General features: G+C 44.9%; 41 protein-coding genes, 1 tRNA gene and 2 pseudogenes (1 of these 44 cut by a window edge). 28 read left to right on the plus strand and 16 right to left on the minus strand.

All coding sequences use genetic code 11. The features are described from left to right. The 3 genes from rpiB to VFC92_01305 form a co-directional block, all read left to right on the plus strand. On the plus strand, positions 1-247 hold the 3' portion of the coding sequence (gene rpiB, locus VFC92_01295; GenBank protein ID HZK06812.1) for a ribose 5-phosphate isomerase B. The gene continues 203 nt to the left of window position 1, outside the view; only the last 247 of its 450 coding nucleotides appear in the window; its start codon lies beyond the left edge, outside the window; the stop codon is at positions 245-247. 9 nt (positions 248-256) lie between these two features. Continuing rightward, entirely contained in the window at positions 257-1,651 is a 1,395-nt protein-coding gene (locus VFC92_01300; protein HZK06813.1) for a lactate utilization protein B, read from the plus strand. 154 nt (positions 1,652-1,805) lie between these two features. Further along, complete coding sequence (locus VFC92_01305; GenBank protein HZK06814.1) at positions 1,806-3,467, plus strand: SulP family inorganic anion transporter; 1,662 nt, start codon at positions 1,806-1,808, stop codon at positions 3,465-3,467. 73 nt (positions 3,468-3,540) lie between these two features. Here VFC92_01305 and VFC92_01310 read toward each other — a convergent pair whose 3' ends face one another. Then, positions 3,541-4,839 (minus strand): hypothetical protein, encoded by a 1,299-nt coding sequence (locus VFC92_01310; protein HZK06815.1) that lies wholly within the window; start codon positions 4,837-4,839, stop codon positions 3,541-3,543. A 170-nt stretch (positions 4,840-5,009) separates the two neighbouring features. Here VFC92_01310 and VFC92_01315 point away from each other — a divergent pair, with 170 nt between their 5' ends. Beyond that, positions 5,010-6,011, plus strand: a complete 1,002-nt coding sequence (locus VFC92_01315) for an arginase family protein (protein HZK06816.1) — start codon at positions 5,010-5,012, stop codon at positions 6,009-6,011. Positions 6,012-6,457: 446 nt separating this feature from the next. Here the strand turns inward: VFC92_01315 and selD are convergent, their stop codons facing one another. The 4 genes and pseudogenes from selD to VFC92_01335 form a co-directional block, all read right to left on the minus strand. Continuing rightward, positions 6,458-7,489, minus strand: coding sequence for a selenide, water dikinase SelD (gene selD / locus VFC92_01320; GenBank protein HZK06817.1), 1,032 nt, complete (start codon positions 7,487-7,489; stop codon positions 6,458-6,460). A 96-nt stretch (positions 7,490-7,585) separates the two neighbouring features. Continuing rightward, a pseudogene (locus VFC92_01325) lies at positions 7,586-8,662 on the minus strand (cysteine desulfurase family protein). Next, entirely contained in the window at positions 8,640-9,689 is a 1,050-nt protein-coding gene (mnmH, locus tag VFC92_01330; protein HZK06818.1) for a tRNA 2-selenouridine(34) synthase MnmH, read from the minus strand. Before mnmH ends, VFC92_01325 begins: the two are co-directional and overlap by 23 nt. Positions 9,690-10,787: 1,098 nt before the next feature. Further along, positions 10,788-12,455 carry a leucine-rich repeat protein gene (locus VFC92_01335; GenBank protein ID HZK06819.1) on the minus strand — a complete coding sequence of 556 codons (1,668 nt, stop codon included), beginning with the start codon at positions 12,453-12,455 and terminating at the stop codon, positions 10,788-10,790. Positions 12,456-12,844: 389 nt separating this feature from the next. Between VFC92_01335 and VFC92_01340 the strand changes: the two genes are divergently transcribed. Further along, entirely contained in the window at positions 12,845-14,560 is a 1,716-nt protein-coding gene (locus tag VFC92_01340; GenBank protein ID HZK06820.1) for a hypothetical protein, read from the plus strand. 53 nt (positions 14,561-14,613) lie between these two features. Then, on the plus strand, positions 14,614-15,087 hold the full coding sequence (tnpA, locus tag VFC92_01345) for an IS200/IS605 family transposase (GenBank protein HZK06821.1): 474 nt from the start codon (positions 14,614-14,616) through the stop codon (positions 15,085-15,087). A gap of 225 nt (positions 15,088-15,312) precedes the next feature. Here tnpA and ovoA read toward each other — a convergent pair whose 3' ends face one another. Continuing rightward, positions 15,313-17,436, minus strand: coding sequence for a 5-histidylcysteine sulfoxide synthase (ovoA, locus tag VFC92_01350; protein ID HZK06822.1), 2,124 nt, complete (start codon positions 17,434-17,436; stop codon positions 15,313-15,315). A gap of 277 nt (positions 17,437-17,713) precedes the next feature. Here ovoA and VFC92_01355 point away from each other — a divergent pair, with 277 nt between their 5' ends. Further along, positions 17,714-18,880 carry a proline dehydrogenase family protein gene (locus VFC92_01355; protein ID HZK06823.1) on the plus strand — a complete coding sequence of 389 codons (1,167 nt, stop codon included), beginning with the start codon at positions 17,714-17,716 and terminating at the stop codon, positions 18,878-18,880. A gap of 69 nt (positions 18,881-18,949) precedes the next feature. On the opposite strand, the gene VFC92_01360 is transcribed toward VFC92_01355, so the two are convergent. Further along, complete coding sequence (locus VFC92_01360; GenBank protein ID HZK06824.1) at positions 18,950-19,534, minus strand: hypothetical protein; 585 nt, start codon at positions 19,532-19,534, stop codon at positions 18,950-18,952. 174 nt (positions 19,535-19,708) lie between these two features. Here VFC92_01360 and leuS point away from each other — a divergent pair, with 174 nt between their 5' ends. The 6 genes from leuS to VFC92_01390 all read left to right on the plus strand — a co-directional run bounded on the left by leuS (position 19,709) and on the right by VFC92_01390 (position 27,450). Next, positions 19,709-22,513, plus strand: coding sequence for a leucine--tRNA ligase (gene leuS / locus VFC92_01365; protein ID HZK06825.1), 2,805 nt, complete (start codon positions 19,709-19,711; stop codon positions 22,511-22,513). A 62-nt stretch (positions 22,514-22,575) separates the two neighbouring features. After that, positions 22,576-23,382 carry a DUF3108 domain-containing protein gene (locus tag VFC92_01370; protein ID HZK06826.1) on the plus strand — a complete coding sequence of 269 codons (807 nt, stop codon included), beginning with the start codon at positions 22,576-22,578 and terminating at the stop codon, positions 23,380-23,382. Between the two features lie 149 nt (positions 23,383-23,531). Further along, a complete protein-coding gene (locus VFC92_01375; protein ID HZK06827.1) occupies positions 23,532-24,245 on the plus strand; it encodes a pyridoxine 5'-phosphate synthase in 714 nt (237 codons plus the stop codon). Between the two features lie 99 nt (positions 24,246-24,344). After that, positions 24,345-24,563, plus strand: coding sequence for a UPF0175 family protein (locus tag VFC92_01380; protein ID HZK06828.1), 219 nt, complete (start codon positions 24,345-24,347; stop codon positions 24,561-24,563). Further along, positions 24,556-25,014, plus strand: coding sequence for a DUF3368 domain-containing protein (locus VFC92_01385; protein ID HZK06829.1), 459 nt, complete (start codon positions 24,556-24,558; stop codon positions 25,012-25,014). The genes VFC92_01380 and VFC92_01385 overlap by 8 nt, the downstream gene beginning before the upstream one ends. A 225-nt stretch (positions 25,015-25,239) precedes the next feature. Continuing rightward, positions 25,240-27,450 (plus strand): hypothetical protein, encoded by a 2,211-nt coding sequence (locus VFC92_01390; GenBank protein ID HZK06830.1) that lies wholly within the window; start codon positions 25,240-25,242, stop codon positions 27,448-27,450. A 95-nt stretch (positions 27,451-27,545) separates the two neighbouring features. Here the strand turns inward: VFC92_01390 and VFC92_01395 are convergent, their stop codons facing one another. Further along, positions 27,546-27,890: an AIR synthase-related protein gene (locus tag VFC92_01395; GenBank protein HZK06831.1), complete on the minus strand. Its 345-nt coding sequence runs from the start codon at positions 27,888-27,890 to the stop codon at positions 27,546-27,548. Positions 27,891-27,902: 12 nt separating this feature from the next. After that, positions 27,903-30,200: a T9SS type A sorting domain-containing protein gene (locus VFC92_01400; GenBank protein ID HZK06832.1), complete on the minus strand. Its 2,298-nt coding sequence runs from the start codon at positions 30,198-30,200 to the stop codon at positions 27,903-27,905. Between the two features lie 183 nt (positions 30,201-30,383). Here VFC92_01400 and VFC92_01405 point away from each other — a divergent pair, with 183 nt between their 5' ends. Together VFC92_01405 and VFC92_01410 are read left to right on the plus strand one after the other, a co-directional pair. Further along, positions 30,384-32,330, plus strand: a complete 1,947-nt coding sequence (locus VFC92_01405; protein HZK06833.1) for a carboxypeptidase regulatory-like domain-containing protein — start codon at positions 30,384-30,386, stop codon at positions 32,328-32,330. 5 nt (positions 32,331-32,335) lie between these two features. After that, positions 32,336-35,332 (plus strand): carboxypeptidase regulatory-like domain-containing protein, encoded by a 2,997-nt coding sequence (locus VFC92_01410; protein HZK06834.1) that lies wholly within the window; start codon positions 32,336-32,338, stop codon positions 35,330-35,332. Positions 35,333-35,423: 91 nt separating this feature from the next. Here the strand turns inward: VFC92_01410 and VFC92_01415 are convergent. After that, positions 35,424-36,128, minus strand: a pseudogene (locus tag VFC92_01415) (pseudouridine synthase). Between the two features lie 357 nt (positions 36,129-36,485). Next, on the minus strand, positions 36,486-37,472 hold the full coding sequence (locus tag VFC92_01420) for an acyltransferase (protein HZK06835.1): 987 nt from the start codon (positions 37,470-37,472) through the stop codon (positions 36,486-36,488). 33 nt (positions 37,473-37,505) lie between these two features. Here VFC92_01420 and VFC92_01425 point away from each other — a divergent pair, with 33 nt between their 5' ends. The 4 genes from VFC92_01425 (at position 37,506) to VFC92_01440 (ending at position 42,787) form a co-directional block, all read left to right on the plus strand. Then, positions 37,506-38,042, plus strand: a complete 537-nt coding sequence (locus tag VFC92_01425; GenBank protein ID HZK06836.1) for a hypothetical protein — start codon at positions 37,506-37,508, stop codon at positions 38,040-38,042. Between the two features lie 197 nt (positions 38,043-38,239). After that, the gene (gene mrdA / locus VFC92_01430; protein ID HZK06837.1) at positions 38,240-40,060 is read left to right on the plus strand and encodes a penicillin-binding protein 2; all 1,821 of its coding nucleotides are present in this window, start codon (positions 38,240-38,242) and stop codon (positions 40,058-40,060) included. A gap of 184 nt (positions 40,061-40,244) precedes the next feature. Further along, positions 40,245-41,504: a rod shape-determining protein RodA gene (rodA, locus tag VFC92_01435; GenBank protein HZK06838.1), complete on the plus strand. Its 1,260-nt coding sequence runs from the start codon at positions 40,245-40,247 to the stop codon at positions 41,502-41,504. A 125-nt stretch (positions 41,505-41,629) separates the two neighbouring features. Then, the gene (locus VFC92_01440; protein HZK06839.1) at positions 41,630-42,787 is read left to right on the plus strand and encodes an iron-containing alcohol dehydrogenase; all 1,158 of its coding nucleotides are present in this window, start codon (positions 41,630-41,632) and stop codon (positions 42,785-42,787) included. Between the two features lie 5 nt (positions 42,788-42,792). On the opposite strand, the gene dprA is transcribed toward VFC92_01440, so the two are convergent. After that, complete coding sequence (dprA, locus tag VFC92_01445) at positions 42,793-43,887, minus strand: DNA-processing protein DprA (protein HZK06840.1); 1,095 nt, start codon at positions 43,885-43,887, stop codon at positions 42,793-42,795. 137 nt (positions 43,888-44,024) lie between these two features. Here dprA and lgt point away from each other — a divergent pair, with 137 nt between their 5' ends. The 3 genes from lgt (at position 44,025) to VFC92_01460 (ending at position 45,818) form a co-directional block, all read left to right on the plus strand. After that, on the plus strand, positions 44,025-44,942 hold the full coding sequence (gene lgt / locus VFC92_01450; GenBank protein ID HZK06841.1) for a prolipoprotein diacylglyceryl transferase: 918 nt from the start codon (positions 44,025-44,027) through the stop codon (positions 44,940-44,942). 233 nt (positions 44,943-45,175) lie between these two features. Further along, entirely contained in the window at positions 45,176-45,475 is a 300-nt protein-coding gene (locus VFC92_01455) for a nucleotidyltransferase domain-containing protein (protein HZK06842.1), read from the plus strand. Beyond that, positions 45,468-45,818, plus strand: a complete 351-nt coding sequence (locus VFC92_01460) for a HepT-like ribonuclease domain-containing protein (GenBank protein ID HZK06843.1) — start codon at positions 45,468-45,470, stop codon at positions 45,816-45,818. Before VFC92_01455 ends, VFC92_01460 begins: the two co-directional genes overlap by 8 nt. A gap of 162 nt (positions 45,819-45,980) precedes the next feature. On the opposite strand, the gene VFC92_01465 is transcribed toward VFC92_01460, so the two are convergent. Continuing rightward, the gene (locus VFC92_01465) at positions 45,981-49,181 is read right to left on the minus strand and encodes a DUF2723 domain-containing protein (GenBank protein ID HZK06844.1); all 3,201 of its coding nucleotides are present in this window, start codon (positions 49,179-49,181) and stop codon (positions 45,981-45,983) included. A 709-nt stretch (positions 49,182-49,890) separates the two neighbouring features. On the opposite strand from VFC92_01465, the gene VFC92_01470 reads away from it, so the two are divergent. The 5 genes from VFC92_01470 to VFC92_01490 all read left to right on the plus strand — a co-directional run bounded on the left by VFC92_01470 (position 49,891) and on the right by VFC92_01490 (position 54,057). Further along, positions 49,891-50,790 (plus strand): trypsin-like serine protease, encoded by a 900-nt coding sequence (locus VFC92_01470; GenBank protein HZK06845.1) that lies wholly within the window; start codon positions 49,891-49,893, stop codon positions 50,788-50,790. Between the two features lie 58 nt (positions 50,791-50,848). Next, positions 50,849-51,544: a porin family protein gene (locus VFC92_01475; GenBank protein HZK06846.1), complete on the plus strand. Its 696-nt coding sequence runs from the start codon at positions 50,849-50,851 to the stop codon at positions 51,542-51,544. 3 nt (positions 51,545-51,547) lie between these two features. Further along, a complete protein-coding gene (locus VFC92_01480) occupies positions 51,548-51,808 on the plus strand; it encodes a cupin domain-containing protein (GenBank protein HZK06847.1) in 261 nt (86 codons plus the stop codon). A 281-nt stretch (positions 51,809-52,089) separates the two neighbouring features. Next, positions 52,090-52,965, plus strand: a complete 876-nt coding sequence (speB, locus tag VFC92_01485) for an agmatinase (protein HZK06848.1) — start codon at positions 52,090-52,092, stop codon at positions 52,963-52,965. A gap of 75 nt (positions 52,966-53,040) precedes the next feature. Next, positions 53,041-54,057 carry a deoxyhypusine synthase gene (locus VFC92_01490; GenBank protein ID HZK06849.1) on the plus strand — a complete coding sequence of 339 codons (1,017 nt, stop codon included), beginning with the start codon at positions 53,041-53,043 and terminating at the stop codon, positions 54,055-54,057. Positions 54,058-54,345: 288 nt separating this feature from the next. Here VFC92_01490 and VFC92_01495 read toward each other — a convergent pair whose 3' ends face one another. Further along, positions 54,346-55,458: a T9SS type A sorting domain-containing protein gene (locus VFC92_01495; protein ID HZK06850.1), complete on the minus strand. Its 1,113-nt coding sequence runs from the start codon at positions 55,456-55,458 to the stop codon at positions 54,346-54,348. Positions 55,459-55,701: 243 nt separating this feature from the next. Further along, positions 55,702-55,775: transfer RNA gene (locus tag VFC92_01500), tRNA-Cys, on the minus strand. Between the two features lie 177 nt (positions 55,776-55,952). Between VFC92_01500 and VFC92_01505 the strand changes: the two genes are divergently transcribed. Then, on the plus strand, positions 55,953-56,567 hold the full coding sequence (locus VFC92_01505; GenBank protein HZK06851.1) for an exosortase/archaeosortase family protein: 615 nt from the start codon (positions 55,953-55,955) through the stop codon (positions 56,565-56,567). Between the two features lie 38 nt (positions 56,568-56,605). Here the strand turns inward: VFC92_01505 and VFC92_01510 are convergent, their stop codons facing one another. Next, positions 56,606-57,514, minus strand: a complete 909-nt coding sequence (locus VFC92_01510; GenBank protein ID HZK06852.1) for a hypothetical protein — start codon at positions 57,512-57,514, stop codon at positions 56,606-56,608. Between the last annotated feature and the right edge of the window lie 157 nt (positions 57,515-57,671).

Genomic DNA, 57,671 nt, shown 5'->3' on the forward strand with positions numbered 1-57,671 from the left:
TGTTTGCGGAAGCGGACAGGGTGCCAACATGACTGCCAATAAATATCCGCATGTTAGGTCGGCGTTGTGTTGGGACATTGAGCAAACTGAGTTGGCCAGGCGACACAACGATGCCAACATTCTGGCGCTCCCGGGTCGCTTTATCGATTTCGATCTGGCAGTGCGTATGGCGCTGGTTTTTCTCGAAACAGCTTTCGAAGGAGGACGACATCTGCAGCGCATCAACAAAATGAATCCTGACCTTTAAAACGCATGGATGATGGACGATCTGAATAAAACATTCAATCAGCAGGCGGAAAAAGTTGCTTTTGATAAAGAACACCGGCGCAAGATTAATTTTAATATTGGCAAATACGATGCTGCTGTAGTCAATGGACTGAAACAGTTCAAAAACCTTGAGCTTGCCCGAAAACGCGCGGCTTTGATAAAGCATCGTTCTATCGAAAATCTGGATAAATATCTTAGTGAGTTTGAGATAAATTTTGAGCAAAATGGTGGCAAAGTGCTGTGGGCGCCCACAGCCAATGATGCGCTGGTGGAAATTACACGCGTTCTCAAGCGGCACAAGGTGAAACTGGTAGTAAAATCAAAATCGATGATCAGTGAGGAGCTGCAGCTTAATGAGCATCTGAAAAAAGCAGGCATCGAACCGGTGGAAACGGATTTGGGTGAATTCATCGTGCAGTTGGCAGGCGAAAAACCTTATCATATTGTTACCCCTGCGATGCACAAATCCAAAGAAGACATTGCAGCTTTGTTTCATGAGAAATTTGGTCTAGAACCCAACAGCACGCCCGAAGAGATTACCGCTTTTGTGGCGCACAAGCTGCGGCAACAATTTGTAGAAGCGGGTGCAGGCATCACGGGAGCCAATTTTCTCATTGCCGATACAGGCTCAGTGGCGATCACCGAAAACGAAGGCAATGGGCTGATGTCGTTTTCTTTTCCTAAAGTGCACATCGTCCTTGCAGGCATCGAGCGCATCATTCCTTCACTTCGCGACCTGGATCTGTTTTGGCCGCTTCTCGCAGCTCATGGAACAGGTCAGAATATTAATGTTTATAATTCCATAGTTTCCGGCCCACGTCAAACTGGTGAAATAGACGGCCCCACGGAGATGTACGTAGTGTTAATCAACAACAGACGTACCGAGCTGCTGCGCAACAACCAACTGCGGCGATCCCTTTCCTGTATTAAATGTGGCGCATGTCTCAATGCCTGTCCGATTTATCGTAACATTGGCGGCTATACTTACGCCACTACTTACACAGGCCCAATAGGAGCAGTCATTTCTCCACATCTTTTAGGTTTTAAAGAATACAAGCACCTGAGTTATGCCTCCTCTTTGTGTGGAAAATGTACAGAGGTTTGCCCCGTAAATATTAACCTGCACGAGCTGTTACTCTGCAATCGGTATGAAGCGGTAAAGTTAGGGTACAATCGTCGCAGCGAAAACAGGATGCAGTCGGTTGCCACCAAAATGATGATGAAACGATGGCGCATGGACTTTGGGAGTGGCAAGCTCAAAAATATGGCCATGCGTTTGGCTATAAAAAAAGCCTGGGGACCGCGGAGGACACTGCCTGTATTTGCACCCAAAACCTTCCGGCAGATGTGGGAAGAACAACGAGGCGGGAAAGTAGAAGAATAGTAATTGCTTGAAATAAAACACTTTTATCCTTGTTCTTATTTATTAACTTTTCACAAGATTAAGCGGGGCCGTAATTCCATTGGTTTGCCGGCCAACTTTCCTCATCAATCCCGGTCTCATCTATTAAAAAGACTTTGTACTTTTGCCTGTGTTTTTGAAAAATCATATACCGGCCTTTAGCTGGCTTCCGGGCTACAACTCTAAATTTCTTAAAAGTGATGCTATTGCAGGCATAACGCTGGCTGCTTATGCGCTTCCGGTTTCGCTGGCTTATGCTTCACTTGCCGGTTTGCCTCCACAATACGGTGTTTATGGCTACCTTTTGGGCGGCTTTTTTTATGCCCTTATTGGCAGCAGCAGGCAAATGGCCATAGGGCCTACTTCGGCCATATCGCTACTTATTGGGGTTACTGTTGCTAATATGGCTGATGGCGACACGCAGCGCTGGGCCGAAATCGCCTCCGGTACAGCGTTTGTCTTTGCAGGGTTGAGCCTGTTGGCTTATCTGTTGCGTTTGAGTAACGCTATTAATTTTATCAGCGACACGGTATTGTTGGGCTTCAAAGCTGGTGCGGCGTTGGCCATAGCATCAACTCAATTGCCCAAATTATTTGGAGTTCCCGGCGGAGGTATTAATTTTTTTGATCGATTGCTGGTTTTGTGGCAGCAGTGGCCTCAATTCAACTTTTACGTGTTTGGTTTTGGGCTTGTTGTGCTCATACTGCTTTTTATAGCTGAAAAGAAATTTCCCGGAAGGCCGATAGCCCTTATGGTAATGGTTGTTTCAATCCTGGCCATAACATTTACTCCACTGGGCACAATGGGCTTCAAAACTGTTGGTTTAATTCCGTCTGGCTTGCCCAAATTCCATGTACCTTCTATACATGCAGCAGATATTAGTGCTATTTTCCCATTGGCCTTTGCTTGTTTTTTGCTTGCCTACATCGAAAGCATTTCTTCGGCCAAAGCCATGGCGCAAAAGCATGGTTATAAAATCGATCCCCACCAGGAATTGCTGGCGCTTGGGATTGTGAATTTGGCTACTGCATTCGGGCAAAGCTATCCTGTTGGTGGCGGCTTATCGCAAACGGCCGTTAATGATAAAGCCGGCGCAAAAACGCCCATCGCGCTCATTTTTGCTTCAATTGCAATTGGGTTGTGCCTGATGCTACTGACGGGCTTGCTTACGAACTTGCCCAACGTTGTTCTGGCCTGCATTGTCCTCGTGGCAATATTAGGATTGGTTGATTTAAAAGATTTTGTCCATTTGTGGAAGACCAACAAAACTGAATTTCAAATTGCTTTGGTTGCGGTAGTCGGCGTGCTGGTTTTTGGCATATTCGAGGGAGTAATCATTGCCGCCATCGTTACTTTGGTATTGATAATTAAAGCGGTTTCAGTTCCACACGTTGCTATTTTGGGCAGAATACCAGGAACCCGGCGCTATTCTGATGTTGTTCGAAATCCCGACAACGAATTATTCCCGCAGCTTTTGTTGTTCAGGGTCGAATCTTCCATCTATTATTTTAATACCGACTACGTCGAAAATCTGGTTATAGCAAAGGTCAACGAGGCCGGAGCTTTGCTGAAAACTGTAGTTTGGGATCTGAGCACATCTCCACAGGTCGATCGGGCGGGAGCTAAAATGATTGGCCAACTTTATCTCGATTTAAAGGCAAAGGGCATCACGCTTCACATTGCTGAAGCGCGTGCCGGAGTTCGTGATATTTTGCGCAACGAAGAAATCGACCTATTGCTTGGGAAAATCAGCCGGCAAGTGTCGCTCAACGATATTGTAAAAGAGCAATTAGCATGAATGCGGATTTGAAAAAACTGAGTTTTAAATCTTACCCATTCAGGCTTTCGAAGTTAATTCAAGCTTAATCGTGTCAGGGAAACGTAAGCGTGGTGGCGGCTGAAGTTTTAATAAAGTAAGCTTTGCCTGGCTGCAGAGCCGTTAGTGTTTGAACATTCTGTTCAGGCCAAAAAACATTCGTACCTGCCGTTTCTGTAATAATGATCAAATCATCGCCTAATTGCAGCAAAATATCCGAACACATCATGCCATCTGCGCACAAAACCGGCGCAAGATTCCAGCCTTGATGCAAAGCAATCGTTTTGTTTGGGATGTCGGCGCCTTCCATGGTGAGATTCGCCTCAGCATTAAGTTTGATCACATAGCCCGAAGTATAATCCCAGTTGCCGAGCGTATTGATATTGTGCTCTGGCCAAAACACGCCTATATTGTTGTGAAGGATGACGAGCTGATCCATTATGGGAGCAAACATGTCTTCGATATTTGAGTTTTGGGGAATAAAGCTACTCGAAATTCCGCTCCATCCTTCCGGAATACTTATAGTTTGCACGTCGTTCCATCCGGCCATTTTCGCATACATCCACCAGGCGGCGACGCCCTTCATGTTGCAGTTTGCCGCTTCGGAGTGGGCGCAGTAGCAATCCCAACAATATTCGGAGCCAGGATATTGGCTGCAATATTCGGAAGCCCAGTTGCCGAGAAGATTCAGGTTAGCATCGTAAAAATTGCAGTTATCGTTGGCAAATTCGTAGTATGTTCCATTGGGGTCATAGCTTTCGATATCAGCAAAATCGAAGAGGATTTTGTTGTTGGCCACGCAGTAATCCCGTATTTGCTGGTTTCGGGCTTTCAGGTTGGCGTCGGCTCCAATGTCGCGGTGGCCGGTCATATATACAAACTGAACATTCGGAAAATCCAGCTCAAGCTGGTTCATTGCGTTGAGATAAATGTTGATACCCGCCACGGTATTACCCGAAACACCACCACACCACGACCACATCACCACATTGCGGTCGTTGGAGGGATTGTTGAGCTGCTGCCGCGTAGCCCATTCCCAGCCCAAATCGCCGTTATGACCCAGGTCGCCAGATTCTTCTTGGTAAGCAAGCTGGCCGTAGGCGCCGGATGCATTGTAGGCAAACAAATCGCCCACATGACCGTGGAGATTGTTCATGCCGGTGGTAATCTGGCTTCCGTGCGAGGTGTGTCCGTACCAGATACGTAAATTGGATTTTGCTGCCTCAATCCAGGCAATGGGAATGTCGGTGCGAAGGATGTGATCGTGATTAGCTACAATTGGCTGTGCCTGCAGCATCGAAAAGGTGGAGAAAAACAGCATCACCAGCCCTGTGTAAAGTAAATTCTGTTTCATGGCATTATGTTTTTAGTGATGATAAATTAGGAACGTAAATTGAAAAAATAGCTGTGTAAAGATATAAAAACACCAGAATCATATTATTGCGTTGTCGCTTACGGGCTATCCTAAAATGGTCAGAATAAAGGATTATCTTTGTTTTATTAAAAAATTGATAATCAATAATTATGCGAACATTCGTTCAGTTTTTCAAAAAAGAATACATCACTTCATTGATAAATTTCCGGGAAGGTGAAGAAAAGTTTGGCGAGACCCTGCAGATTGCTGTCGATGGCGATTTAAGTGGCTTTCGTGGTAAATTTGTCATACTTGGAATTGCTGAAGATATTGGCATCCGGGCAAATCATGGGATGGCCGGAGCAGCCTCTGCATTTCGGTCTTTCATCAAAAGCCTTGTAAATATTCATAATTCCAGGGATTTAAACGGAGATCAGTTTTTGCTGTTGGGAAAAATCCGTACCGGCGACCTGATGGAAGAGAGTCAGGATGCTGACATTGAAACCTTGCGGAAATTAACTGAACGGCTCGACGACATGGTGTTTCCGGTTATTCGACAAATTGTGCAGGCGGGAAAGATACCAATCGTTATCGGCGGCGGACACAACAATGTTTTGCCGATTCTGAAAGGCTGCTCATTGGCATGCAACCAATCGATAAACACGATAAATCTGGATGCCCATGCCGATTTTCGGCCCACCGAAGGAAGACATAGTGGAAATGGTTTTAGGTATGCTTATGACGCAGGTTATTTAAAAAAATATGCGCTTCTGGGTTTACACCATGCCTATAATAATGAGCTGATCCTTGATGAATTAAATGAAAATCCCGACTTCTTGCCCATCATGTTTGAGGATATCTTTTTGCGAAAAAAAGAGAGCTGGGAAGAAGCAAAACGCAGGGCTATCGATTTTGTAAAAACGGACAGATTTGGGGTGGAGCTGGATGTGGACAGCCTCGAAAACTTGCTCAGCAGCGCCTGGAGTTCGGTTGGGGTTACATCGGACGAATCCTTATGCTATCTCTACAATTGCGGGAAGGAACCAAAGGTTTGCTATCTGCACATTACCGAGGCCGTTTACAAAAGAAGCGACGGGGAGGAAAATGTGCTCATCGGAAAATTTATCAATTATATGGTTCAGGCTTTTTGCCGCGGCGTGAAGGAGCAATAGGAAATCAACTTTTTTAGACTTTCGAGCGTCCGCAGGACACCATCGAGCTGCCAGAAACGTATGATATTCACAATACACATCTTAGCCTCATCGACATCAACGGAAAGATTGTTTTAAGATCAGAAGCAATGGAACACACAAGCCAAAGCGACATCAAAACCGTAAAACCAATCCTTTACCTCTAGAAAATTCAAAACGACAAAACATTGATAACCCGGAGAATTCTGGTTTATTGAGGGAGGTTGTCTCTGTAGTCCATTTTAAATCTCTTGTTTCGTCAGGGTTTTGGTCAATAAATTATGCTGTGATTTCCCTTTTTTTTCTCTGCGTCTCCGCGGTTTACGCTTTTTGGTTTCACTGCAGAGATTGTTGAAGAGATTTCTTTTTTTGTCTTCCGTTTGCGTCTCTCCGCCTCTGCGGTTTAATTATGACCTGTTTTGATCGAGTTAACTCACCACAATCTCCGCCGTGCCCTCTTCGATGGTTCCGATAGCAGAAGCTTCTGAAATGCCGGCTTCACGGAGCGCTGCAATAAATGCGTCGGCATCGTTTGCAGCCACGGCAATGAGCAAGCCGCCGGAAGTCTGTGCGTCGCAAAGGATCAGTTTCATAATTTCAGATATTGTATTATCCCACTTTGTGAGCGCAGTAATGTAGTCCAAATTGTTTTTTGTTCCGCCGGGAATGGCTCCTTCCTGTGCCATCTGTAACACGCCTTCAATCATTGGCACCGCCGATGCATCAATAATTGCCTTCACTTTCGATCCCTGCACCATTTCTTTCAAATGTCCCAGCAACCCAAATCCTGTGACGTCGGTGCAGGCATGCACTTTAAAACTCTTCATCAGCCGGGCAGCGGTGGCGTTGAGCTGCAGCATCTGTTGGCGAGCGCGGGCGGCAATGGCTGCGGTGGCAAGTCCGCGTTTTACGGCCGTCGAAATTATACCGGTTCCCAGCGGTTTGGTGAGTACCAGCACATCGCCGGGTCGTGCCGTGCTGTTGCGCATCACCTTGTCGGGATGCACCACGCCCGTTACCACCATTCCAAACTTTGGCTCCGTATCTTCCACGGTGTGGCCGCCCAGGATGGATATGCCTGCTTCGGCAGCTTTGTCGGCGGCGCCGCGCAAAATGTCGTGCAGCACATGCATCGGAAGGCGGTTGTCAGGGAATCCCACGATGTTGAGCGCAAAAAGCGGTGTGGCGCCCATCGCATAAATGTCGCTCAACGCATTGGCTGCCGCAATGGCGCCAAAGTCGTAGGCATCGTCAACAATGGGCGTAAAAAAATCGACGGTTTGTACCAGCGCAGTGTCGGGTGAAATAAGATATACGGCAGCGTCGTCGGAAGTGTCGGCGCTGATGAGCACATTTTTATCGAAGATTGGCGGAAGGTCGCGAAGCACTTTTTCGAGATACTGCGGTCTGATTTTACAGGCACAGCCCAGTCCATGGGTAAAATGCGTAAGTTTAATCACCTCACCGGTTGTGGGAAGTTCTGCTTCATTTTCCTTTTCCGGCTGCAGCCGTTTAACAGCTTTGATAATTTCTGCGGCAGCTTTTTCGATATCGTTTTGTGAAGTAAATCTTCCTGTTGAGAAGCGAATGGTGCCCATGGCAAAACGCATGGGAATTTTCATTGCGCTAAGCACCGGCGAAAGGTCGATGTTGTCGGCGTGGCAGGCAGCTCCTGCCGATGCAGCCACTCCCGTAAGTTCCGCCAACAGCGTATTAGCTTCTACGCTCGGAAAGCTAAGGCTTAGCGTGTTGGGCAACCGATGCTCGCGATGACCGTTAAGCCTTACATCGGGCAGCTCCTGTTTTAGCAAATCATACAGCGTGTCGCGCAGCTCCTTTTGCCGCTGTTGGTTTTGCTGCATATCGCGCAAAGCAATTTCAGCGGCTTTGCCAAGCCCTACGATCTCCAGCACATTTTCGGTTCCGGCCCTGCGGTTTTGCTCATGGTCGGCGCCATGTATCAGCTTTTGAATCTGTACGTCCTGCCGCACATACAACACGCCGATGCCTTTGGGCGCATAGAGTTTATGACCGGCCACCGAAAATAAGTCAATGCCGAGCGCTTGTACGTCGGTAGGGATTTTGCCGGTTGACTGGGCGCCGTCGGAGTGCAGCAGCACACCATGCTTTTTGGCAATGATGCTAATCTCTTCGATGGGTTGGATGGTTCCCACCTCATTGTTGGCGTGCATCACGCTGATGAGGATGGTGGCGGGTGTGATGGCTTTTTCGATCTCCATCGGATCAACTCTTCCGTCGGCATCCACCGGAACAGTCGTTATTTTAAAACCTTCGGATTGCAAATGGCGGCAAACCTCGCTCACGGCCGGATGCTCGATGGCAGTGGTGATGATGTGGTTGCCTTTGTTGCGGTTTTGATAAGCAGCACCTTTTATAGCCCAGTTGTTGGCCTCGGTGCCGCCGCTGGTAAAAGTCACTTCAGACGTGTCGCAGTTGAGCAGTGCTGCCACCTGCCGTCGCGCTTCTTCGATGGCTTTGCGCGTTTGCACGCCATAGCTGTGCGAGCTCGACGGGTTGCCGAAGTATTGCTCCAGATACGGACGCATGGCAGCAGCCACTTCGCTGTCGATGGGAGTGGTGGCATTATAATCAAGATAAATGGGATGATCCATGGGAAGATATTTGTTTTAAAAAATTAAGAACTTTTGCCGCATTCTCTTTTGCATCAGCGGTATCGGTGGCTATTGTGTGTACCTTTTTTTCATCTCTTTTTTCGAGACCAAAGGAGTAAGTTTTATCATAATAATCCAGCGTAATGCGGATGGCCGTTTCAAAATCGCTTTCGCGGATGGCTGCTATGGCTTCCGCAGCATGTTGTCCGCCGAGGCGCCGTATGATGTGCTGCAAAGCATCGATAAGTTCCTCGGCAGGATAACTGGCGTAATCTTTTACCAGACGTTGGATGCGCAATGGTTGCGGCATGTCGAGACTGATCACCGAACTGTTGCGCATTTTTGTAAAAAAAGGATCGGGAATTATTACCTTACCAACACTGCGACTTTCGTCCTCGATCCAGATAGGTTTTTCAGGATTTAAAGTTTTGAAAGCTTCGAAAAGATCGTTTTCAAATTGTTCGGTGGTGGGTTGCGGCAGCTCACCTATTGCGCCAAAGGCCGAACCTTTGTGATGCGCCAGCCCTTCCAGGTCGAGTATCTGTTCACCTTGCTGGTGTAGCGTATGTAGAATTTCCGTTTTTCCGGTGCCTGTTTTTCCTGACAAAATAACAAAGTAAGCATCAGCATCGAGTGCCTGACGGATGTGGCGGCGATAGTTTTTGTAGCCTCCCTCAAGTAAATAAACTTCAAAACCGGTGGTTGAAAAAAGCCACGCCAGGCTCTCGCTGCGCATGCCGCCGCGCCAGCAGTGAATCCTGATTTCTTTTCCGGGAGCCACCCGCTGCGCGGCTTTTACAAAACTGCTCATTTTAGGACCCACAATGTCGAGTCCGCGCATGATGGCGGCTTCCCGTCCGGCTGATTTGTAGAGCTTGCCCACCGTGGCACGCTCAGCATCGTCGAACAACGCAATGTTGACCGCACCGGGAATGTGCCCCTGCGCAAACTCTGCAGGCGACCGCACATCGATAGCTGGAAGTTGGCTGTTGGCTAAAAATTCTTCGATATTTATTTTGTGAACCATGGCTTTTGCTGAAAAAGGACAAAATTACACTTTTTGAAAAAGAGCGGTTTAAGGCAAGAGATTCTCTGCTACGCAACCATTCATAAAATAAAGCTAATTATTTTAGAAATGTGGTTTCTAAAAATATCGAACCGCAGCATATCGAATAATGCCTGCCCTGCGGTGGTTGAGCCTGTCGAAGTCAGCTTGCCGAAGGGAATGTAGAAGTAAAAGAACGTGGAGAATCCTGGACTTGAATTTAAAAAGAGGAGGTGGGACCGGGAGCTCCTGACTTCGACAATGCGTCACCCTAAATTATTTTTCAGGATTTTTTGTTTCCACCTTACTGTCGCCTATATTTGACATCTGACCCAGGTTGAATCCCCAGTTCGGTATCTCCGGTAGCGATTAGACGCGAGTCACGAATATTAGATTTCGAGGATAAGAAAGCTCCGTAGGAGCGGTATTTTGGTAGATTGAAGCAACAAATTAAAATACAAAGGGGTTGTCTCATTAATCATTTTGACCCTTGTAGAATCGAATATTTGAGAGGTCGCTCGTATAGGTACCCGTATGTTTTAAGCATTTTTTGTTAAAATCCCGATTAATGAGACAGCCCCGATATTATAATAGAACTAAAGATATTTTCCATTCGATTGGATTTACAACCTTCTCTGAATGCAATATAATAATCCTTAAAGGTTACTTTGGTGTCGCCTCTACGAGGCTTTTGTTCTACGGCTATCCATTTTCTACCAAAATGTCGCCTCTACGAGGCTCTTATCCCAAACCCGGACTTCGGCAATGTGCAACACGAATAATTTTTCGTTACTGATTTTTGCCCCCCCAATGATTGATTCCTTTCTGCTTGCATCATCCAATTCGGTGAGGCGAGATTTATCAATCGTTGCGATTTAATCAAGTACAAAACCTGGGGTTTTTTACTGTCGAAGTCAGGAAAAAAACACGGAGAATCCTGGTCGTGCAAATAAAAAAAGGAAGGCAGGATCGGGAGCTTTTGCACCTGATCCCACCTCCCCCCTCACGCCTGCAAATCAGAAAATGACGACCTGCATTTAGCGGAGATGAATATCTTTATTTTTTCAGCCAAAGCTAAGATTACATCACAACTTTCGCGGTGTAATTATTAACCCGAACGATAAAGATGCCGCTTGGAAGTTCGATTTCTTCGATATTACCAGAAATTCTAACGGTTTTAATCAACGATCCGGCAGTAGAATAAATATTAGCAACTTCCCCCGGTTTTGCATTTTCGATAACCAATCTGTTCATCGAGCTGTAAATTTTACAGTCGGACTTGGTTAAGGATTTGTCATTAATACCTACCGTTGATTCTTCGATATGATTAAAATCCTGCCATCTGTTAGCCGACTTATAGGCATTAAGCGAACCCATTGGAACATACACAGTAGCTTTATTATTAAGCACTGTTTCAAAGCCATTATTATTTAAGGCCGGTGGCACAGGATTAAGGCTATAAATCTCTACGATATTGCCACATTCGCCAAAAGCATTAAACCCTATTTGTTGGAGACCTGATCCAAAAGTTACTTTTTTCATCTGGTGCTGATACAGTTCGCTAAACATCCAGAAAGCACTTTCCTCTATTGTTTGCACCGAATTAGGAATGGTGATTTCTTCGATGGAGTAGCAATTTTGAAATGAAGCGTCTCCAATAACCTTCAGTCCTTCGGGGAGGGTGACGTTTTTTAAATAATGGCAATCATAAAAAGTTGATCCGGTAAGCGTATTGAGATTGGTGCAATTGCTAAAATCGACAGTTACCAGAGTAGAGCCAGCGAAGCCATCGCCCCTAAAGCAGTCGTAACCCAGCGTCGTAAGTGTAGAAGGACCCGTGAGCTTTGTAATTCCGGCGTCATAAAAAGCGCTTGAAACGATCTTTGTAAGTCCTTCGGGTAAATTTACTTCTCCCATGTTTATGGCGCGCATAAAGGCACAATATCCAATTGTTTCCAGGCCGGTTCCCCATTGGATGTCGCTAAGACCATTGCCGCCTGAAAGTCCATAATCTGAAATGACTTTTAAACTATTGGGAATTGTGAGGTTGTGCAAATTGCGCGTGTTGCTGACGGCGGCATAACAGATTTTCTCGACGGTAGCGGGAATCACAAAAGCATTGTCCGGCTTGTTGCTTGGATAGGCAACCAGATTCTTCATGTCTTTGGTATAGATCACACCATCCACCGAGGCAAAGTGCTGGTTGTCGGCGGCTACTTCGTAAGCAACCATTTCACGGGTGTTAGAAAATGCCGAGTAATCCATCGAATTATAATTAGGCGTCGGGTCTTCGAAGAGCACCGAAGCGGCGGTTCCTATGGTCACGAATTTGACGTTGGAGTTGAAAAAACATTGCCATTCAAAGGTTTGAACCGAATTGGGTAAAACAATATTTTTGATACCAACATACGAGAATGCAAATTCTGGTAAAGTGCTATTGGGTAAATTAGTTTGTGAGATGTCGAGGTCTTCGAGTTTTCCTATGCCTCCCTGGCTTTCGAGGTAACCCAAATCCTGCAGGAAATTAATGTCGGCTCGGTTCAAAGTTCCGATAACTGTGAGCGAAGTTATCAGATAATAATTGGCAGATCCTCCCACTATTTGACTAACGGCATTCTCCAGTTGGCCGGGACCTGTAACGGTTACAGTGTAATGTTCAGCTTTAAGATCGAGCGTTAAATTTACAAACGCAAAGGCAAGGAAAATAAAAGCAACTCTTTTCCAATAATTTCTAAAAAATGGTTTCATGTTTTTAAAGTTTTTGATTTACAATATAATACAAAATTCTAATTTTTATCAATCAAATTTCATTTGACAAATTTACAAAACAAAAATTGAAGACTCAATAGCATTTTAGCTATCAATAGTATGTCACCGCCAAAACGGGCTATTACATTTACATATCAATAGCTTTTAGATAATTTTAAATCAATAACTTAAGTAATTACCCGGTTGCGGTCCGGTATTGATTCATTCGTGAGGCTCCGCAAGATGGGATTACCAAATCATTGTAGAAAAGGTTAGAAAAGTTTGCTTTTAATCAAAACAAACCAACGGATTCCACTGGTTCAATCTTGTAAAAACCAGATGACCGATAAAGAAGCGTTTTAGCTGAAATTCTCTAACTTTGTGAACTAATGAGAACGAGACGTTTTACAATACAGTTTGAGGTGAAAGGATTAATCGCATCTTTTGTTTTGCTGATCATTTTTGGCAATTTGTGCCAGGCTCAAAACCTGAATACCACAGACACCTTGGTTCTGATGGATTCTAATATTATTGAGAGCTTGATTAAGGAACAAAACAAAAGCAAACTGGAGTATAAATTAGTAGAAACTAAGGAATTACTCAATCAGGCAAAAATTAATAAAGATCAGAAGGAGATCGGGAATCTTATGCTCATGTTGGGAAGCTTGTACATGGAAACAGGAAAATTTGAAGCATCTCTACAAACACTTGACGAATTGGGCAGCATTACCACCGACGATACCGTGCGGCTCAAAATCTATTATAACAAAGCTTCTCTTTTCAGGCTGGCAATGCGCTACGACGACGCCATCGATGAACTTATGCAGCTCTTGAAATTAAACAAAAAGGTTGGCAATCAAACGGTGGAAGCTTACGCGCTGAATCAGATCGGTGTGATTTATGCCATGCAAAAATCGATGGATGTTGCCCGAAAATACATCAACGAATCTTTGGCGTTAGGTATCAAAAACAACGACTACGTTTGTATGGCAAACGCCTACAGCAATTTGGCGTCGTTTATCAGTGATGCCGACAGCAACATCAGCCAATACACCTGGTATGTGCACAAAGCTTTGCATTATTACGATAAGGTAGGCAACAAAAACTATCTCTTGTCTTTGTACAACGATATGGTGATGCGGTTTTGGAATGAAGAAATGCACGACTCGGTAAATGTGTATCTGAATAAAATAATTGAATTGATGCCGGAGGTTGATTTCCCGGAAGAAATTGCCCGCATCGGCGTCAATTTGTTTTTGATGGGAAAAATCCAGGATGAAGAAATTATCCTGAGAATGTTTGATCAACTGGAAAAAGACGGCTATCTCAAAAACAACATCGAAGTATTTATCTCCTATCATTATTTTAAATACAAGCTCGAAATGAGAGATAAAAATTTCGAGGAAGCGCTTGCATCTTACGAAAAATATAAAAGCGCTACCGATAGCCTTTACATGCGGATAAACACCGAAAAGGTCAACATTATCGAAAGAAACTTCGCATTGGAAAAAGAGCAGGAGGCGATGAAGTTGAAGACCCAACAAAGATTATTGGCAAGCATCATCATTCTTTTGTTGTTTTTGCTGGTCATTGTTCTTCTCATTCTTATTGTAGTAAACCACCGGTCCAGGATCAGAAAAGCTTCTCAGGAACAACAAACGCTTCAAACCAAACTTGAAGGAAAAAACAAGGAGATGGTAGCTTACCTGATGCAGTTGATCAAGATAAAAGAAACCAACAACAAGATTATCAGCTATCTGAAGAGTAACAGCAAGAATCTGAAAAAAGAAGAAAGCCTGACGGTGAACAGCATGATTGCTGATTTAAGAGACAATGCCAACAACGACTTCTGGACAGATTTTAATTTACGTTTTAAAGATGTAAACCGTGAATTTTACCAAAAGCTCAACGATCAATATCCTACCCTGACCTTAAATGAACACAGGCTGTGTGCCTTTCTTTACCTCGACATGACCACCAAAGAAATTGCAAATATCACCGGCCAAAGCATCGATTCGATAAATCTGGCTCGAACGCGCCTGCGCCGCAAGCTGGGGCTTACCTCCACCCCAACGCCGATCAACAGCTTCCTGCAGAATTTGTAGTTGATGACTTTAGAAAAAACACAAGATTTCATTACTTTAAACATCACTTAATCATGGCAAATACCTATACGCAGATTCACATCCAATCTGTTTTTACGGTTCAAAACAGGCACTGTGTTGTTCGTAATTCATGGAAAGAGGAGTTGTACAAATATGTGAATGGAATAATTTCAAATCATGGGCACAAAGTCTTAGCAATAAATGGAATGCCTGACCATGTTCATGTGTTTTTCGGAATGCGTCCAGCTCAGTCGCTTTCAGATTTAATGCAGGATATTAAAGGTGATTCTTCGACGTGGATCAATAAAAAGGGATTTGTAAAAGGGCGATTTTCATGGCAAGAAGGGTATGGCGCTTTTTCATATAGCAAGTCCCAGGTAAATGCTGTGATCGATTACATTAATAATCAAGAGAAACACCATCGGACAAAAACCTTTTTGGAAGAGTATCACGATTTCTTAAAGCATTTTGAAATAGATTTTGACGAACGATACATTTTCAAGCCCATTGATTACGACAATGAGTAATCTGATTCATATCAGAAGACTTCAAATCCCGTCAAATGCAGAAGAATATTGAAGCAATAATTTGTGCCGCTAGGCACATAATATGGGTAGAAACTTTGCTATTACCTAACATCCCGTCCCGTACGGGACGGAATACTTGGTTGCCGTATTCTTTCTACCCATATTGCATCCCTAACGGGATGTTTAAGGGTCTTTCTAAATATGTTTCCAAAATCTATGATTATTTTATCTCTTCCTCTCCCACACCGTAAATTCCGTGAGTATGTGCTGAAATTTGTTGAGCGTTTCCCGTATCACAAAGGGAACTTTAAAGGGTTCATTTATTAATGTAAAATGTGCATCGAGGTTTGCATGCAGTCCGTCGAGCGAAGTCACAGGCTCGCCATCTTTTTTGAAGCCTCCGAGCCATTTCTGTCGGGGCGTGTATTCTTCGAGCCAGGTATAGGGTGAAGCAAGGATAAGTAGCCCACCAGCATTAATACGTTCGTGAATGCTGTCGAGAAATTTGCCGGGATCGTAAAGCCGGTCGATCAGATTGCCGGCAAAAATCAAGTCGTAACCCGTGTATTTTGGACTTAGATTTATGGCGTCGCCCTGATAAAACTCCACCTTATCGCGCAAATCATCAAAGCCCGATTCTTCCAGTGTAACTTCATGAAACGACACCAGCTCGCCTTCTTCGGGCAGCACATAACGGATGCGGCCATTGCTGAGCATGTCGTCGGCAATTTTGATAAATCTTGCTGAGAAGTCAAGGCCCGTGACACGATCGAAATGGCGTGCCAGCTCAAAGGTGGTACGGCCAACGGCGCAACCCAGGTCGAGTGCTTTATTGTGTGGCTTGTCGCCCATATATTTCACACATATTTCGGCGCTGCGGGCAGCAAAGTTGGGCACATCAAAATAGCTTTTGCCATACATCTTTTCGCAATATTGCGACACTAGCGCATCGGTTTCGTAAGTGGTTTGCTGAATCTTCACCGGCGCATCGCTGCGGATGTAGCGGAAGCCGGCATGTTGGAAAAAGTGGCGCCGGAAAGCATATCGTGAATCGCGGGTAGCTTCGTTGCCGGTCGAAATCCACGAACCACCTTTTATCAGATTATGGCGCATGTCGAAGGTAGGTGTCGAAAAGTCGTCGTAAAAAGGATGCACCTCAAAGCCTGGGAAGCCGTTGATGGGCGTTTCGGTCCACTGCCACACGTTGCCGATAATGTCATAAAATTCGCCAAAGCGAAATTTATCCACCGGCACCGACGATGCAAAATGTTCCAGGTTAATGTTGCCGGGAGCCTTTTCCCAGAAGGGTTGATCGGGAATCTGCTGTGTATTGCGCAGGCGGTACCACTCTTCTTCGGTGGGCAGGCGGTAGGTTTCGCCGGTGCGTTCGCTCTTCCAATTTGTAAAGGCTTTGGCTTCCAGATAATTTACCTCCACAGGCCAGTTCCATGGCATTTCGATGATTTGCGTCATGGTGCGCAATTTCCACATACCACCATCACCTTTTATCCAAAATACAGGATGTTCGGATTTGCGGTAGTTGCGCCAGTGCCAGCCTTCTTCCGTCCAGTATTTTTCGGTGGCATAACCATCATCTTTTACAAACTCTAGAAACTCCTGATTAGAAACCAGAAATTTGGCCGCATCAAAACTTTCTACTTCTTGCACGTGCAGCCCGTATTCGTTGTCCCATCCATAAAGTGGATGATCGCGTTTTTTGCCCAGCATCACTTCGCCGCCCTTTACGGGAATGAGTTCGTTGGTGGGCGCTATGCCACTTTCCGTACAAATTTCCCACAACGGCTGCGGCTTCACCTGATCGATTGGCAACTGCCGGATAAGCACCGAGGAAGTCTCCAGATGGATGCGTTCGTGCTCGATGCCCATCATAATAGTCCACCAGGGATGCGTCCATGTGATGGGCATCTCCAGCGGAAGCGTCTTGATAAGTTCTTCAACTACCTGCCGCACTTCCTTGCGATAGCGGCGTACGTCAGCTACCGATGGCCATTCGTAATGTGTTTCGTTCAGGTCGTCCCACGACATTTCATCTACGCCTATGGCAAAAATGGATTCAAAACGGGGATTCACGCGCTTATCGATAAGGCGGGCAAGGATTAGTTTATTAATAAAAAATGATGCTGTATGTCCCAGGTAAAAGATCAGTGGATGACGCAGCGGGTCGGCGCGCATATAAAAAGTCGCGTCGCTCCGCAGCGTCTCATAAAGCTGCTCGTGGAGCTGATAAGTTTTTTGGAAATATTCCAGAATCTCTTTTCTTTTTTCTTCTGCTTCGCCCTGATTCAGAACGATGGTGCGTGTGACAACATCCGCCAGTTGATTTTTCATATTCAAAAGCTTTATAAATATTCACAGGTAACAATGCAACAAAGGCTTTGTTTATCGGCCTAATCAAATGGAAGAAGCATGGCGCTTGGCGCAATGAGCATGGCGCCGGGTATGTGTTTTTGAATATCGAATAATGCCTGCCCTGAGCCCGTTGAAGGGAAAGGAAGAAAGCTGGCGCTTGCCAACCTTCAGAACTGGAGCTTCGTCTGCGCGAGGCTGTTACATTTTATCAGTTTTGCCAATGGCATGATTGGTTACTTTTGCAAAAAACTTTATAATGATCACATTAGACAACACCGAAATTGCTTTTAAAAGCAAAACCAACAACGACCTGCGACGCTCGTACTTATTATTTAAAACATTATCACACAACAGCCTCGTGCGCATTGGCGGCTCGCTTACGCAAACGGCCATCCGGATGCACATCCCCATCAACTGGATTGTGAAACCAACCATCTACAAGCAGTTTGTGGGCGGCGAAACCATTGCCAAATGCGCCGACTCAGTGCACGAATTGGCAAAATACAACGTAAAAGCCATCCTTGACTTTTCTGTAGAAGGCCGCGAAGCTCCCGAAGACATTCAGGCAGCGCTCGACGAAACGCTTCACTCGATAGCCAACGCCGGCAAAGAGCCAAACATTCCGTTTGCCGTTTTTAAGCCCACCGCTTTTACCACTTCCAATGTGCTTACAAAAGTGAGCGCCGGACAAAAGCTTACACCCGAAGAAACCATCGAAGCCGACAATTTCCGCCAGCGTATCGACCGGCTTTGTAAAGCTGCCCACGATCAGAATATTCCCATTCTCATCGATGCCGAAGACTCGTGGTATCAGAATTTTATTGATGAAGTGGTGGAAAAGATGATGGAAAAATATAATGGCAAACGCGCCATCGTGTTCAACACTTTCCAGATGTATCGGCACGATCGGTTGGAGTTTTTAAAAAAATCATGGCAAAAAGCTGTGGATGGAAACTACTTTCTGGGTGCTAAATTTGTGCGTGGTGCCTACATGGAAAAAGAGCGCGAACGTGCTTTGGAGATGAATTACCTTTCGCCCATCCAACCCGACAAAGAAAGCACCGACCGCGACTACAACCTGGCGCTGAAGTTTTGTATGGAGCACATCGACAGGATCACCATCTTCAACGGAACCCACAACGAACAGAGCGCGAATTATCTTGCCGAGCTGATGACGGAAAAAGGTTTGAAAAAAGATGACCCGCGGGTTTGGTTTTCGCAGCTTTACGGCATGAGCGACCACATCAGTTTTAATCTGGCACATGCCGGATACAATGTTGCTAAATATCTGCCTTATGGCCCCGTGAAGCATGTGGTTCCTTACCTGGTACGGCGCGCCGAAGAGAATACTTCCGTAAAAGGACAGACCGGTCGTGAGCTAAGTTTGATTTCACGCGAGATGAGCCGAAGGAAGAAAGGATGATAGGGGCAGGGTGAATGGTTAATCGTTATCCGTTGATGGTTATTGTAAATTAGTATTCATCTTTTTCGTTTATTCATTTCCACAGTGTAAATTGTAATATCGGCAAATCTGATCATCCCATTTTAACTCCTTGTCTTTTTCCTTTAATTTTTGAACGAGTTCTGGGCAATCAGATAGAAAACGCATAATTTTCTTCTTAATGCCGAATTGGTCTAAAAACAACATTTCGTTATCGGGCTTTATCATTATGTTTTTTACATCTGCTTGTATGGAAGGCAGCATTAACCTAATACCATAATAAGTAACAAGTTTCAGTGGACCGTCCACTTTTAGTTCTGCAAAAAACCGAAGTCCGCTAAGGTTTGGTGGGCTTGGCAATTTGGGTGTATTCAATATCGAGATAAAATGGTATGGCTTCTCGTTTAGGTAAAAGTAAACCTCCCTTGCATGTTTTGGAGATAATTTACAAACTTTATGCAGCGAATCGTAATATTTCATTTGCCAGGTAAGATCATAAAACACGATTTTAGACATTACCTTGAAATCAACGTAAACTGTATCATTGTCAAAACTTACAAAATACTCTTCTTTTTGACCAAAAGTGGTGTTGGTCATTAGGATTACAAGGGAAATGTAAGCAACAAATTTCTTCATGCTTTTTTTTAACAAAGATAGAAAAGTTCTTATTAGGTTCCTAAAGGCATTTCTTTATCTCTCATATTCCAAAATTATGATTCTCACCATTGGTTCATTCATCTTCATCCAATCTTACTGGTATTCTTTATCTACTTTTGTGGCCAATTATAGATGTTTAAAAAAAGAAAGATCATGGATTATAACTTTCAGGAAATAGAGAAGAAGTGGCAGAAATACTGGAGTGAAAACAAAATTTACAAAGCTTCCAACGAGAGCAGCAAGCCCAAGTTTTACATTCTCGATATGTTTCCATACCCGTCGGGTGCCGGTTTGCACGTGGGGCATCCACTCGGATATATTGCCAGCGACATCTACGCCCGCTACAAGATGGCCGGCGGCTTTAATGTGCTGCATCCGATGGGATACGATGCCTACGGCCTGCCTGCCGAGCAATACGCCATCCAAACAGGAACGCATCCGGAAGTTACCACCCTGAAAAATATAGAACGCTACCGTGAACAGCTCGACAAGATTGGCTTTGCCTACGACTGGGATCGCGAAGTGAAGACCTGCGACCCTAAATATTACAAATGGACGCAGTGGACTTTTATCAAGCTTTTCCATCATTATTATGATAATGGTGCCGGCAAAGCGCAGCCGATCGATCATCTTGTAGCGCATTTCCATAAGCATGGTTCGGTAGGAATTGATACGCGCTATGATGCACACGAATCTTTCAGCGCCGGGCAATGGCAGGCCATGGACGAGCGGCAACAGCAGGAGATGCTGATGCACTATCGTCTGGCTTTCCTTTCGGATACGATGGTAAACTGGTGCCCGGAGCTGGGAACGGTGCTTGCCAACGATGAGGTGAGCGATGGTTTTTCGGTGCGTGGCGGACATCCGGTAGAGCGCCGGCTGATGCGCCAGTGGTCGCTGCGTATTACAGCTTATGCCGACAGGTTGCTGGAAGGTTTGGAACGAATAGATTGGTCTGAATCGATAAAAAAGCAACAGCGCGAATGGATTGGCCGCAGCCAGGGAGCTTCTGTACTTTTTGAAGTAGAGGACCATCCCGAAAAGATTGAGGTTTTCACCACCCGTCCCGACACGCTTTATGGCGCCACTTTTATGGTGCTGGCGCCCGAGCATCCCTTAGTGCTCAATATCACCAAGCCACAACACCGCGGCCCTGTGCGTGAATATATCGAATCAACAAAAAAGCGCTCGGAACGCGACCGCATGACGGAGGTAAAAAAGATTACCGGAGCTTTTACCGGAGCTTATGCCATCAATCCGCTCAATGGCGACCGAATGAAGATTTACATAGCCGACTATGTGCTGGCAGGTTACGGAACAGGAGCCATCATGGCGGTGCCTGCCCACGACAGCCGCGACTTTGCCTTTGCCAAACATTTCTTGTTGCCCATTATTCAGGTGGTAAAACAACCCGACGAAATACTCACTAACCCACAGGAATGGGACGATTCTTACGATGCCAAAGAAGGTATCATGATCAACTCGGGAATAATTACCGGGCTGCAAGTTGGCGAAGCCATTAATAAAATCATCGATTATCTCGAAGAAAATAAGATCGGAACGCGCCGCATCAATTACCGTTTGCGCGATGCTATCTTCAGCCGCCAACGATACTGGGGCGAGCCTTTCCCGATTTATTACAAAAATGGAATTCCCTACACTTTATCAGAAGATGAGCTGCCGCTGAAGTTGCCCTCTGTCGATAAGTTTCTACCTACCGAAAGCGGTGAGCCACCTCTGGCACGTGCCGAAAACTGGAAAACAAAGGATGGGTATCCGCTCGAAACCAACACCATGCCCGGCTTTGCCGGAAGCAGTGGCTACTATCTCCGCTACATGGATCCGCGCAACGACGAGGAGTATTTTTCTAAAGAAGCCAACGCCTACTGGCGCAACGTGGATATTTATTTTGGTGGCGACGAGCACGCCACCGGCCACCTTATCTATTCCCGTTTTTGGAATAAATTCCTCTACGATCTGGGTATGACCGTGGAGGATGAACCATTCCAAAAAATGATCAACCAGGGAAAGATTCAGGGACGCACCAGCTTTGTTTATCGCATTGTTGGAAAAAACACCTTTGTTTCGCTGGGGATAAAAGATCAGTATGATGTAACTCCGCTGCGCGTGGATATCAACTTAGTGCATACCATCGCCCCTGACACTTATGAACTCGAAATAGAAAGTTTTAAAAAATGGCGTTCCGAAAATGCCAGTGCTGAATTTATCCTTGAAGACGGAAAATACCTTTGCGGATCGGAAGTAGAGAAGATGTCGAAATCTTATCACAACTGCCAGAATCCTGATGATCTTATCGAGAAATATGGCGCCGACACTTTTAGGCTTTACGAGATGTTTCTTGGGCCGCTCGAATGCGACAAACCCTGGGATGTGCAAGGGATTGAAGGGGTTTTTAGGTTTATCCGCAAGCTGTGGCGTTTGTTCCACGATGAGAAAAATAATTTTAGCGTAAGCGAAGAAAAACCTGAAGCCGCTGAGCTTAAAAGTATCCACACAGCCATAAAACGCCTGCACGACGACATCTTGAGATTTTCGTTCAACACCGGCGTGAGCGCTTTTATGATTTGCGTAAATGAACTCACGGAGCTAAAATGCAACAAACGCATTGTGCTCGAAGATCTGGTGAAACTCGTTGCACCCTATGCGCCGCATATTGCCGAAGAGCTGTGGAATCAGCTTGGACATACTGCCAGCGTAGTTCACGCGCCATTTCCCCAATTCGACGAGGCGATGCTTCACGAAGATACTTTCGAATATCCTGTGAGCATCAATGGTAAGCTGCGTTTCAAACTGCGTCTGCCGGTTGACATTTCCAAAGATGAAGCTGGTGAGCTTGCGCTGAAGGATGAAGTTGCCAAAAAGTGGGTGGAAGGTAAGCAGGTGCGCAAGATCATTGTGGTGCCGCGCAAGATCATCAATATTGTGGTGAGCCCCTGAGTTGCAATTTTCGCAAACGAATTAAGTTAATAAAGGGCATAATTTCTGCTGAGATATCAATTATGAAAAATATTGGAAAAATTGCCCTTATCCTCTTCTCAATTTTGAGTGTCGCGGTAGCTTCGGCTCAGGGATACCCATACCGCGAAATCGAAAATAACGCCTGGCAATCGGGGGAGAAATTAAAATACAAAGTCTACTACGAATCGTTGCTTACCGGAAAGGTAAATGCCGGCACCGCTACCCTGGAGGTAAAAAACAGCAACCGTAGTTTCTATGGCCGCGATGTATACCATATTGTTGGCCTTGGAAAATCCAACCGTGCTTTCGACTTTTTTTTTAAGGTTCGTGACCGGTTTGAATCTTATGTGGACAAGCAGGGGATTTTCCCGCATCTCTTTATCCGTCGCACACTCGAAGGCAACTATAGGAAAGAAGATGATGTGATTTTTGATCACAAAAACCTGAAAGCTACCAGCCGCGATACCACCAAGAAAATCAGCCGTTACATTCAGGACATCGTTTCGGCATCATATTATGCACGCACCCTTAGTGCCGATACTTTAAAGGAAGGCGACAACATCTCTGTTAATTTTTTCCTCGACGACTCGGCGTACGTATCCGTCATTCAGTTTCAGGGACGCCAGATTGTGGAGACGGAGCTGGGAAAGTTTCGATGCCTTGCCTTTAAGCCTATGGTGGTCACCGGCGAGGTATTCGGCAATCCATACCCGATGACCCTTTGGATTACCGACGACGAAAACAAACTCCCCGTACTCATCAAATCAGCGGTAATTGTGGGTAGTGTGAAAATAGAATTGATAAAATATTCCAACCTGCGAAATCCTATCGAAGCGAAGCTGGATTGACAACGCATGGCGCGGGGCGCAGGGCGCAAAGAGCAGGAGGAGGATAATCCAACGTGCGTCCGAAGGTAACGATTGACGAATTGGATTGATTTGTCAGAATGTGATTCTACACCCTTCTTTTTGTATTTTTGCCTAAAATATTTCTAATTATGATAAAGCTAAGCGTCAACATCAACAAAATCGCTACTTTGCGCAATGCCCGTGGTGGCAACATTCCCGATGTCATCAAAGCGGCCATCGACTGTGAACGATTTGGCGCGCAGGGCATCACGGTGCACCCACGCCCCGACGAGCGGCACATCCGTTACCAGGATGTCCGCGATCTGAAGCCGTTGCTCACCACCGAGTTCAATATCGAAGGCTATCCATCACGGGTCTTTATCGATCTTGTGCTGGAAGCTGCTCCGGCGCAGGTAACGCTGGTGCCCGATCCGCCGGATGCCATTACCAGCAACGCCGGCTGGGACACCATTAAAAACCAAAGCTTTCTTACGGAGGTTGTTGCCGAATTTAAACGCAACGGGATTCGCACTTCGTTATTTGTCGAAACGGATCCAAGCATAATCGAAAATGCGAAGAAAACCGGTGCCGATCGTGTGGAGTTATACACCGAGCAATATGCCACCGACTTTCCCAAAAACGCCGAAGCTGCCGTGCGACCTTTTGTTGAAGCGGCAAGGGTAGCTGCTGCAAATAGCCTGGGATTGAATGCCGGCCACGATCTGAGCCTCGACAATCTGCGTTACTTTGCCCACAGCGTGCCCGGCCTGCTCGAAGTTTCCATTGGCCATGCCCTTATTTCCGATGCGCTTTATCTGGGATTGGAAAACACCATCCAGCTTTATCTGCGGCAGTTGCGGTAGAAGCAGGCAATTTGGTTATGAATCTTTTATGATGATTTTTTAAGAACTATACTGTTGAAAAAACCGTTAATCCTAAACAGTTAATTAAAGGAGATTGATATGAAAACGTTAACACTACAAATACCAGAAACAGTTGATGAGAATAAATTCAAGATGCACCTTGCTGCTTTTCTTTTTGAAAAAGGTATTTTATCATCAGGGCAGGCCGCTAAAGTTGCTGGCATTTCAAAAAGAGAATTTATCGAAACAATTGGTCAATACGGCGTATCAGTATTTGGAGAAACCATTGAGGATTTAGAAAAGATTGTTGATGAGTAGAATTATTATTTCAGATACAAGCTGTTTAATTGCATTGGCAAAGATTGGTGAACTTGATCTTTTAAAGGATTTATTTCATGAGATTATTATTACAAAAAGTGTTGACGAGGAATATGGAGAGCCGCTGCCTGATTGGATTTTAATAACTGATGTTAAGAATAGAAGTAAACAAATTGAGTTGGAGAAACGCCTTGATCGTGGAGAAGCCAGTTCTATTGCTTTAGCTCTTGAGATAGAAAATTCAACCTTGATAATTGACGAAATAAAAGGTAGAAAGATTGCAGAAGCATTACAGATTGACATAATTGGAACCATTGGTATCATACTGCTTGCAAATAAGCGAGGCTTGATATCAAATCCATTAGACTTGATTCATTTGCTGGTTAAAAATGGATTTAGAGTGTCGGATAAATTACTTAAAATGATACTCGAAAGATATGGTTCACGTTAACAGCTCTCAACAGTCAACGAAATTCAGTGAAATGAAAAGCTTGTTTTCTGAAGGCTTTATTAATTTTGTAATGAGATTAATCTATGGAACAAATGAGGAATTCTGTTATGATCGAAACTTAGACGTGTAAGCGGAAGTTTTTTACCGGCTAAAACAGAAATAAACGGAATACTCACTATACACAAACGTTATGCCTCACCTTAAGAAACCAAAAAATAAATAGAGATGCAAGTAGATAAAATAGCATTCGAATATGCAATCAGTAAAATTGATGACGGGAATATCTTTGAGATTTTCGGTAATGATTTTCTATCGGCAGTATTAGGTTATTCATTTATACCTGTTGGTAGGGCTAAGGATAAAGGCGTTGACGGATTTCAGCACATATTTTCAAGGGGTGATAGCCAAAAACACATATTTCAATTATCAACCGAATTGGATCACACAAGTAAAATTTACAACACAATCAAAAAGCTTCAAAAAAATGAAATTGAGTTTGATAGAATTGTTTATGTAACTAACAGAAAAATAAACAACGCTGAGAGTTTAATAGATGAAATCTTTGACAAGATAAAAATCCCACTAACTATTTATGACATTCGTTGGTTTTCTGCTCACAGCAACCAAAGTGAACAAACTATCAAGGCCTATCAAATTTTTGTTGACACTTATCTTCATGAGTACTTCAAACCCGGAAAACACCAAACAGTTGCTGATTTAGATTCTGATTCTCGTTTGTTTGTTTTTTTAGGTCAACAATTTGATAGCAATAGAGATGATTTAAAACTAGATGACTTACTCGCTGAAACTTTAATATTATACGCTTTAGAAGGGACAGACCCCGACAAGCATAACTTAAAATCAGAAGTGCAGATTAAGGAATCAATTAAGAAATATTTAAAGTTTGACCCACAACTCATAGACAGTAAAATCTCAGAAAGACTGATTGCTTTAACTGTAAAACCAAGAAAAATAAAATTCCATACTAAAGAAAAGGGTTATTGTTTGCCATATGAAACAAGATTAGAAATAGGTGAAAGAAATCTAAAAGATGAAGTCTTATTCAACGTCTTTTACACTCAGACGCAAGAGACGATTAAAAAATATTTTTCAGATGTTGAAGTTCAAGTCAAAGACGTAGAAGCCCTTATTACCAAGGTTTTTAATAAGATATTTCTAAGACAGGGTCTTGAATTTTCAAACTTTGTTCTGAAGGGTGATAGCCATTCAGTAATTGAACAGAATTTAAATGATGTTATTGGACTAGCAGTAGATGAAAGCAGCGTTATTCTTTCTAATAAAGAAAAAGTTAAAACCGCACTTCACCTTGCTATAAGAGACATTGTATATAACGGCACATCCGAACAGAGAAGATTCTTGAAGAGCCTATCTAATACTTATTTGATGATGTTCCTACTTCAATGGGAACCAAAACTTTCAACATATTTTCAAACGCTTGCATCTCATTTAAAAGTATTCGTTGATAACTCTATTATTATCCCAGCTCTTTCAGAATACTACCTAGATGAAGGTAACAGGAGACATTGGAATCTACTAATGGGGGCAAAAAAAGCCGGTATTTCAATGTTTATAAATGAAACATTATTGAGTGAACTAGTTTCCCATTTAAGAATGGTAAGTAGCATTTATTATAATATGTTTTACCGTATGGAAGACTTCTACCTTAATGACGAGTTTGAACTGCTTTTTATTAACGAAATTTTAATCAGGGCTTATTTCTATGCGAAGAAAAAAGGGCAGATAAAAGATTTTGATAAATTCATTGACACTTTTGTGGATTCGCAACTCAAAACTGCTAAGGATGAATTAATCGTTTATTTAAAAGAGATTTTTGGAATAACTTTTATTTCAAATGAAATGTGGGACATAAAAGTAAATGAAGACGAAAAAGCCAAGTTGACTGAAGAGTTGAGTTATAAGAAAGACTATGATATTAAAGCCGAAAATGATGCAGAAATGATTTTGGCAATATATTACTTGCGCAATCGAAATGGCGAATCTTGTGATAGTGGAATCTTTGGTTATAAAACTTGGTGGCTTTCCAAAGATACATCAACATACAAAGCTGTTATTAAATGTTTTGGTCCAGACAAATATCCTGTTAGTTGTTACATAAGACCCGATTTCATTTACAACTATATAGCCTTAAAACCTACAACAGAAGAAGTCAATAATGCATACAATGAAATTTTCCCTACAATGTTGGGCGTAAATCTTAGCTATCATATGCCTAAAGAAGTTTCACAGGCAGTTCAAGAAAAAATCAAAGAATATCATTCTAAACCAGCTGTAAGAGTAAAACAAACCTTGAAAACTCTTTCTGACCGATTGAAATCCGATCCGACTTTAAAAAACAGAAATTCAGTAGAACACTTTTTGGATACAGAATTAAGCAAACTACAAGACGGAGAATAGAAAGGCTAGGCATAGCTACCAACTGTTACCACACTTTCAGAAAAACACATTTGTTCTAAAATACTCCTTCTGTCAATTTGGATGTCCTTTGAAACTCACTCCATCAGTAGCGTATCTTCTTCTTTATTAATCACTTCTCCAATCATGGCAGCATGAGGATAACCTTCCTGATGTAATGCTTCTGGCGCAACATCCACCTTTTCCGGTGCCACGCACATCAACAGGCCGCCGGAAGTTTGTGCATCGAAAAACAACATTTCGTGGTTGTAATCGATGGAAGCATTGAAGTGGCAATGGCTGCCGGCAAATTCCTTGTTGCGGAAAGCGGCGCCGGGAATTACACCCATTTCTATCAAATTCAGCACTTCACCGAATACGGGTAATTTGTTGGTGTCGAAACGCATCGAAACTTTGGATGTCGCAGCAGGATTATTGATTATTGTTCGCTCATCTCACATTTTGATTATTCTTCCAATGGCAACGGTTTCTCCGCTGTTAATTTTTAAAAGATAAATACCTTTTTTCAATGAACCCATTTCTATGCAGTGATGGTTTTCAAAAGGAGAATGCAGGATCGAGCGATATACCACCTCACCGGTAAGGTTTATGAGTTCCACGGTTTGCAAGCCGGATTTACTTTCGATGTACAATTTATCACGCACTGGATTGGGAAATGCTTTAACATCCAAATTTTCTAGCTCAAATACGCTACTCACCACCGTAACCTGAACAGAGTCGCTGTGCGAACAAACACCATGATTCACCTGCACCCAGATGTTCCATTCGCCAGGTCCCAATTCCCCACCGATAATCCGGATCGCATTGGATGTGTCGCCGGTTGACCAGAGGTAGTGTTCATAAATATCCGGCAGCGTCAGGGTAAGCGTATCGTGAAGTGCAATGGCCGTGTCGGCTCCCAGGTCGATTGTAAATCCCGGCTGGATGTCGATGGTTATGGTATCGTATTGCCAGCATCCGTAATCGTCAGCAGCCGAAAGTGTATAGGTGCCAGGCTCCGTAACGCTATACCAGCTTTTATCGGATAGCTCGTTATTCCAATAGTAATATGCATATCCTTCCGGCCCATTCAAAATTGTGCTGTCGCAAACGGTTTCATCCGGGCCAAAGCTAAACTGCGCGGGTGGATGCCGTTGCATTTTCAGCAGCAAGCCGTCCGCTATCCATCCCATATAGGAATGAAGGGTGTCGTTTTCAAGTTTTAATGTACCCTCGAAATTTGCCGAAAACAGGATTTGTTTACAATTATCCAACATGAAATTTTCAGGCTGCAGAGACCTTGAACTATAGGGAATATAAAAATTGCTAATCTCTCCTTGAGGCGAAATCTGTCCAAACGCTGTGCGGGGATAAGCATACACCATGGTAGTATCGAAAATTGTGACAGTACCTTGCATCCCACATGCGAAGTACAAGGTATCCTCGTAAGCGTCCAGAGAGAAATACACATATCCATAAAAAGGAATGTACCACAACGACTCCCAATTTTCGTTAAACATAGTCAGGATAGTCTGTGGGTTATTTTCGTCATAGAAAAGCGTATCATTACCAATAATCATGGTATCTCTCACAGCTGCTGAGAAATAGAATTGACCCTTTTCATCGATAACTAAATCTCTCATTATCATTTTCCATTCGAATATTTTCCCTGTATGCGTGTAACCGGCTGAATCGAATGTAAGTACGAATGAACGGTCTTTAACAAATCCTTGTCCGGGATCGGGATGCATAATGGTGTCATTTGAAATAATGAGATTTGTTCTGGTTCTTCCATACACTACAAACCTGTCGCCATCTACCGAAATAAAATTTCTCTTATCCACATTAAGGTATCTATCGCTATCCATTGCTACCGAATCATTCTTTTGATTATTTGTGTAAGAATCGCCGTAAAATGATTCCCTCCAAATGAGGTCTCCCGTGGTTTTGTCCATTTTGAGAATGGACGATAAAACCGTATTGGAAGAGATTACCGAATCCTGTCCAAAATATCGCACGGTATCGGTTTCGTAAGCCCACGATGTATGGGTGGTGTTTAGATAAAGATATCCGTCGTTGCCTACATACATTCCGGCGCACAAGTCATCGGTATTACCGGAAATGAGTTTGATGTATTCAATATTTAAATCAGAAGAAAGTTTGATTATTGCGAGATCCCGCCTGTGAAATACGAGCGGCCCGGTTTCTTCATCCCGAATTACACTATCCTGAATGCTCATCCAGTTAGCGAATGGACAGGCGAGATAGATATTATTGTCGCGATCGGTTGTCATTGCCGGATCAATCCAATAGAAACTGGCCGAATCTGTAAACAGGTCAAGCGCAAACAAACAATTCCCATCGGGGTCGAATTTGGCAATGGCTGCATTGTGCGCAATATTTCCGGCGGAAGGGTGCGCAAATAAGGTGTCGGGCAAGAAAATGGAATCCTGATAATTGACATTTACAAAAACATTATTGTAAAAATCGGTGTGAAGAATTTCTGTCTCACTGCGATCCCCTTTTTGAGTAAAGGACACATTCCACAGAGGCTCGAAACTTTGGGCACAGAGGTTAACCTGGAAGCTAATCGTTAAAAGAAGCAAAGGTAAGATAAAATACTTTTTCATGATTTTGAAATTTTTGGGTTGACTATTCAAAATATTAATAATTAACTCATCCACAAAATACCCGGAAAACACTTCACCCGACTTGTCCAATAAATCATAAGCTACTGAAAACATGCTGCTCATGATTTTCTGTTTTTTATTTGGACACTACCAATACTTTCATTTCGCCACGGGAACTATAATACATCATAAACTATTTTAGGTGTTGTTCTGCGTATTGTAAAAAATAACAACGAGGCCATCATGTAATAAATTGTTTGTAATTTCACCTCTCGTTTTTTAATCATTCATTAACACCAATGCTATATGAAAAAGTATTTATCCATTTTCGTTCTTTTCCTTTTTGCAGCCCCGCTCCTCTGGGCTCAATATTCTTCTAATCCCGCTGAAAACCTTCGCTTGAGCACTACTGCCGGCGAGCAGGCATTGCCCAAGGCGGCTGTGTGCCCCGACGGCAGCATGTATGTTTCCTGGTTTTCGTCGGAAGACGGTAATTACAACGTGCGCTTACAACTACTTGATGCCAACGGAAATCAATTGTGGGCCTCGGGCGGATTGCTCGTTAGCGACCAGCCACAGATGACGTGGCTCACCGACTATTCGCTTACTGCCGATCAGGCGGGCTATGCCGTGGTAGTATTTCAGGATGTTCGTAATACCAACAACAACGTGGTGGCTTACCGTGTGTCGCCGGCGGGCGAAATGATGTGGGGCGACGACGGCCTGATGCTTTCTGACAGCGATGCATTCGACGTAAACCCGCAAGTGTGCGCCACCGAAGCCGGTAATATTGTATTTGCCTGGCCAAGTCAGGGCGCCACCAATGTGGTGATGATGCAAAAAGTTTCGCCAGCGGGCGATTTGCTCTGGGGCGATGGCATCACGCTGACAGCCACCGGAATTTCCTATACTTTTCCGTTTTTGCATCCTGCCGATGGCGACCATGTATTCCTGATCTGGCACAAAGAAACAGGTCCCTTCTGGGCGGCCAACCGTGGACTCTATGCACAAAAGCTCAACACCGACGGCTCTTTTATGTGGCCCGATGATGTGGAAGTTTTCCCACCGATAGGATCCGGCGCCGTAATCACACTCGATTTTTGTCCGGATGACGCCGGCGGCATTGTTTTTACCAAATACGGCAACGACCAAGGGACGCATTTCAACTGCTGGGTGCAGCATATCACGGCTGCCGGCACGCTCACCATGCCCGTCGACAACTATGTTTCCACTTCCATGGACAGACTGCACATGTATCCCTCTCCGGCTTTTTTGCCACAGACGCAGGAAGTGATTTTCTATTTCATTGAACAGGATCTCAACCAAAACCAGCGTGGCCTGTATGCCCAAAAATTCGATCTGCAGGGCATCCGCCAATGGACTGACGAAGGAAAGATGCTTTTGCCGCTGTCTGACAACGACTACTCCTTGCCAATGGCTTCCAGCTATCAGGACAAAGCGATCTGCGTTTACGGCGCTGCCGTTTTTGGAAATTCCCTCGACGAAAAAGTGCAGGCGGTGATGCTTCACAGCGATGGCTCGTATGTGTGGAATGATCATTTTATAGATATGTGCACGGTACAAAGTGGCAAATCACACGCGGTACTTTCGACCATGCACAACAACCAATGGGTGGCTGTGTGGGAAGAAAGCCGTGGCGGAAATACCGACATTTATGCACAGAACATCCATCCCGACGGCGCGCTCGGCATCGTTGGCACAATGGGAAAAATTCAGGGCTTTGTGCGGGATGCAGCTACCAACATTGCTATTACCGAAGCTACCATTACTGCCGTTAATGCCGACGATGAAACCATTACCATTGCTACTCCGTTTGGCGCTCATTACAGCATGATGCTCACGGAAGCTGTTTACGATCTTACCTGTGAAGCTGATGGCTATCTTACCACGGCCGCTGAGAATATTATTGTGGAAGAAGGGTCGAATGTCAACCACGATTTTTATCTGCAACCGCTAACAGAACTTACAGGTTTGAGGTCGGATGCCAAAATAAAAGTACAATGGTTTCCCAACCCATTCGGTAATATGCTAACTTTGCAGGTGCCTGATGATGTAGTTGGAAGTTGTTCTGTAACCATAAGCGATGCTTTTGGCCGCACGGTTTACGCAACCACAGTTGTTGATGCATCAGGCGCATTTGTGATTGACACACGAACTTTTGGTTCAGGACTTTATTTTTATACTATACAAACACAACTACAAACAAATCACGGTTTATTAATCAAAAACTAACTAAAATGAACAAAAAGTACTTAATTTTCATGGTTTTGCTGATGGGATTTGTGCCCTTTGTTGTGGCGCAAAATTATTGGCTTCAAAAGACAATCAACGATCCGCAAACGGGTCGAAGTATCGAAACCACCACTACCACGGTTCCTCCCGGAATGCCCGACGGAAAACTTATGGGCGATCCTTCAATGGCGCCGGGAATCAACTGGCAGTTTACTGATCCGGCAGGCATCGGGTCGCGCGTTGTGGTAGACGATGAGCAGGGGTTCACCTTCAATTCGTGGTGGCTCAACAACGAACGTGTTTCGCTGTGGGATGATTCCAATGTACCCTTATGGGAAATGCCTGTTCCCACCGAATGGGAATATCCTATCGACATGACCTCCGATGGTATGTTTGTCAATGTTGCTTTCGACAACTCCGTGTACATTTACAATACCGCTACACAAGCGCTGGTGTGGGAGCTGACAATACCTGGACAAGCTGTGGCAACCTTCCTGAGCGAAGATGGAGCTATGCTTTATGTGCTGGAAAACGAAGGTGACGCCAAATGTCTGGCTTCAGCTTATGAGGTTGGCAACACCACTCCATTGTGGCAAACAGGTTTTATTAGTTCAGCTACCATTGCCGCTGCTTCCGGCGACCGTTCCAGATTGGCAGTATGTCAGTATTCCGGTGCCAATAAGCTATGGGTCATTGATACAGAAACTGGAGAAGTGATTTTTGATGCTGGATATAAAAATCAAAACCCGCCTGCTTTTAGTTATGATGGTAACATCCTGCTCAACGGCGACTACAGTGGCTATGCCTATTTGTACAAATACAACGAAGAGCTTAATACCTATGAAGAGCAATGGTATTTTAAAGTAGGTGGCGGTGGAAGCTCGGCATGGGTTGTAGGTATGGCCGTTTCGGCTGACGGCACCACGGCAGCCATTGGCACCCTGGTGTTTTTGTCGGGAGGTTCTGATGGTGAGATTTATCTCTTCGATACCTATTCGCCGGTGCCTCGCTGGGTGTATGGCAATTGCGGTGACGAGATTGCGGCTGTTAGCCTTTCCGACGACGGCGCTATGCTGGCTGCTGCCGGTTACGGTCCCCTTGACCAATCCAAACCCGATGCTTATATCTTCCGTAGAGAATCCAATGAGCCCATCTTCACGCTTACCACGCCTGGTTCCTTCTTCGACGTGGATATGTCGGGCGATGGCATGATGTGCAGCGCGACGGGCAAAGCAGTCCATGCGGGTCAGATGGGTAGCGGCGGATTGCTTTATAACCTCAACACCAATCCAGGCGGCGGCGCTCTTGCCGGCTCAATTAATGAGGATTTGGCTAAAATTGAAATCGAAGGAATCGACGATTATTATAACTACAGCGAAAATGGTGAATATCTCATCAGATTTATCCCTGCCGGTACTTACACCGTACGTGCTTCCAAAGTTGGATTTTATCCGGTAACGGTCGAAAATGTCGTTATCACCGAAGGCGGACAAGCCAATCTCGATTTTACGCTCGAAGCTACCGGCGATGCCCCTTATCATTTGATGGCTACACAGGGTGCCGCACTTTCTGTTGATCTTTGGTGGGATTATGATAATCCTTCAAATATTGAGGGTTTTAATATTTATCGCAAAACCATTGAGTTGGCGCAATTTCCCGAAGAACCCATTGCTACTGTTGGTAACACCGCACTGGAGTTTTCCGACACAGAAGCGCTTCCACTCACCACGTATTATTATGCCGTTACGGCCAAATTCTCAGGTGATGTTCAGTCGCCTTATTCTGAGGTGGCCGAAGGTTTCACAGCAACAGGTTTTGTAATTGATAATATCTCTGTTTATGTAGGTTCCACTCCGGTGATTGACGGAACGATATCGGAAGGCGAATGGGACGACGCTTTTGTAATGGATGCCTCCGATTTCCTGGGCATCAACGACAACACGCCCAATCCGGTGGGAAGCGTGACGATGTATTACAAAATGAACGAAGCCATGACTGAACTTTACGTAGCCTGTATCAACACCAACGATACGGTGCTCGAAGATCACGATGAGGTGGCTTTGTATATCGACGATAACAATGACGGCGTTTATCCTGCTCCCGGCGACAACTCCGAGGGAAACTATTGGGCTGTTTATTATGCTGCCGGAAACGAGATACGCTATCGCCCTATTTACAATACTGGTGGGGTAGGAGACGTGGTGCTGCTCGAAAATCCACAGATTGAAGTATCAATTGCTACGGGTGTGGTGGTGTATGAATTTATGATTCCGATTGGCGATGATGCCGACTGGAAGATTAGTCCCAACGAAGACAACCAAAGCGGGCTATTTTTATTTGTGCTTGACGATCCAATCGAAAAAGACGGATATTGGCCTGCCGAAAATTTGCAAGTTTTTGATCCTGTCGGTTATGGCACCATCACTTTCGGTGCTGAAGATCTGATGCCTGAGCCGCCACAAAATGGTTTCATCTGGTGGGATCGCGCTGAGGCGCCGATCACCGTTTTGCTCTCCTGGGATTATCCCGAAATGAACGACTTCGATCATTTTAATGTATTCATCCATCGCGATGGCAACTCCGAGCTGGTGGCAGAAACCATCGGTTCGCAACTGGTATATGTTACCGACAACAACGATTATGCAACCTTCACGGTAACCACTGTGGATCAAGCGCAAAATGAGTCGGAAGAGTCGGAGCCGCTGATTTTTGATGTTACCGTCGGCATCAGCCAGCCGGAGCTGGAAATACAAGCGCAGGTTTATCCCAATCCTTCGTCCGGAGAGGTTACGGTTGCTTTCGCAACAGCTTTTGCTACCCGTTGCAACATCGAAGTACTGGCTCCCAACGGAACACTTCTGGAGGTGGTTTTTGATGGCGTTTTAGATACCGGAAAACAACAAATTAGCTGGCAGCCGAAGGAAGCAGCTCCGGGCATCTATTTCATGCGCATCCGCACCGCTGAAAGCACCATCATCCGGAAAATACTGATGATGCCGTAAAGGAATTTATTTTTAATAAAAAAAGAAAAACCCCGCCACATGACGGGGTTTTTTCTTTGATGGATATTTTTATAAAGCCGCTGCGGTAAAATTAAACCATGCGAAGGAAATTAATTTCCTCGTTGGTAAGATGACGATAACGTCCGCGGGGTAGGTCTTTCTTGGTAAGGCCGGCAAAAAATACACGGTCGAGCTTAATTACATTATAACCCAGCGATTCGAAGATGCGCCGCACGATGCGGTTCTTGCCGGAATGCAGCTCAAGGCCAATTTCTCTTTTGTCTTTGCCGTCGCCCACATATGCCACAGCGTCGGGTTTTATCAATCCGTCGTCGAGCTGGATGCCGGCGGCGATGGAGTCCAGGTCGGCGGGGCGCACGTGTTGGTCGGTTTGCACGTGATAAATCTTACGCACGTTGCTCGCAGGATGTGTAAGCTTTTTGGCCAGATCGCCATCGTTGGTAAAAAGTAATAGTCCCAGTGTGTTGCGGTCGAGCCGCCCGACCGGATAAATACGTTCCTTGCAGGCGTTTTCCACCAGCATCATCACGGTGCGGCGGTCGGCGGGATCGTCGGTGGTGGTGATGTAACCTTTGGGTTTGTTGAGCAGCACATAGCGGTGCCTTTCGGAAGCAAGCGTTTCGCCGCCAATTTGTACTTTGTCGGTAGGTTTTACTTTCGAGCCAAGTTCACTCACCACCACTCCGTTTACATGAACGGAACCGCTCACAATGAGGTTGTCGGCTTCGCGGCGCGAGCAAACGCCGGCATTGGCAATGAATTTATTCAGACGGATGGTACCGCCATCTTTAACATATTCGCTAACTTTTCGTGGGCGTCGGCGTCCTCTCTCGGCGGGAGCTTTGCCACGGGGAGCCTTTTTTCCTTGTTCTTCATCACGAAAGCGATCGCTGATAAGACGGGCTGTTTTTGCCGATTTGGACGGACGATCTGATTTTGCGAATTTGGAAGGACGCCCTGGTTTTCCTGGTTTGGCCGGAGTAGTTTTCTTTTTTATAAATTTTGAGAAATCACCTGGTCTTTTTCTTTCGCCCCTTATTCGGGGCTTATCTTTGTCTGCCATAATAATTTAAGCGCGTATTTTTGAACGGCAAAATTAATAAAACTAATCAATCAGGCGGGATTGTAAAAATCAATTGACCAATAGATTACAGCCTCTTACGTCGGCGTGGTCGAAGCGGCCAAGCACTTCGAAGGTGCTATCTCTGTGTATTTTTCCCAGATCGCGTGTAGCGATAAAACAGCACGAATGCTGATTAGCCAGGTCGATGACGTTGATGCCTCCGGTTTTTCCTGTGGCGGCCAACGATAGGGGGTCGTTCACTTCTCGTATTATTATTTTCATCCACGGTGGCGTATCGAAAAGGCCGCTGCCTGCCGACCAGGCCTGCGAAAAGAGTTCGGTCATGCCATATTCTGAATGAATGCTGTTTACGCCGAAACCTTCAGTAAGCTGGCGGTGCAGCTCCTCCCGAACCATTTCGGGGCGCCGTCCTTTCATGCCACCGGTTTCCACCACGATGGGTTTGGTGTGTTTAACGTCGTAATTTTCGATCAAATCGAGCAATGCATACGTTACACCTATCAGCATCACCGGCTGTCCGGCGTTGTGCAAAGCGTCGAGCTTTTCGGCCAAAGCCGCGTAATTATCCAGATAAAAACCACTTTCCTTCTTTCCGGTTTTTTCGATGAGTTTGTTGACCATGTAAACCAACGACGAATGCTTTTGCTGAAGATAAGATGGCAAAAGCGCCAGGATGTTAAAGTTGTCGATAGGTTCATAAAACCGCTCAAAGCCGTGCAGGAAAGATTTTTCATACATTGCCAAATCAGGAAAATAATGCCGGCTTGTGGTAATTTGTGTGGTACCGCTGCTTTCGAAATGTCCGGCGGGAGCGTAGCTGCCGGTGACGATGCGGTGTGTTTTAAAAAATTCGATAGGTAAAAATGGAATCTGCTCCATGCGATTTATCCGACCGACATTTACTTTGAGATGATCCACAAAGGAGCGGTAAATGTCGTTGCCATCGTATTGATAGCGAAATATTTTTAACGCCAGCTCGTTGAAGCTATCATCATCTTCGATCTCGAAAACTTGCTGAAGGAATAGAGGTTTCATTTGGATTTACGAATTACGATTAACTATTAACAATTGAAAACGCCTGTAAAAATACTATTGTTACTTATCGCAATGGTTTTGCTGATGGGTTCCTGTATGAAAAAGGAAACTTACCCGATCATCCCGCACATCGAATATGCTGGTTTTACCAAATTAGTGCATCCTTCCGGTTTTGACACGCTGGGCATCCTGCGTATCAACTATACCGACGGAGATGGCGACCTGGGTATTTCACAATTCGACACTACTTCCTACAATTTTTTTGTGGCTTATTACAAAATGAAGAAGGGCGTGCTCGTTCCGGGAACTGTTTACAACAATGTGACGGGAAAATTTGACACGATCAACTTCAACAACCGTTTCGGGCCACTCACCCCCAAAGATTACAGCGGATGGGTCAAAGGCGAGATCGAAGATACCATCAAGCCACTTTACGATCCGCGCTCCACAGCAGCTTACGATACAATACAATTCAGGGTGCATATGGTCGATCGCGCAGGCCATCACAGCGACACAGTTCACACGCCACTTATCGTGGTGCGAAACCCGCAGAAAGGGGCTATTCATTAAGTTGGGGGTTTTCGGAACAAAATTTCAAATCACAAATAAAACTCAATATTAAAATCTCAAAAACTAAAGCATCTTTGGCTTTGGCTTTTGGGATTTCGTTATGAAATGTTGAAAGTTTTAGTTTTATAATAAATCTTAACCAGCTTGGTTGAGTACTTTTGCAGTGTCCTGTTTTTTTTTAATAGTTTGACATTAGAATGGTCCAGAAGAAGATATTTGAAAACCGAAAATTTGTAGTTTCTGCAATTGTTATTGCAGCGGGTCTGATTTTCGTTATACGGCTATTTTACGTCCAGATCATCAATGAAAAGTATGTGCTCTCAGCCAACAACAATGTGTTGCGTTACGAGGTGCAATATCCTGCGCGTGGGTTGGTTTTGGACCGCAATGGCGAATTGCTGGTTTACAACGAAGCTGCCTACGACCTGATGGTGGTGCCGCGGCTTGTAAAAAATCCCGACACAACTGAGTTTTGTAGCCTGCTGGATATTTCGTGCCAGGAGTTCCGCAAGCGTTTGCAGAAAGCACGCAGCTACTCCATGCACAAGCCAAGCATTTTTGTAGAGCAGGTGAGCAAGGAGCAATATGGTTTTATCGAGGAGCGTCTGTATAAATATCCGGGCTTTTTTGTTCAGTCGCGTACTTTGCGTAAATATCCACAACCCTCGGCTGCACATACGTTGGGCTACATTGGCGAAGTAAGCCCGGCAGAAATCGAAGCCAATCCTTATTATAAATCTGCCGATTACATCGGCAAAAGTGGCATCGAGAAATCTTACGAAAACACTTTGCGTGGTAAAAAAGGTATGCGCATCTCGATGGTAGATGTTTTCAACCGCGTGAAAGGTCGCTATATGGAAGGTCACTACGACTCCACCTCCATTGCCGGCAACGACCTTTTCATTACCATCGATGCGAACCTTCAGGCTTATGGCGAGCTACTCATGGCCAACAAAAAGGGGAGCATCGTAGCCATCGAACCTGCCACTGGCGAAATCCTGGCGCTGATCTCCAGCCCATCCTACGATCCCAATTTGCTCATCGGAAGGGTGCGCAGCAAAAATTATAATATGCTCTCCACCGATTCGCTGGTGCCACTTTTCAACAGAGCCTTGCTGGCCATGTATTCCCCCGGAAGCACATTCAAATTGGTGGATGCACTGGTGGGCCAGCAGGAAGGTGTTATCAATCCTTCCACGGCTTTTCCGTGTGCTGGCGTTGGCGCATTACCTATCAGATGCAGTCACAACCACGCCTCGCCATTGCAGTTGATCGAATCTATCGAGCAATCTTGTAATCCATATTACTGGAGTGTTTTCAAAGCCATCATCGACAATCCGGCGTATGGCGGTTCCACCCGCAGAGCTTACGAAAAGTGGCGGCAGTATTTGCTGAGTTTTAATCTGGGGAAAACTTTCAATACCGACCTGCTTGTCGAACGCAGTGGCAACGTGCCCGAACCTGAATATTACGACAAGTATTTTGGCAAAAATGTGTGGCGCAGCATGACCATCCGTTCGCTTTCTATCGGGCAGGGCGAGCTGCTGGTAACGCCGTTGCAGCTAGCCAATTTCGCGGCGCTTGTCGCAAATCGTGGGTTTTATTACGACCCACACATTGGGAAAGTTATCGTAAAAAATCGCGTGCGCACCCCAATCGAATTTACCCGTCATAACACGATGGTTGAGCCGCGGCATTTCGAGCCTGTGGTCGAAGGGATGCGGCGTGTGTTTGCTGGTAGCCATGGTACAGCGCGTTACTACGCCCACGACAGTATTAGTATGGGTGGGAAAACAGGAACGGTTCAAAATCCTCACGGCGAAAATCACAGCATTTTTATTGCCTTTGCGCCCATCGATAATCCCAAAATTGCCATCGCAGTGGTGGTCGAAAACGCCGGCTATGGCTCTACCTTTGCTGCACCTATTGCTACCCTGATGATGATGAAATATCTTTTGGGCGATTTTAAGCCGCCCTGGTTTGAAAAGAAAATGCTCGAAACCAATTTAATAGACTAAGCCGTGACTCTATTTTATAAAGCGGAGGCACTTTATTAATAAATTCCAAATGACAAGGAAACAAGCTTCAAATAAATTACAAGTTTCAAAAATCAAATTTACAGCCAAAAAGCTACGGTGTTTGGGATTTGGCTTTTGGAGCTTTTGATATGAATGAATCGACTTTAAATATTATTACTAAAAAGTGAGTTCACGCAACAACATATTCAGCAATATCGACTGGTGGATGGTTCTGCTCTATCTTGTGATGGTTTTGCTGGGATGGCTCAACATTTATGCAGCCATTTACGAAGAGGAGCATAATTCTATTATCGATCTGTCGCAGCGTTATGGCAAGCAGATGATCTTTATCGGAAGCTCGTTGTTGCTGGCATTGGTCATACTGCTCACCGATGCAAAGTTTTTCTCTACCTTTTCGATGGTCATTTATTTGGCAACAATAGCTATGCTGGTGGGCGTGCTGCTATTTGGTAAAGAAATCGCGGGCAGCAAGTCGTGGTTTCAGATCGGCAGCTTTTCGCTCCAGCCGGCCGAGTTTGCCAAATTTGCAACCTGCTTGGCGGTAGCCAATTATCTGGGTGGCTCCAACATCGACTTTCGTAAATTCAGCTCTGTTTTTAAAGCATTCCTTATTCTGGCCATTCCGGCAGGACTTATCCTACTGCAAAACGATACAGGCTCGGCGTTGGTGTACGCTGCTTTCATCTTTGTTTTTTATCGCGAAGGGATGACCGGTCAGGTGCTTATCATCGCATTAATCGTCATCTTTTTATTTTTGATGGCGCTGCTCATCGAACAGTGGATAATCATAGCCGGTCTGGTGTTGTTATCAGTGCTTTTTCTGATTTTGATGCGACGAACTTTGCGAAGCGTTGCTATCCTGATAACATTTCTGGTGCTGGCTTCCGGATTTGTGTTTTCGGTGGATTATGCTTTCGATAATATCCTTGAGCCGCATCATCGCACACGTATCAATGTGTTGCTTGGTAAAGAAACCGATACCAAAGGTGCCGGCTACAACGTCAACCAGTCGCTTATCGCAATAGGATCGGGAGGCTTTGCAGGAAAAGGGTTTCTGAATGGTACCCAAACCAAGTATAATTTCGTACCAGAACAAAGCACCGATTTCATTTTTTGCACTGTGGGCGAAGAGTGGGGATTTATCGGCAGCACGTTGGTGGTGGCGCTATTTGTATTGCTCATCGTGCGCATCATTCTGCACTCCGAACGACAACGCTCCGCCTTTGGCCGCGTCTATGGCTATGGTGTAGCGTCCATTCTGTTTTTCCATTTCGCCGTCAATATCGCCATGACGCTGGGACTCTTCCCGGTAATTGGCATCCCATTGCCCTTCTTTAGTTACGGCGGCTCCTCGCTGTGGGCTTTCACTATCCTTCTCTTTATCTTCATAAAGCTCGATGCAAACCGGCTGAATATCCTCTAGGTGAGGTCATCTAGTCTCCGGCATCCCCCCGAACACTTTTTGCCCTGGCTTGTTATCTGCTCACAAAGCAAAAATAAGTTTTGCATCTCAAGAAATAAAAACACCTATTTTCTAAAAATAAAATCATGAATAGTTTCACGTATTACAACCCCACAAAGATTATTTTTGGTGAAAACACCATCCGCCGAATCGTCCAGGAAATCCCATCAGACGCTGTCGTGCTGATGACTTACGGTGGAGGATCGATTAAAAAAAATGGTGCTTACGACCAGGTAAAAAAAGCTTTAAAAAATTATGAGGTTCTCGAATTTGGCGGCATAGAAGCCAATCCACAATACAGCACGCTGATGAAAGCGGTGGAGCTTTGTCGCGATAAGCAAGTTGATTTTCTGCTGGCTGTTGGCGGTGGCTCTGTGATCGACGGCACCAAGTTTATTGCTGCCGCCGTGCCTTTTGAAGGCGATCCCTGGGATATGCCGGCCAAAGGTGCCAAAATAAAAAAAGCTTTGCCATTCGGAGCTGTCCTTACTTTGCCGGCCACCGGCAGCGAGATGAATGCCTTTGCTGTGGTGTCGCGTAAGGAAATTGGGAAGAAACTTTCTTTTGGCGCACCGCCGCATACATTCCCACGTTTTTCTGTACTCGATCCCACTTTTACTCGAACACTCTCCGCACGGCAGCGCGGCAACGGCGTAACGGATGCTTTCATCCATGTCACCGAACAATACCTCACCTATCCGCAGGGTGCCGCGGTGCAGGATCGCATGGCCGAAGGAATTCTGAAAGTGCTTATCGATGAGGGTCCGGAATATGTCAAAGAATCAGGAGATATGAAGGCTGCTGCCAATATTGTATGGGCGGCGAGCATGGCACTCAATGGGCTGCTGGCCACCGGCGTGGTAACTGATTGGGCTACGCACAGCATCGGGCACGAACTTACGGTGCTGCACAATATCGATCACGCGCGCACTCTGGCGGTGATTTGGCCGGGGATGATGAAAGTGATGAAAGAAGAAAAGAAAGGCAAGCTGCTGCAGTTTGCACAGCGTGTGTGGGATATCCGGGCGGGAAGTGAGCAGGAACAGATAGAAGAGGGTATCCGGCGCACCGAAGAATTTTTTAATTCACTGCAAGTGCCCACAAGGCTTTCTGACTATGACCTGGGCGAAGATACCATCGACAGGATTATCGAAAACCTCAAGGATAATGGCTTTACAGCACTGGGAGAGCAAAAAAAGGTTACCCCCGAAAAGATTCGCAGCATCCTCAGCGGTCGGCTTTAGGCACGTTACCGGTTGAGGCGGTAAAGGCTGCCGGGCAGTGCGCGCACCAAACCCTGAAATTCGAGCGTGAGCAGCGTGCTGCTTACTTTGTTTACGGGTAGCGACAAAGCCAGACTCATCTCGTCAAGCCCCAGCGTGTCGGCGTTGCGCAGCATATTTACAATGCTTTCTTCGAGCGGGGTAAGCTCTACAAAAAGTTGCCGCTGTATGCCTGTCTGCATATTTTCCTTGCGTTGCCACCCCATGATGTAAGCAATATCCTCGGCCGATTGCAACAAAGCAGCTTTGTTTATTTTGATCAACTTATTGCACCCTTCCGAAAAAACATCGCCAAGGCGCCCCGGCACGCTAAAGACGTCGCGGTTATAGCTATTGGCAATCTCAGCAGTAATCAGTGCTCCGCCCGAGAGGGCAGCTTCTACCACTACCACGGCGTCGGACATACCGGCGATGATGCGGTTGCGTTTGGGGAAGTTCTCCCGGTCGGGAAGGGTCTGGCTCATAAATTCGGCGAGGAGTGCCCCGTGATCACAAATCTTTTCTGACAAAGGTTTGTTGAGATAAGGATAAATCCTGTCGAGCCCATGGCCCAGCACCGCAGCGGTGTGAAGACCATGATCCAGCGCAGCTTTGTGCGCACATGTGTCGATGCCATAAGCCAGCCCGCTTAACACAAGCACATTGTAGCCAGCCAGACCTTCTACAATTTTGTTACAAATTTCTTTGCCATACTCCGTAGCCTTGCGCGTGCCCACGATGCTTACCACTTTGGCGGTATTGAGGTCGGTGTGGCCTTTTTGATAAAGCATGATGGGGCTGTCCTCACAGTTTTTTAGTCGCGCCGGGTATTGCTTATCGAGATAAAAAAGTGGCTGAATATTATTCTTTTCGATAAATTCAATTTCTTCTTTAGCGCGGTCCAGCACGTTATGCGAAAAGATGGAATCGATCAATTTGCTGCCGATGCCGGGGATTTTTTTTAGCGCTTCCCGACTTTCTTTAAAAACTGCTTCGGCACCACCGCAGTAGGCGATGAGCTTTTTGCCAATCACATCACCGACACCGGGTAGCAGCGTTATTCCAATTTGATATGCTAACATTTTTAAAAATTGAAAGCCTAAAAATATAGATTTTTTGGCACCAGCCAGATGTTATGAGTATTTAAAGATCACATTAGGACAGGCTCGATAAGTCGGGATAAATTATCTTTGCCAAAACTTTTAAAAAACAAAAAGAAATGCTGTTACAATACATTGTCTGGAGCGTGAATCCTGAAATATTTCCCGGAACCGGAATCCATGTGCGATGGTACGGAGTTTTGTTTGCAGCAGCTTTCGGCTTTGGCTATCTGGTGATGCTGCGAATTTTTAAACATGAAAAACTGCCGGTGAGCATGCTCGACAAGCTTTCGATGTATATGCTTATCGCCACGGTGATAGGCGCGCGGCTGGGGCACATTATCTTTTACGAAGCAGATTATTACCTGGCCAATCCTATCGAAGTTCTAAAAATCTGGAACGGCGGACTGGCTTCACATGGTGCCGCCATTGGTATCCTGGTGGGGTTGTGGCTCTTTACACGCAAAACCAAAAAGACCTATTTCTGGGTTATGGATCGCATCGTGATTGTAGTAGCGCTGGGCGGTGCTTTTATTCGTTTGGGCAACCTGATGAACTCCGAAATAATAGGAAACATCACCGACGTGCCCTGGGCTTTTATCTTTACGAGCTACGATGCCGCGCCGCGTCATCCCGCACAAATCTACGAAGCGCTCAGCTATCTGGCCATCTTCGGATTCCTCTATTGGATATACTGGCGTAACGATGGCAAACCCAGGCCAGGATTCATTTTTGGGATATTCTTGATTTTGCTTTTTACGGCGCGCTTCCTCATCGAATTTGTAAAAGAACCCCAGGTAGATTTCGAAACCACCATGACGCTCAACATGGGCCAATGGCTCAGTCTGCCCTTTATTGCCGTTGGATTGGTAATTGTGCTGATAAACCCGATAATGGCGACATTGACAGCTATTATGAAAATAATCCAAAGATTCTTCAAGAATATAAAACTGACATTAAGACGGATATTAGGAAAAATTTGGAAATCTTTTGAGAGGCGGCTAGAAGAATTCTTAAAATGGAAACGAAGTTTATAATTAAAAGTGCTTAAATAATCATCGGAACCCGAAGCCGAATAATTCATGGCTGCGACAAAATTTCCGATGATTTGACTTGGAGTATTGTAATCAATCATTTACCCTGATTAAAAGGCGAAACCAAGGGATTTTCGAATTAATAAAATGCCTAAGATGTTTGCGGTGGCTGAGCCTGTTGAAACCACGCAATCAAAAGGAATGATGATTGATAAAAAAGATCATACTTTTGTGTTATGAAGATTATCGACAAAAATATTGATAGAATCAGGGCTTTATGCAATGAGCATAGAGTGGCTCAGCTATTTGTATTTGGTTCAGTATTGAGTGATCGTTTTGATGATGCAAGTGATGTCGACTTTCTGGTTGATTTTGCAGGGGTAGATTTGTACGATTATGCGGATAATTATTTTGATTTTAAAAAATCGTTGGAAAATGTACTCAGGAGGGAGGTAGACTTGCTTGAAGGGAAAGCCGTTAAAAATCCATATCTTCTTGAATCGATAAATGCTTCAAAACAATTGATCTATGGATAAAGAGATAAAAACATGGCTTTATGATACTTTGCAATCCATCGAAGAGATTGAAAGCTATTATGAAAACAAGCCAAGGATTTATGAAGAATATAAAACGGACATTAAGACTAAGAGGGCTATTGAGCGGAATTTGGAAATCATTGGAGAGGCCGTTAATAGGATTCTAAAAAAAGACCCGAAATTTATACTTAACAATGCCGAAAAAATTATCGGAACCCGAAACCGAATAATTCATGGCTACGACAAAGTTTCTGATGATTTGGTTTGGAGTATTGTAATCAAGCATTTACCCCGGCTAAAAGACGAAGTGGATGGATTGTTGAGCGAATCATGCGGTGATTAAGATGTGTTTTTACCGCAAATAGTGCGGAAAATAAAAACGCACTCTTCAGTAACCATTTCCCTCCTCATTCTAAAAACCTTTTTTTTAAAATCGATTTATAAAAAAAATGCCGGCAACAGATATCTGTTTGCCGGCATTTTTTATTTGTGCGACTGCAGAGGGCTAAAACTTCTCCAACAGCTCGTTTAGAATTGCATCGGTTTTTGTAGCCTGTTCGGATTGCTTGAACTCTCTGGCCAGCATCGACATACGCTGCAGTACCATGACAGCCTGTTCAGTTTCCTGCTGGTAATATTGCTTAAACTTAGGTTTTAAAGAAGCATAATACTCCAGATCTCCGGCGTAATTATTTATAAAAATATCGGCGGAAGCATTGCCTTTTTCCATGGCACCAGCTTCGTAATAGTTTTGCACCAACGACAGCGTGTACAGGTCGTAATGAAACTTGTTGTCGGGGAAGAACTTCTGCATAGTGTCGAGCACTACCACGGCAGAATCGGGCATATTTTCCGCGATGAGTGCCTGCGACAGCCGCAAATAATTTTGCATCGGCATGATGGAGTTGCGGCGGCTTTCGGGGTCTAGATATACTTTCGGGTCGTTCAGGTTACCCCATTTCGCCTTGTTCACCAGCAAGTCGTAACATTCGTCGGTGTTGATTCCGCCCAGACCTCTGTACATGTGGTCGGCTTTTACGGGTAAAAACCGATAAACTATGCCTTCGAGGTGGCAATATTCATCTACATTCAGCACATTTTCGATAGCGGCCGGACTGGTAAAATAAATGGGTCGCTTCCAGTTGTTTGAGGCGATGAGGTCGAGCAGCATCAAATCATTTTTATACAAATAGCTTTGCCCCTTTATCTTCCAGCTGACCACCGGCTCAATACGGTCGTACATGTCTTCCGGAATCAGTTTATTACTCACAAGATAAGCCGAGTCGGTGGTGAGCTTCAGATTTCGTGTGGGTGCAAAATTAAACGAGGAGCCGTCGCCAAGAGATACTTTTGAATCAGCGTTTGAACTGGCGATAAAATTGATGACCTGTTTTAGCTCCACCGGGCCTTGCAGTCTTTCGAGTACCGGCACGTAATTATTGGTACCTTTTTCGTAATCCTCTGCTTTAAGTGTAAAAGGCAGTTTTTCGGAGTCATAAATTTTGCGCATCATCTGGTGGATGTACCACTCGCCGGAAGCCAGCATAAAATTCACTACGCGCACGTCGGTGCGGATTCCTTCTACTTCCTGTACGTACCAAAGCGGGAAAGTGTCGTTGTCGCCGTTGGTAAACAGAATGGCGTTGGGTTCGCACGATTCCAGATAATTGATTGCAAAATCGCGGGCTGCATATTTCCCGGAGCGGTCGTGATCGTCCCACCCTTCAGAAGCCATGAGGCCGGGCACCAGCACCAGCGATAGCACTGTTGCGATAATTGCCGACAGTTTTGGATTTATCACTTTGCGCAAAAGGTTATAAATGGCCAGTACGCCCAGTCCTATCCACATGGCAAAAGCGTAGGCGGAGCCGGCGTAGGCGTAGTCGCGCTCACGTGGCTGATACGGATATTGGTTGAGGTACACCACAATGGCTGCTCCTGTCATCAAAAACAACAGCCCTACTACGATGGTATTGCGGTAGTCGCGGTTGAGCTGGAAAAATAGCCCGGCCAGTCCCAGCAGCAGAGGCAGCATGAATAGCTTGTTGTTAGCGCGGTTTTGGCGGGTGGCTGGCAGATTGTTCTGGTTGCCCAGTTTTTTTGCATCCAAAGCTTCGATACCGGTAATCCAGTTGCCGTTTTCGATGCTGCCATGTCCCTGAATATCGTTTTGCCGGCCGGAGTAGTTCCACATAAAATAGCGGAAATACATAAAGCCCATTTGGTAGCTGAAAAAATAGGTCAGGTTTTCGCTAAAGGTAGGTTTCACAATGGTTTCCACTTTGCCTTCTCGGTTGGTGTGGGGGATGGGGACACCTTTTATTTTTCCCCAGTTTTTGTATTCGCGTATGTGCGTCTCTTTGGAGTTGCTCCACATTCGCGGAAAAACAGTAGTAAACTCAGGATCGTAAACAGGAATGACGCCTTTGCGGTCATCGGCAACCACATATTTTTTGTCTTTGTCGCTGCGGATGTACACCGGCGTACCATCTTCCGAACCTGTCACCGGCGAGTTATAATAAGGCCCGTGGACTAATGGCCACGTGCCATATTGCTCCCGGTTGAGGTATGACAGCAGACCAACCGCATCTTTGGGTGCATTTTCGTTGATGGGCGTATTGGTGTTGGCGCGTATTACAATAATTAAAAAAGTAGAATAGCCAATGAGGATAAAAGTGATGGAGAGCACGGCTGTGTTGAGCAGCGATTTTTGTTTGCGGAAAAAATAGATCAGCAAGGCCGCACCTCCGCCCACAAGAAGTCGCAGGAAGAAACTACCTGTGCCCCGGCTTTCGAGCATTATCAACAGAAAGAGTAAACCGGCAAGTCCGATGGCAATTTTTGCGTCGCGTGGGTTAACGCTGTTGGTAGCTTTGATGGCAAAAACAATGAGCGCAATCAGCAAAAACGCCAGGAAGATGGTACCGCTGTTGAAAGGAAGCCCCAGAGTATTTACAAAAATAAGTTCTGAGTGGGCAAACAACGATGCAATTTCCGGGATGATGCCAAACATGATAAAAGCCAGAATGGCTATCGAGATGCCGCCGGCTAAAAACATGCCCTTGGCGGTGGGTTTGTATTTACGGAAGTAAATCACAAAAGTGATGGCTGGAATGGCCAGCAGGTTGAGCATGTGCACACCCACCGAAAGTCCTACCATGTAGGCGATAAGTACAAGCCAGCGCGCCGAGTGTTGTTCATCGGCCACTTCGTCCCACTTGAGGATAGCCCAGAACACGAAGGCGGTAAAGAACGACGACATGGCGTACACCTCGCCTTCTTCTGAGGAGAACCAAAACGAATCGCTGAACGTGTAAGCCAGAGCGCCTACGATGCCGCTGCCAAAGATGGCGATCATGCGGCCGGTGTTCATTTCGCCACCCAGCAGCGCAGCTTTGCGTGCCAGGATGGTGATGGTCCAGAACAAAAACAAGATGGTGAAGCTACTCGAAAGCGCCGACATAATGTTGATTGAAAGCGCCACTTTGCTCACGTCGCCAAAGGCAAACAAGGAGAAGATACGTCCTATCAGCTGGAAAAAAGGCGCTCCCGGCGGATGGCCTACCTGCAATTTGTATGCTGTTGCAATGTATTCTCCACAGTCCCACCAACTGGCGGTAGGCTCTACTGTGAGCAAGTAAACCACCGTCGCGATCAACCAGACACCCCAACCTATCAGGATGTTGAGTTTTTTGTATTGTTTCATCAGATATCGATTTTGTGCCTTTTCTATTTTGTGGGCGAAATTAAACATTTTCGGCCGAGCGGGTAACGATAAAGATTTTCTAAAGAGAAATGACGAACGAAATAATAGCAGAATTCCTACTCATCCACCAGTCACCCCGTGAATTTTGATTAGACCGAAAACATTCGCTCGGGCATTGGTTTGCTGGCCAGACGTTATTCACGGGGTGACTTCATCCACTCGCCAGTCACCCCGTGAATGCTGACTAAACCTAAAACATTAGCCCGGGCATTGGTTTGCTGGCCAGACGTTATTCACGGGGTGACTTTCATTATCTGATTAATTTTTTTTCATGTACTTCATCATCTTGCAACTTGTCCGTGATATTCTATCGTCGGCCTGTTGACTTACCCAATGCCCATGTAAATGAAAAATTATAGAAAACATCCTTCGTGATGGAATATTCTTTAATTTTGGCTCTTAATAAATTATAATCAGGCAAATGAGTAGAAATAACCTTTAAAAAAATAAAATTATGAGCAAAGGACAAGACTCAAAGAAAGCAGTTAAAAAAGAGCCAGCTAAAACTCCAAAAGAAAAAAAGGAGGAAAAGAGATTGAAGAAAGCTGGTAAAGGCTAATTTCTTCCGGAAAACAAAGTACAACAAAACCTAAGCGGTCGTTTTAGTACCGCTTAGGTAGAACGTTACGGACAATTTAAAAGATAGACAATGAAACACAATAGTCTAAAAATTATGGCGCTAAGTGCTGTAGCGTTTTTGACCTGTTTTTCAGGTATTATCAGACATGATGTTGATGAAAAGGAGTACTTAAAATTAGCCGAAGAGACACAATTTGATTGTGTTGGCCGAATTTTTAAAGACACTTCGGCCAGTGGATCTTGTGTGTTAATTAGCAATCGCTTTGTTTTATCAGCCGCACACGTTTTTATTGACACCGATACCCGACCTGACACAATGGAGATTAACGGACAGACTATTACTGTATTTACTCCTTACAACGAAAGGGTTACGGATGTAAATAAACTCACCCTGGTTTTCAATGGGCAAAAAGTTAAAGTTAAAAAATTAACATTACATCCTAATTATCTGGACAGTTTAACGAAAGGTTCGTGCGACATAGCACTAATTGAATTAGAGCAACCTTTAAAAGGTATTTCACCTGCAAAACTTAACGATGCCTTTGACGAGCTAAAATCAAATGTTGTAGGTGTTGGTTATGGTGCATCCGGACCAGCAGACAGACCAGATTTAGTGGATTTATTACATAAAAAGATTGCTGGAGAAAATGTCATTGATAGCATCGGAGGTTCAGAGCTTTCAGGAAATGGAACCATACTTTTATGTGACTTCGATCACCCAACCCGGGATGACTGCAACAAAATGGGCAGTTCGGTCCCCAGACCTTTGGAGTATATTAGCACTGGAGGTGATAGTGGCGGGGGATTGTTTAGAAAAAACGGTAATGACTGGGAATTAATTGGAATTTGTGGTGGTGCTGGAGGAGGAATTGATCTTGCACAATTCATGAAAACATATTATTACGGACAAATTATGGAATGGACGAGAGTAGCAGCGTTCACAGAATGGATTGATGAACAGACAAAATGAAATGTCTGTAACATTGCATTGGCATTATGGAACAATTCATAAACTAAATAAAACAAAAATGAAAACACTAAAACTTTTGGTAATAGCAGGGATGATGTTACTTCTGGGGTTGAACCTTCAGGCCCAGAAAATTAATTATGGGGTTCTTGCAGGATATGTTTATGCTACCCCACATGTTACCCAGTATGAAGATTATGGTACAAAATTGTTTTATCCAATGCATTCGTTTAATGTAAACGGATTTGTTGAATACCGGCTTTCCGAAACCTGGGGCATAGCAGCAGAACCCGGGTACATTAGAAAAGGAGGTGTTTTTAAGGATAAGGAAGATATTTCGAACTCTTCTGATCATCAACTTCGACTTCATTACATTCAGCTACCGATACTTGCGAATGTTTATTTCTCAGATAGGTTCTTTATTTCCTTCGGTCCTGAGTTTGCTTATTTAATTAACAAAGACGCCAGTTTTCCATCTCTGGAAGAACAACATTCTGCTTATTATAAATTTACTCCTCTTGAAGAAAGCGCTTTTGAAATTTCAGCATTGATTGGTGTAAACTATAGCATTACAAAGAATATTGATTTAGGGTTAAGGTATAATCATAGCATTACACGTTTTTCCGAGATAGGCTGGATTAATCCCAGATATGGAATCGATCTTGGAATCGTTTCGGAACGCTCAAACGCATACAATCAATACCTGCAATTTATAGTGAGGTACAGAATAAAACCCGGTGCTAACAAGCGTTCATAAAACATGGATAAGGATTTTTTAAAATCAAAGATTAAAACAAACGTCTATCACATAAAACCTGATAGCAACGTAGCTTTGCATAAACACCAGAAATTTGATGAAGTATTCTACTGTATGAAAGGTGAAGGTTTTGGTGTATTGGAAAATGAAGAACAAGAATTGACTGTTGGTAAGGCTTTCATTGTAAAAGAAAACACGATGCACGCCTTACGTTCTGATTCTGAAATGTGGGTGGCCTCTTTTTTAATTCCAGTTACGGATTAGATTTTAAAGAATTGACGGGTAACATAGCCCAAGCATTTGTTTATCGGCCTGGCTGGCGTTATTCACGGGGGTAACTTCCGAATACATCATCAGTCACCCCGTGAATGCTTCCTAAACTTAAAACATTAGCCGGGGCATTAGGTTGCTGGCCAGACGTTATTCACGGGGTGACTTCACTACTCACCGCTCATCTCTCCAACTGCTGGCTGAGGACTGCCCCCTGCTGACTTTTCATTCCAAATATCTGTTGTAAATTTGTCGCTCAAAAACATTAACATAAAATGGAAACATCTGAAATTTTTGGTGGTCTCGAAGCGCAATATGCTGAGCTTGCCAGCGCTGTCGCGGTAGTGTTGCCTGTTCCTTACGACGAAACAAGCACCTGGGGCAAGGGCGCTGACAATGGTCCGGCTGCTATCATCGAAGCTTCAGCCAACATGGAGCTTTACGACATCGAGACCGATACCGAGATTTACAAAACAGGCATTTACACCGCCGAAGCTGTAACGGAGAAGTCGTCGCCGGAAGCGATGGTAAACGCTGTGGAAAAAGCTGCTGACAAATATCTAAAGCAAAATAAGTTTTTGGTGGGTCTTGGCGGCGAACACAGCGTCACCACCGGATTTGTGCGCGCCTACGCCCGCCACTTCGACAACCTGAGTGTGCTACAGCTCGACGCCCACACGGATCTGCGCCCCGAATATCAAGGATCGCCTTACAGCCACGCTTCGGTGATGTCGCGGGTACGCGAGATTTGTCCGTTTGTGCAAGTGGGAATCCGCAGCATGGACATTGTTGAAAAGCCATTTTTGGTGGATGAAAAACTCTTCCTGGCCGAAGATATTTACGACAACGACGATTGGATGGAGGACGCTGTGGATCAGCTTACCGAAAATGTGTTTATCACCATCGACCTCGATGTGTTCGACCCTTCCATCATGCCCAGCACCGGCACGCCCGAACCGGGAGGATTGTATTGGTATCAGGTGATAAAATTCCTGCGCCGCGTGATAGAAGAAAAAAATGTAGTGGGTTTTGATGTGGTGGAGCTGGCGCCCGTGGACGATAATAAAGCGCCCGACTTCCTCGCTGCCAAGCTGATTTACAAACTACTAACTTACAAATTCCAAGACCAGGCCACCCGCGCAATAAAATAGTGAACCTTGCGCTACAGCGGCTGTTTTGACATTAACAGAATTTTATTTATTCCTAATTATAAAGATTTAGAAATCATGAACAAGAAGAGCTTACTCAAAGAAACCATCCGTCATATCGACATCAAATCCTTCGACAGCACGCCCATCATCGATGCGATGCGTGGCATGTCGTTCTCCTCGCGTGATACGGCTGCGGCTGCCGACATTTTGCAACGCATGATCAATGACGACGACTGCACCATCTGGCTCACACTTGCTGGCAGCACCAGTGCCGGCGGATGTATGCAGGTGTATGTGGATATGATCAAAAATAATATGATCGATGCCGTGGTGGCTACAGGCGCTTCCATCGTGGATATGGATTTTTTCGAGGCGCTCGGTTACAAACATTATCGCGGAACTCCATTTGTGGATGATATGGAGCTGCGTTCGCAATACATCGACCGCATTTATGATACTTTTATTGATGAAGAAGAGCTGCAGGCCTGCGACGACGCCACCCAAAAAATTGCCGACAGCCTCGAGCCGCGTCCATATTCGTCGCGTGAGTTCATTCGCGAAATGGGACGCTATCTTACCAAACATTCCGTAAAAAAAGATTCGCTGGTACAAGTGGCCTTTGAACACAATGTTCCCATTTTCTGTCCCGCTTTTTCTGACTGCAGCGCTGGTTTTGGTTTAGCAAAACATCAGTGGAAAAATCCCGACAAACACGTTTCCATTGATTCGGTAAAAGATTTTCTGGAGCTTACCAAAATAAAAATGGAAGCCGGTGGCTCGGGATTGTTTATGATTGGTGGCGGCGTGCCCAAAAACTTCGCTCAGGACACAGTAGTCTGCGCCGAAATATTAGGAAAAGAAGTTCCCATGCACAAATATGCTGTGCAGATTACCGTAGCCGACCCACGCGATGGCGCCTGCTCGAGCTCTACACTAAAAGAAGCCGCTTCTTGGGGCAAGGTAGATACCATGTACGAACAAATGGTCTACGCTGAAGCTACAACAGTGTTGCCGCTCATCATCAGCTATGCCTACCACAAAGGAGACTGGAAAAAACGCAAACAAAGAGAGTGGACCAAGCTATTTGATTAGAACCTCTTATTTTTGATTTAAAAAAAAGGGGCTTCCTGTAACGATCAGGAAGCCCCTTTTTTAACGCCTCATCCCTGCCCCTCTGCTGGACAGTAGGATTGTTTGCTAAGCGAAGCATGTTGTTTTGGGTTTCGGATTACGTCACGAAAGAGAGCTCCCTTCCCCGTGTCGGAGAAGGGTCGGGGATGGGGCAATGACGACGAAAATCTGAGTATGGAGTCGAAGAATATGTTGGGAACACTACACCTAAATAATTGCAACTATTTGGTTTTTTTCTTTTTAACTCCCCTATTGCACCACCATCTTACGCATCTGGCGTCCTTTTGGGGAGGTGAGGATCAGATAATAAATTCCGGATTGGATATTCGATGGCTGCCATTCCAGACGATGGCTTCCAGGAGTATAACTTCCGTTAGCCGGATTGGCTACACACTGTCCAATGGAATTATAAATTTCGATGGTAATATCATTTTTATCCAATAGCTCAAAAGTAATGGTAGTGCTTCCCGCAAATGGATTGGGAACATTTTGTCGCAATAAAATTCCTTCGATCACCAGCGGATCGGCTATGGAGGAGGAGCCAAGCACAGGCGAGCCGGCATGCACCCATGCGGTGTATATCAGTTCGGCCAAAGCATGCGAAGCGCTTTTGAAAAGATGCGTGGTGAACTCATTGGAATATTCCCACAGCGCCTGCTTGTAGGCCTGTGAGCCGGTGTTGCCCGAAACGCTTTTGGCGTAGTCGTCGGCCATGAGTATCGAATCGACATAGGGATAATTTTGATAAATGTATCCAAAGATGTATTCCGGCACATCGTCAACAAATTCGGCAGGTGAGCCTTCGTAATTAATCTGTGAGATGTAAGCGTTGATCATGGTGGATTCGTAGCGTGAATGGATACCGGTGTTGCCGGTAAACTGCCCGTTGTAGTTGCGGGTAATATGCATGGGCATGTGTCCGTCGGCTACGTAATGGCCAAGGTCGGCGGCAAAGAGCACGGCCTTTTCCCAATCGTAGCGCTCGAAGCAGCTTACCAGCGAATCGAAGGTGCGCAGGGTAGCCCACGGCAACACACCCTGGTTGTAAACGAAATAGGTGCCGTAAAGCATGATCACCGAGTCGAGCGTTTGCGGGATACGCCCGGTTTCGTTAAACAACTGATAATTGTCGATGTCGATAAAATGGCGTGGGCTTTCGTTGGGATCGCTGCTCTTGCGTTTGTCGGCATCGCTGGCATGGGCTGCCAGTATAGCAGTCCACTGATCGAAATCCGCCATGTGCTCATTATACGACAGCGACGCTCTCTGACTGATGTGGAAATGTCCGACATGACCCCAACCCGACAACAGAATGATAGCAACTGTCGCGAGAGGTAAAAGGAAAACTTTCTTGTTTTTCATAAAAATGAAGTTTGTGGTTTTTTTGGCAAAGTTAATTTTTAATGAGGACGTTGGTTATGTTGCAAAATAGTTGGCTGATTTTGTAAAACAAAAATGAATTTATGAATGTGATACAAGAACCAAGAGCGCTCAAAGAATTTAAAACGGCGCAAAAGGACGTTTAGTGGAATGGATAAAAAGGCTGTGATTTTGAGAGAAAAATAAAAACCCGCAACGAGATGCTGCGGGTTGGTGTTTATTTCCTGGAGGTGTCGAGCGGATTCGAACCGCTGTAGGCGGTTTTGCAGACCGCTGCCTGACCGCTCGGCCACGACACCTGATTTTAAATTTGAACCGGGATTGCAAAAATAACACATTTTGGTAAACAGAAGCGAAAATTATGATTAGAACCTAACTTTGTTCCTAAATAGCCTCTGCGTCTCCCCGCCCCAGCGGTTTCTACTTTTTTGTCGCTGCAGATGAATTTTATTAATTTCACCGCCCAAAATCAGAGTATGACAAAAAAGGAAGGATTTATAAAAAGAAACAAGCGCACCATCAGCGATTTCATCCGCCTGCACAGGCTCGACGCGCTTACCGACGTGGCTTTATTTGTCATCATCACTTTGGTGATCCATTTCAGCTTTCGCTTTTGGGCCAACCAATTGCATTTTTATCCCATCAAAGAACTTTATTTAAGCATTGGCACCTGGCTGTCGGATCAGGTTTATGTACAAAGCATCTGGTTTGTAGAACATGTTTTAAAGATTCCGTTTACGGCAGTGGATCAAACGCGCACGATGTATTTCACCAACAGCGGCTACATAGCTGTCAATTCGAGCTGCTCCGGTTTTAAGCCGATGCTGCAGTTTGTGCTGCTGATGATGATTTATCCGGGGCCTTGGCGCCACAAACTTTGGTTTATCCCAATGGGACTTTTCATTGTTCATCTCACCAATTTGTTTCGCATCACCGGGCTTTCGGTAGTGATCGTGAATTGGCCCAACTACTGGGATTTTAGCCACGACTATTTGTTCAGGCCGTTTTTTTATGTGGTAATTTTCTCGCTCTGGGTATGGTGGGTGGAGCGATTCAGGCCCATGACCAAAAAAACAAAGGCAACATCTTAGTGCTGCCTTTGCTGGTTGATTATCTCTAAAAAATTTCTCTATCGTAACTCAAAAGAGCTTTCGCCAACGATTTCCCCATCCATATAAATGGAAACAAGATAGCGGCCTACCATAGCGTTCTCATCCGAATTTTTCTTATCCCAGTAGACGCAAAGATCCATCGACTCGCCTTCGTATTTCACATCCCGTTTGATGGAATATTGGAGTTTGGTGTTGTTGGCCATAAAAGTGTATTCATCGCCGGTGTCGTACATAAGAATAATGCCATCGGGGCGGGCAATGCGGAAATAGATGGATTTGATGCCAGATTTCACGAGTGTATTTTCGCCCAGGGTAAAGCAAATCTGAACGCGGTCGGTGCGTTTGGCTTTGTCGGTTTCAGTCTGTCGTGAGCCGCGCTGGCGGATGCCGGTAGATTTGATGTTGTAGGCGCGCAGCACCGAAGCACTTTGCACAATGTTTTCCAGTTCGACACGCTGTTCCTGCAGCGTCACATTTTTCACCTGTTCGCTCTTAAAGCTTTCGCGGATGCGCTGATTTTCCTGCTTCAGATCATCGTTTACACGATAGAGTGAGTCCATTTGGTTTACGTAGCCTTTGGCCACATCGCGGAGCCTGTCGAGTTTTTTCTTTATCTGAAAATATTCCCATTTATAATTCAGCAGATCCTTGATCTCCGAAGCATTGGCCTGTATCAGGCTGTCGCGCGAAGCCAGGGTATCCGACAAACGGCCATAGTTAGATTTCACATCGTTATGTTCTTGCAGAAGCGCATTGAGTTCGTTTTGCAGCTCAGTACGCATCATCTCTTTTTCTACGGTCATATCTTCCACCTTTGTGGCTGTGTTGATGTACATGTAGCCCAGCAGCAATACCAGCAGCAGAAGTATGGCCAGAAGAATGATGTAGATAATCGGTTTCGATTTTTTTGGTGCCTGTTCAGTCATTTCTCGTTATACTTTATTGTAGTTTGAAAAATCAAGTAGTTAAATAATATCCATTATCGGCGGCAAAATTAGCAAATTTCGTGTGGATTATTTTCGCAGCAGCTATTAAAAATGCTTTCGCCGGACACTTATTGCATTAGCAATATTTTATAAATTT

This window comes from Bacteroidales bacterium, from assembly GCA_035647615.1.
Lineage (GTDB): Bacteria > Bacteroidota > Bacteroidia > Bacteroidales > 4484-276 > SABY01.

Excerpts from the sequence above, each read along its gene's own strand:
- VFC92_01475 (HZK06846.1), top strand. The coding sequence starts at position 50,849 with ATGAAAACACTAAAACTTTTGGTAATAGCAGGGATGATGTTACTTCTG.
- mnmH (HZK06818.1), bottom strand. The coding sequence starts at position 9,689 with ATGGTTCACAAAATAAATATCGAAGAATTTTTAGCCAACAGCCAACTT.
- VFC92_01490 (HZK06849.1), top strand. The coding sequence starts at position 53,041 with ATGAACAAGAAGAGCTTACTCAAAGAAACCATCCGTCATATCGACATC.
- VFC92_01470 (HZK06845.1), top strand. The coding sequence starts at position 49,891 with ATGAAACACAATAGTCTAAAAATTATGGCGCTAAGTGCTGTAGCGTTT.
- VFC92_01465 (HZK06844.1), bottom strand. The coding sequence starts at position 49,181 with ATGAAACAATACAAAAAACTCAACATCCTGATAGGTTGGGGTGTCTGG.
- VFC92_01505 (HZK06851.1), top strand. The coding sequence starts at position 55,953 with ATGACAAAAAAGGAAGGATTTATAAAAAGAAACAAGCGCACCATCAGC.
- dprA (HZK06840.1), bottom strand. The coding sequence starts at position 43,887 with ATGTTAGCATATCAAATTGGAATAACGCTGCTACCCGGTGTCGGTGAT.
- VFC92_01360 (HZK06824.1), bottom strand. The coding sequence starts at position 19,534 with ATGAAGAAATTTGTTGCTTACATTTCCCTTGTAATCCTAATGACCAAC.
- VFC92_01495 (HZK06850.1), bottom strand. The coding sequence starts at position 55,458 with ATGAAAAACAAGAAAGTTTTCCTTTTACCTCTCGCGACAGTTGCTATC.
- VFC92_01370 (HZK06826.1), top strand. The coding sequence starts at position 22,576 with ATGAAAAATATTGGAAAAATTGCCCTTATCCTCTTCTCAATTTTGAGT.
- VFC92_01300 (HZK06813.1), top strand. The coding sequence starts at position 257 with ATGATGGACGATCTGAATAAAACATTCAATCAGCAGGCGGAAAAAGTT.
- VFC92_01460 (HZK06843.1), top strand. The coding sequence starts at position 45,468 with ATGGATAAAGAGATAAAAACATGGCTTTATGATACTTTGCAATCCATC.
- lgt (HZK06841.1), top strand. The coding sequence starts at position 44,025 with ATGCTGTTACAATACATTGTCTGGAGCGTGAATCCTGAAATATTTCCC.
- VFC92_01480 (HZK06847.1), top strand. The coding sequence starts at position 51,548 with ATGGATAAGGATTTTTTAAAATCAAAGATTAAAACAAACGTCTATCAC.
- VFC92_01400 (HZK06832.1), bottom strand. The coding sequence starts at position 30,200 with ATGAGCAGCATGTTTTCAGTAGCTTATGATTTATTGGACAAGTCGGGT.
- VFC92_01315 (HZK06816.1), top strand. The coding sequence starts at position 5,010 with ATGCGAACATTCGTTCAGTTTTTCAAAAAAGAATACATCACTTCATTG.
- VFC92_01390 (HZK06830.1), top strand. The coding sequence starts at position 25,240 with ATGCAAGTAGATAAAATAGCATTCGAATATGCAATCAGTAAAATTGAT.
- VFC92_01385 (HZK06829.1), top strand. The coding sequence starts at position 24,556 with ATGAGTAGAATTATTATTTCAGATACAAGCTGTTTAATTGCATTGGCA.
- VFC92_01420 (HZK06835.1), bottom strand. The coding sequence starts at position 37,472 with ATGAAACCTCTATTCCTTCAGCAAGTTTTCGAGATCGAAGATGATGAT.
- VFC92_01455 (HZK06842.1), top strand. The coding sequence starts at position 45,176 with ATGAAGATTATCGACAAAAATATTGATAGAATCAGGGCTTTATGCAAT.
- VFC92_01355 (HZK06823.1), top strand. The coding sequence starts at position 17,714 with ATGATCACATTAGACAACACCGAAATTGCTTTTAAAAGCAAAACCAAC.
- speB (HZK06848.1), top strand. The coding sequence starts at position 52,090 with ATGGAAACATCTGAAATTTTTGGTGGTCTCGAAGCGCAATATGCTGAG.
- VFC92_01335 (HZK06819.1), bottom strand. The coding sequence starts at position 12,455 with ATGAAACCATTTTTTAGAAATTATTGGAAAAGAGTTGCTTTTATTTTC.
- VFC92_01310 (HZK06815.1), bottom strand. The coding sequence starts at position 4,839 with ATGAAACAGAATTTACTTTACACAGGGCTGGTGATGCTGTTTTTCTCC.
- VFC92_01380 (HZK06828.1), top strand. The coding sequence starts at position 24,345 with ATGAAAACGTTAACACTACAAATACCAGAAACAGTTGATGAGAATAAA.
- VFC92_01440 (HZK06839.1), top strand. The coding sequence starts at position 41,630 with ATGAATAGTTTCACGTATTACAACCCCACAAAGATTATTTTTGGTGAA.
- ovoA (HZK06822.1), bottom strand. The coding sequence starts at position 17,436 with ATGAAAAATCAACTGGCGGATGTTGTCACACGCACCATCGTTCTGAAT.
- leuS (HZK06825.1), top strand. The coding sequence starts at position 19,709 with ATGGATTATAACTTTCAGGAAATAGAGAAGAAGTGGCAGAAATACTGG.
- mrdA (HZK06837.1), top strand. The coding sequence starts at position 38,240 with ATGGTCCAGAAGAAGATATTTGAAAACCGAAAATTTGTAGTTTCTGCA.
- tnpA (HZK06821.1), top strand. The coding sequence starts at position 14,614 with ATGGCAAATACCTATACGCAGATTCACATCCAATCTGTTTTTACGGTT.
- VFC92_01510 (HZK06852.1), bottom strand. The coding sequence starts at position 57,514 with ATGACTGAACAGGCACCAAAAAAATCGAAACCGATTATCTACATCATT.
- VFC92_01405 (HZK06833.1), top strand. The coding sequence starts at position 30,384 with ATGAAAAAGTATTTATCCATTTTCGTTCTTTTCCTTTTTGCAGCCCCG.
- VFC92_01340 (HZK06820.1), top strand. The coding sequence starts at position 12,845 with ATGAGAACGAGACGTTTTACAATACAGTTTGAGGTGAAAGGATTAATC.
- VFC92_01375 (HZK06827.1), top strand. The coding sequence starts at position 23,532 with ATGATAAAGCTAAGCGTCAACATCAACAAAATCGCTACTTTGCGCAAT.
- VFC92_01410 (HZK06834.1), top strand. The coding sequence starts at position 32,336 with ATGAACAAAAAGTACTTAATTTTCATGGTTTTGCTGATGGGATTTGTG.